This is a genomic window from Moorena bouillonii PNG (assembly GCF_001942495.1).
GTDB classification, from domain to species: domain Bacteria; phylum Cyanobacteriota; class Cyanobacteriia; order Cyanobacteriales; family Coleofasciculaceae; genus Moorena; species Moorena bouillonii.
The window spans coordinates 5222817-5276212 of sequence record NZ_MKZS01000001.1; the positions used below are offsets into that span (position 1 = coordinate 5222817).

At 43.5% G+C, this 53396-nt stretch carries 50 protein-coding genes, 2 tRNA genes, 5 pseudogenes and 1 other annotated feature; of the genes and pseudogenes, 25 read left to right on the top strand and 32 right to left on the bottom strand.

Translation table 11 applies throughout. The features are described 5' to 3' along the window. The coding region (locus tag BJP37_RS21200; protein WP_369121346.1) for an ammonium transporter at positions 1-921 on the bottom strand (921 nt) is incomplete at its 3' end. A gap of 394 nt (positions 922-1315) precedes the next feature. Between BJP37_RS21200 and BJP37_RS34750 the strand changes: the two are divergent. Beyond that, positions 1316-2274: pseudogene (locus tag BJP37_RS34750) on the top strand (IS630 family transposase). 257 nt (positions 2275-2531) lie between these two features. Then, positions 2532-3383: a pentapeptide repeat-containing protein gene (locus BJP37_RS21215; RefSeq protein ID WP_081431274.1), complete on the top strand. Its 852-nt coding sequence runs from the start codon at positions 2532-2534 to the stop codon at positions 3381-3383. Here the strand turns inward: BJP37_RS21215 and BJP37_RS37065 are convergent. The 3 genes and pseudogenes from BJP37_RS37065 to BJP37_RS21235 form a co-directional block, all read right to left on the bottom strand. Further along, positions 3309-4439, bottom strand: a pseudogene (locus tag BJP37_RS37065) (IS630 family transposase). The gene BJP37_RS21215 and the pseudogene BJP37_RS37065 overlap by 75 nt on opposite strands. Positions 4440-4707: 268 nt before the next feature. Next, positions 4708-5961: a MarC family protein gene (locus BJP37_RS21230; RefSeq protein WP_075901748.1), complete on the bottom strand. Its 1254-nt coding sequence runs from the start codon at positions 5959-5961 to the stop codon at positions 4708-4710. A gap of 30 nt (positions 5962-5991) precedes the next feature. After that, entirely contained in the window at positions 5992-6576 is a 585-nt protein-coding gene (locus BJP37_RS21235; RefSeq protein WP_070394144.1) for a cupin domain-containing protein, read from the bottom strand. 183 nt (positions 6577-6759) lie between these two features. Between BJP37_RS21235 and BJP37_RS37070 the strand changes: the two genes are divergently transcribed. The 5 genes from BJP37_RS37070 to BJP37_RS21250 all read left to right on the top strand — a co-directional run bounded on the left by BJP37_RS37070 (position 6760) and on the right by BJP37_RS21250 (position 10033). Further along, positions 6760-6963 carry a hypothetical protein gene (locus BJP37_RS37070; RefSeq protein WP_143727722.1) on the top strand — a complete coding sequence of 68 codons (204 nt, stop codon included), beginning with the start codon at positions 6760-6762 and terminating at the stop codon, positions 6961-6963. A 65-nt stretch (positions 6964-7028) separates the two neighbouring features. Continuing rightward, positions 7029-8072: an AraC family transcriptional regulator gene (locus BJP37_RS21240; protein ID WP_075901750.1), complete on the top strand. Its 1044-nt coding sequence runs from the start codon at positions 7029-7031 to the stop codon at positions 8070-8072. A 204-nt stretch (positions 8073-8276) separates the two neighbouring features. Then, the gene (locus BJP37_RS21245; protein ID WP_075901752.1) at positions 8277-8903 is read left to right on the top strand and encodes a restriction endonuclease subunit R; all 627 of its coding nucleotides are present in this window, start codon (positions 8277-8279) and stop codon (positions 8901-8903) included. A 55-nt stretch (positions 8904-8958) separates the two neighbouring features. Beyond that, on the top strand, positions 8959-9111 hold the full coding sequence (locus BJP37_RS39725; RefSeq protein WP_158069700.1) for a hypothetical protein: 153 nt from the start codon (positions 8959-8961) through the stop codon (positions 9109-9111). Further along, on the top strand, positions 9089-10033 hold the full coding sequence (locus BJP37_RS21250) for a DUF4351 domain-containing protein (protein WP_075901754.1): 945 nt from the start codon (positions 9089-9091) through the stop codon (positions 10031-10033). Before BJP37_RS39725 ends, BJP37_RS21250 begins: the two co-directional genes overlap by 23 nt. A gap of 326 nt (positions 10034-10359) precedes the next feature. Here BJP37_RS21250 and BJP37_RS21255 read toward each other — a convergent pair. The 6 genes and pseudogenes from BJP37_RS21255 to BJP37_RS21275 form a co-directional block, all read right to left on the bottom strand. Next, positions 10360-10432 (bottom strand) — tRNA-Ala (locus BJP37_RS21255). A 77-nt stretch (positions 10433-10509) separates the two neighbouring features. Then, positions 10510-11235: an HAD family hydrolase gene (locus tag BJP37_RS21260; RefSeq protein ID WP_075901756.1), complete on the bottom strand. Its 726-nt coding sequence runs from the start codon at positions 11233-11235 to the stop codon at positions 10510-10512. Between the two features lie 444 nt (positions 11236-11679). Next, positions 11680-12171 (bottom strand): annotated as a pseudogene (locus BJP37_RS21265) (class I SAM-dependent methyltransferase); the annotation flags it as partial. Between the two features lie 485 nt (positions 12172-12656). Continuing rightward, on the bottom strand, positions 12657-12962 hold the full coding sequence (locus tag BJP37_RS21270; RefSeq protein WP_198954135.1) for a hypothetical protein: 306 nt from the start codon (positions 12960-12962) through the stop codon (positions 12657-12659). Positions 12963-13039: 77 nt separating this feature from the next. Then, positions 13040-13189 (bottom strand): hypothetical protein, encoded by a 150-nt coding sequence (locus BJP37_RS37075; RefSeq protein ID WP_198954136.1) that lies wholly within the window; start codon positions 13187-13189, stop codon positions 13040-13042. A 268-nt stretch (positions 13190-13457) separates the two neighbouring features. Next, positions 13458-14170 (bottom strand): annotated as a pseudogene (locus BJP37_RS21275) (M48 family metalloprotease); the annotation flags it as partial. A gap of 225 nt (positions 14171-14395) precedes the next feature. On the opposite strand from BJP37_RS21275, the gene BJP37_RS21280 reads away from it, so the two are divergent. Next, positions 14396-15070, top strand: a complete 675-nt coding sequence (locus tag BJP37_RS21280; protein ID WP_070394152.1) for a response regulator transcription factor — start codon at positions 14396-14398, stop codon at positions 15068-15070. A 145-nt stretch (positions 15071-15215) separates the two neighbouring features. Here BJP37_RS21280 and BJP37_RS21285 read toward each other — a convergent pair whose 3' ends face one another. Next, positions 15216-15539 carry a (2Fe-2S) ferredoxin domain-containing protein gene (locus BJP37_RS21285; RefSeq protein ID WP_075901758.1) on the bottom strand — a complete coding sequence of 108 codons (324 nt, stop codon included), beginning with the start codon at positions 15537-15539 and terminating at the stop codon, positions 15216-15218. A gap of 420 nt (positions 15540-15959) precedes the next feature. Between BJP37_RS21285 and BJP37_RS21295 the strand changes: the two genes are divergently transcribed. From BJP37_RS21295 to BJP37_RS21305, 4 genes are all read left to right on the top strand, one after another. Continuing rightward, on the top strand, positions 15960-17180 hold the full coding sequence (locus BJP37_RS21295; protein ID WP_075901760.1) for an RNA-guided endonuclease InsQ/TnpB family protein: 1221 nt from the start codon (positions 15960-15962) through the stop codon (positions 17178-17180). Positions 17181-17342: 162 nt separating this feature from the next. Continuing rightward, positions 17343-19322 carry a serine/threonine-protein kinase gene (locus tag BJP37_RS21300; RefSeq protein WP_075901762.1) on the top strand — a complete coding sequence of 660 codons (1980 nt, stop codon included), beginning with the start codon at positions 17343-17345 and terminating at the stop codon, positions 19320-19322. Positions 19323-19451: 129 nt separating this feature from the next. Next, on the top strand, positions 19452-19637 hold the full coding sequence (locus tag BJP37_RS41400; RefSeq protein WP_198954137.1) for a P-loop NTPase family protein: 186 nt from the start codon (positions 19452-19454) through the stop codon (positions 19635-19637). Next, positions 19606-19974 carry a hypothetical protein gene (locus BJP37_RS21305; RefSeq protein WP_198954138.1) on the top strand — a complete coding sequence of 123 codons (369 nt, stop codon included), beginning with the start codon at positions 19606-19608 and terminating at the stop codon, positions 19972-19974. Before BJP37_RS41400 ends, BJP37_RS21305 begins: the two co-directional genes overlap by 32 nt. 218 nt (positions 19975-20192) lie before the next feature. Here the strand turns inward: BJP37_RS21305 and BJP37_RS21310 are convergent, their stop codons facing one another. The 3 genes from BJP37_RS21310 to BJP37_RS21320 form a co-directional block, all read right to left on the bottom strand. Continuing rightward, positions 20193-21170 carry a pentapeptide repeat-containing protein gene (locus BJP37_RS21310; RefSeq protein WP_075901764.1) on the bottom strand — a complete coding sequence of 326 codons (978 nt, stop codon included), beginning with the start codon at positions 21168-21170 and terminating at the stop codon, positions 20193-20195. Continuing rightward, entirely contained in the window at positions 21163-21738 is a 576-nt protein-coding gene (locus BJP37_RS21315) for a hypothetical protein (RefSeq protein WP_143727724.1), read from the bottom strand. The genes BJP37_RS21310 and BJP37_RS21315 overlap by 8 nt, the downstream gene beginning before the upstream one ends. A gap of 805 nt (positions 21739-22543) precedes the next feature. Next, positions 22544-22687, bottom strand: a complete 144-nt coding sequence (locus BJP37_RS21320; protein WP_075901768.1) for a plasmid mobilization protein — start codon at positions 22685-22687, stop codon at positions 22544-22546. 67 nt (positions 22688-22754) lie between these two features. On the opposite strand from BJP37_RS21320, the gene BJP37_RS21325 reads away from it, so the two are divergent. Beyond that, a complete protein-coding gene (locus BJP37_RS21325) occupies positions 22755-23969 on the top strand; it encodes an RNA-guided endonuclease InsQ/TnpB family protein (protein WP_075901770.1) in 1215 nt (404 codons plus the stop codon). 599 nt (positions 23970-24568) lie between these two features. Here the strand turns inward: BJP37_RS21325 and rplL are convergent. From rplL to rplS, 8 genes are all read right to left on the bottom strand, one after another. Further along, positions 24569-24970, bottom strand: coding sequence for a 50S ribosomal protein L7/L12 (rplL, locus tag BJP37_RS21330; RefSeq protein ID WP_070394156.1), 402 nt, complete (start codon positions 24968-24970; stop codon positions 24569-24571). A gap of 89 nt (positions 24971-25059) precedes the next feature. Next, positions 25060-25626: a 50S ribosomal protein L10 gene (rplJ, locus tag BJP37_RS21335; protein ID WP_075901772.1), complete on the bottom strand. Its 567-nt coding sequence runs from the start codon at positions 25624-25626 to the stop codon at positions 25060-25062. A 148-nt stretch (positions 25627-25774) separates the two neighbouring features. Further along, positions 25775-25968, bottom strand: a sequence feature (ribosomal protein L10 leader region). A 46-nt stretch (positions 25969-26014) separates the two neighbouring features. Next, positions 26015-26731, bottom strand: a complete 717-nt coding sequence (gene rplA / locus BJP37_RS21340) for a 50S ribosomal protein L1 (protein WP_075901774.1) — start codon at positions 26729-26731, stop codon at positions 26015-26017. A gap of 182 nt (positions 26732-26913) precedes the next feature. Continuing rightward, complete coding sequence (gene rplK, locus BJP37_RS21345) at positions 26914-27339, bottom strand: 50S ribosomal protein L11 (RefSeq protein ID WP_008188895.1); 426 nt, start codon at positions 27337-27339, stop codon at positions 26914-26916. A gap of 10 nt (positions 27340-27349) precedes the next feature. Further along, a complete protein-coding gene (nusG, locus tag BJP37_RS21350) occupies positions 27350-27967 on the bottom strand; it encodes a transcription termination/antitermination protein NusG (RefSeq protein ID WP_075901776.1) in 618 nt (205 codons plus the stop codon). After that, the gene (gene secE, locus BJP37_RS21355) at positions 27967-28194 is read right to left on the bottom strand and encodes a preprotein translocase subunit SecE (protein WP_075901778.1); all 228 of its coding nucleotides are present in this window, start codon (positions 28192-28194) and stop codon (positions 27967-27969) included. Before secE ends, nusG begins: the two co-directional genes overlap by 1 nt. A 399-nt stretch (positions 28195-28593) precedes the next feature. Continuing rightward, positions 28594-28666, bottom strand: a tRNA-Trp gene (locus tag BJP37_RS21360). Positions 28667-28764: 98 nt separating this feature from the next. Next, positions 28765-29127, bottom strand: a complete 363-nt coding sequence (gene rplS, locus BJP37_RS21365) for a 50S ribosomal protein L19 (protein ID WP_075901780.1) — start codon at positions 29125-29127, stop codon at positions 28765-28767. A 174-nt stretch (positions 29128-29301) separates the two neighbouring features. Here rplS and BJP37_RS41405 point away from each other — a divergent pair, with 174 nt between their 5' ends. Continuing rightward, positions 29302-29466 (top strand): hypothetical protein, encoded by a 165-nt coding sequence (locus BJP37_RS41405; RefSeq protein ID WP_198954358.1) that lies wholly within the window; start codon positions 29302-29304, stop codon positions 29464-29466. 22 nt (positions 29467-29488) lie between these two features. Here the strand turns inward: BJP37_RS41405 and BJP37_RS21370 are convergent, their stop codons facing one another. Both BJP37_RS21370 and BJP37_RS21375 read right to left on the bottom strand, forming a co-directional pair. Then, positions 29489-30622 (bottom strand): zinc metalloprotease, encoded by a 1134-nt coding sequence (locus BJP37_RS21370; RefSeq protein ID WP_075901782.1) that lies wholly within the window; start codon positions 30620-30622, stop codon positions 29489-29491. A 350-nt stretch (positions 30623-30972) separates the two neighbouring features. Further along, a complete protein-coding gene (locus tag BJP37_RS21375; protein WP_075901784.1) occupies positions 30973-33921 on the bottom strand; it encodes a phospholipid carrier-dependent glycosyltransferase in 2949 nt (982 codons plus the stop codon). A 146-nt stretch (positions 33922-34067) separates the two neighbouring features. Here BJP37_RS21375 and BJP37_RS21380 point away from each other — a divergent pair, with 146 nt between their 5' ends. Next, positions 34068-34376, top strand: coding sequence for a helix-turn-helix domain-containing protein (locus tag BJP37_RS21380; RefSeq protein WP_075901786.1), 309 nt, complete (start codon positions 34068-34070; stop codon positions 34374-34376). 107 nt (positions 34377-34483) lie between these two features. Here the strand turns inward: BJP37_RS21380 and BJP37_RS21385 are convergent, their stop codons facing one another. Continuing rightward, complete coding sequence (locus tag BJP37_RS21385) at positions 34484-34930, bottom strand: GNAT family N-acetyltransferase (protein ID WP_075901788.1); 447 nt, start codon at positions 34928-34930, stop codon at positions 34484-34486. A gap of 219 nt (positions 34931-35149) precedes the next feature. Further along, positions 35150-36766, bottom strand: coding sequence for a glycosyltransferase family 39 protein (locus tag BJP37_RS21390; protein WP_075901790.1), 1617 nt, complete (start codon positions 36764-36766; stop codon positions 35150-35152). Between the two features lie 499 nt (positions 36767-37265). On the opposite strand from BJP37_RS21390, the gene BJP37_RS21395 reads away from it, so the two are divergent. Next, a complete protein-coding gene (locus BJP37_RS21395) occupies positions 37266-37472 on the top strand; it encodes a thermonuclease family protein (RefSeq protein WP_075901792.1) in 207 nt (68 codons plus the stop codon). Between the two features lie 25 nt (positions 37473-37497). Here the strand turns inward: BJP37_RS21395 and BJP37_RS21400 are convergent, their stop codons facing one another. The 4 genes and pseudogenes from BJP37_RS21400 to BJP37_RS21415 all read right to left on the bottom strand — a co-directional run. Continuing rightward, on the bottom strand, positions 37498-38259 hold the full coding sequence (locus BJP37_RS21400) for a class I SAM-dependent methyltransferase (protein WP_075901794.1): 762 nt from the start codon (positions 38257-38259) through the stop codon (positions 37498-37500). Positions 38260-38364: 105 nt separating this feature from the next. Further along, positions 38365-39225, bottom strand: coding sequence for an AAA family ATPase (locus BJP37_RS21405; RefSeq protein ID WP_075901796.1), 861 nt, complete (start codon positions 39223-39225; stop codon positions 38365-38367). A gap of 50 nt (positions 39226-39275) precedes the next feature. Further along, positions 39276-40445: a LeuA family protein gene (locus BJP37_RS21410; protein WP_075901798.1), complete on the bottom strand. Its 1170-nt coding sequence runs from the start codon at positions 40443-40445 to the stop codon at positions 39276-39278. A 105-nt stretch (positions 40446-40550) separates the two neighbouring features. Further along, positions 40551-40757: pseudogene (locus BJP37_RS21415) on the bottom strand (recombinase family protein); the annotation flags it as partial. Between BJP37_RS21415 and BJP37_RS41410 the strand changes: the two are divergent. After that, on the top strand, positions 40717-40899 hold the full coding sequence (locus BJP37_RS41410; RefSeq protein ID WP_143727725.1) for a hypothetical protein: 183 nt from the start codon (positions 40717-40719) through the stop codon (positions 40897-40899). The pseudogene BJP37_RS21415 and the gene BJP37_RS41410 overlap by 41 nt on opposite strands. Before the next feature lie 19 nt (positions 40900-40918). Here the strand turns inward: BJP37_RS41410 and BJP37_RS21420 are convergent, their stop codons facing one another. After that, positions 40919-41584: a DUF1295 domain-containing protein gene (locus BJP37_RS21420; RefSeq protein WP_075901800.1), complete on the bottom strand. Its 666-nt coding sequence runs from the start codon at positions 41582-41584 to the stop codon at positions 40919-40921. A gap of 728 nt (positions 41585-42312) precedes the next feature. Here BJP37_RS21420 and BJP37_RS21425 point away from each other — a divergent pair. Both BJP37_RS21425 and BJP37_RS41415 read left to right on the top strand, forming a co-directional pair. Next, entirely contained in the window at positions 42313-42921 is a 609-nt protein-coding gene (locus BJP37_RS21425) for a hypothetical protein (protein ID WP_075901802.1), read from the top strand. Between the two features lie 727 nt (positions 42922-43648). Then, the gene (locus tag BJP37_RS41415) at positions 43649-44614 is read left to right on the top strand and encodes a hypothetical protein (RefSeq protein WP_075901804.1); all 966 of its coding nucleotides are present in this window, start codon (positions 43649-43651) and stop codon (positions 44612-44614) included. Between the two features lie 300 nt (positions 44615-44914). Here the strand turns inward: BJP37_RS41415 and pruA are convergent, their stop codons facing one another. Beyond that, positions 44915-48115: an L-glutamate gamma-semialdehyde dehydrogenase gene (gene pruA, locus BJP37_RS21435; protein WP_075901806.1), complete on the bottom strand. Its 3201-nt coding sequence runs from the start codon at positions 48113-48115 to the stop codon at positions 44915-44917. Positions 48116-48593: 478 nt separating this feature from the next. Here pruA and BJP37_RS43775 point away from each other — a divergent pair, with 478 nt between their 5' ends. The 6 genes from BJP37_RS43775 to BJP37_RS42770 all read left to right on the top strand — a co-directional run bounded on the left by BJP37_RS43775 (position 48594) and on the right by BJP37_RS42770 (position 51831). Next, positions 48594-48716 (top strand): hypothetical protein, encoded by a 123-nt coding sequence (locus BJP37_RS43775; protein ID WP_269087040.1) that lies wholly within the window; start codon positions 48594-48596, stop codon positions 48714-48716. A 138-nt stretch (positions 48717-48854) separates the two neighbouring features. Continuing rightward, the gene (locus BJP37_RS41420; RefSeq protein WP_198954139.1) at positions 48855-48995 is read left to right on the top strand and encodes a hypothetical protein; all 141 of its coding nucleotides are present in this window, start codon (positions 48855-48857) and stop codon (positions 48993-48995) included. A gap of 59 nt (positions 48996-49054) precedes the next feature. Then, positions 49055-49300: a DUF433 domain-containing protein gene (locus BJP37_RS21445; RefSeq protein WP_075901808.1), complete on the top strand. Its 246-nt coding sequence runs from the start codon at positions 49055-49057 to the stop codon at positions 49298-49300. Next, positions 49300-49659 carry a DUF5615 family PIN-like protein gene (locus BJP37_RS21450; RefSeq protein WP_075901810.1) on the top strand — a complete coding sequence of 120 codons (360 nt, stop codon included), beginning with the start codon at positions 49300-49302 and terminating at the stop codon, positions 49657-49659. Before BJP37_RS21445 ends, BJP37_RS21450 begins: the two co-directional genes overlap by 1 nt. Positions 49660-49872: 213 nt before the next feature. Beyond that, positions 49873-51072, top strand: coding sequence for an NB-ARC domain-containing protein (locus tag BJP37_RS42765; RefSeq protein WP_075901812.1), 1200 nt, complete (start codon positions 49873-49875; stop codon positions 51070-51072). 192 nt (positions 51073-51264) lie between these two features. Next, entirely contained in the window at positions 51265-51831 is a 567-nt protein-coding gene (locus BJP37_RS42770) for a hypothetical protein (protein ID WP_075901814.1), read from the top strand. Positions 51832-53396: the final 1565 nt, after the last annotated feature.

Here is a 53396-nt window from a genome sequence, read left to right on the forward strand (position 1 = left end):
GGCTAGGTCGCACGTCCTCAGTAAGCGCGTCCTAACCAACCTGGCGGTTGCTATAATCAGACATCCCAAGGTGGCAAGGGTGATATTATGCCCGTTTAAGGGTTCGATTTTCTTCTTAAACTTAGTTTTTTGTCGTGGCTCAAGTTTATCGAACTCTGATTGCTCAATGTCGCAATATTTATCAGCCCGTGCCCCCAGGGCGATGGTTCCCATCAAGCCAGCAGCTCCTCCCACGGTGTGGACTACCGTTGAACCGGCAAAATCCCAAAATTTTAAGTCGTTTTCAGGATCTCCGAGACTAATATGCTTCAGCCATCCAGACTCCGACCACGCCCAATGTCCGGTGATAGGATACAAAAATCCCACTAGCAAGAAACTGAAGAGTAGAAAGCTCAAAAATCTCATGCGCTCGGCCACCGCTCTAGAAACAATGCTTGCTGCGGTGCCAGCAAATACTAATTGAAAGAAAAACTTGGCTTCCCTCATAGCCAGAGAGTCATAATAACTAGAGTCATAATAACTGAAGTTAAAAATATCCTGGCCACTAAAAAATAACCCTCCAGTCCCGATCCACGGATTGTCACCACCAAACATTAATCCCACTCCGCAAAGCCAGAACGCTACGGTGGAGATACTGAACACTACTAGGTTCTTTGCTAGAATATTGATCGCATTTTGCTTGCGACAAAAACCGGTTTCCAATAAGCAGAATCCCGCATTCATAAAAAATACGAAAGAGCCTGCTATCACCAACCAGATCGTGTCCAGGACGCCCTTGAGTTCAGGGTATATTGAGGCAGTCTCATGAGCCACTGCCCCATGACTCCACACCAGCACGAGCATCACAGCTAGTGATATATATATATAGTTAGACCAAACCAACCATCTGGTTTGGCGGTTGGTTTGCTTGAGCTTAGTCATGCCACTGCTTGATTTCCCTAGCTTCTAAAATCCAACTCCTGCTAGATTCAGCTGAGTTTAGGAGAACATGAGTTAACTGTAAATCATCTCTACATCATCAGGTGCCCTGGGAGCTGACTGATACAAAGTAAAGGGAGTAATAGCTTAACCCCCCATCCACTACATCATGGGGCGCGGGGAGTGTGAGGAGTGTCGGGCGAACGCCATAGGAGATATACCTTTATGATAGCTTAATAGAGCAATAGGCACTTATGTATTGACACATTAAAGTAACACAGAATTGCTAAAACTTCTCAACGGGAAGTTGCTCATGGTAAACCACAGTATAGCAGTCGCCATCATAGTTAGGACAAAGAAAACGAAAAGCCCTTCCACTTATCGTCCGATTTCTGTCATGCCTTTTCCTTACAGCGAAGACCTGCGCCAAAAAGTAATTCAGGCGATCGAACTCAATGGCATGAAGCGCTCTCGTAGCCAGTGAGTATTTTAACATTAGCCGCAACACCATTAATTTGTGGTTACGGCCATTGCTGAGACGGGGGACAACCAGCGCCAAAGTCAGGGAGCACCGAGGCTTGAATAACAAGATCACTGACTCGGAGAAGTTTCGAGCCAATGCCTATACCCATGGTGACAAAACCCAGGTGGAGATGGCTGAGTTATGGGATGGAGAGATCAGCGATTCGGGCAAAGCCCGACGCTTCGCGAACGCACAATATCACGTGCCTTGAAGAAAATTGGGTTTACGCGAAAAAAAAGACTTACGGCTACCGTGAAACAGATGAACAATTACGCCTTGCCAAAGTTGAACAGCTAGCCACCCAAAAGATATGAACAGATTGTTTATGCCTCGGAGTCAGGTATTGCTCATCGGTTCGATTATGGCTATGGTTACAGTCCATTTGGAGAGCGCTTTAATGACCATTAGTCCGGTCGCAGAAAAGGTCGAGTCAACATGATTGCTGCACTTTGTGGGCAACAGTTGTTAGCACCTTTCACGCTTTGAATGCTATTGTAATCGAGAGGTATTTGAAACTTGGGAACGAAACGTGCTTGAAAACCACCTTGAGACCAGGGCAGAAACTGGTGATTGACAATGCCACCTTTCATAAAGGTGGACGTATTGAGCAACTGGTTCGGGCAGCAGGAGTTCAGGTGTGGTACAAACCCACCCTATTCACCAGACTTGAACCGGATTGAAAAATGCTGGTCATGGCTTATTGCCGCTAAGCCAAGCAACTAGAGCATTTTGAAACACTGCGAGAGGCTAGGTCGCACGTCCTCAGTAAGCGCGTCCTAACCAACCTGGCGGTTGCTATAGTTGCCCATGGAGGAAACTCCCCTATTCCCTAAAACCTAGGACGAAAGTACCTCAAGCAATTGAGAACTGCTATATACTACAAATATAATAACGACTTTTTATCCAAAGGATACAGGTGATTAGCTTATTAAAAGAGCGTTTAAAGAATGTCTGGGTTCGTGTAGTGATTGCTCTGTTTATTGCTTACGTCTTTCTAGTCGTATTAAATGTCTTGGAGAAAATAACGACTAGGTTATTAGATCATACAAATCCAACGAAATAATTTCCCTTACCTAAAGTATTTTTATTCTTGGTCAAGCAACCAGTTTTAGTCTTTAAATTGGATAATCTTGAAGGTTTCGCTCTTTTATTTGGAGCGTCTTTTTACATACTAGAAAGTCCAGAGCGCAAACAAAGGATAATCTATGAGGCATGGCAAGTCGTTGATAATGCAGCAGGAGCGGGAGTCCCCACTAGTTATGCCAGAATCAAAGCCCTTGAGGTTTTGAACAACTATGGTGTTTCCATGAGGGGTCTGGATGTCCCAAACGCTGATTTGACTGACATTGACCTGGCTAATGCTATACTCCATCAAGCTACTCTCAATGACGCTGAACTTACTGGAGCTAACCTTACTGAAGCTGAACTTACTGGAGCCAACCTTAGTCAAGCCAACCTTAGTAAAGCTAAACTTGGTAAAGCATTGTTGATCAAAGCGGAGCTCAGTCAAACCGACCTGAGTAATGCTGATCTCACTGGTGCGGATATCAGAAATGCGGACCTCAGTGGTGCTAACCTCAGTGGTGCGGATCTCACTACTGTTGCCAACCTCAGTGGTGCCAACCTCAGTGGTGCCAACCTCAGTGGTGCCAACCTCAGTGGTGCGGATCTCACTACTGTTGCCAACCTCAGAAATACGAACCTCAGTGGTGCCAACCTCAGAAATACCAACCTCAGTGGTGCCAACCTCAGAAATACCAACCTCAGTGGTGCCAACCTCAGTGGTTTAGACCTCAGTGATACCAACCTCAATGATGCAAACCTCAATGGTGCGGACTTCACTGGTGCAGATCTAACTAGTGGTCTGTCAATTTTGTATTTGTGGGTAAAGCCGCTTGAGACGGACGCGGGCATCTGCGGTTGTGAATTGCCAATCTACTGACTTGTGCAACCGATTGCGCTCAATGTACCAAGCCTCAGTTTCCCGTTCTAAAGTTTCACGGTCCGGAATCCGTCTATCCAAGCATTGTCGGGTCCGTGACAACTCATTCTCGGCAATATTGAGCCAACTGCCATGTTTAGGAGTGTGGTGAATCTCCAATTTTTCGACTAAACGACGTGCAGTAGGTGCTTCAAAGGCTGCATAGAGGGAAGCTGGTTTGTGAGTGTTTAATTGATCACATATCAAGGTGAGGGTTTCGCATTCAGGGTAATCTTGATCTAGTAAGCGTTGAATTTCCACTGCCCAATCCACTGCCGTTCTGCGCTCTCTAACTACCACCTTGCGCCAGCCTGAAAGGGGTTCTGTAAACATGAAGATGCTCGCAGTTCCATTGCGTTCGTATTCATAATCGACTGACTCTGGATGTCCCGGTTTAGCCGGCAGGGGAATGCGGGTTTCTTTGATCAGTTGGACAGGTTGTTCATCCATACAAATCATTGGACGTTTGGGGTCATAGGGTTGGTGATAAACCTCCAGCACATCTTCCATATCCGCCACAAATTCGGCATTTTTTTGGGGTGGAATCACATATTGCTGACGCAGATGTGGTTTTAATTGGTTTTTTTGAGCTCTTGTCGCACGGTTTCGTGGCTAATGGCTGGTACAATCTCTAGCTCCACTGCTTTGTCGGCTAGGAGTCGTAAGGTCCAACGTGCTTGTCCTGCTGGGGGTTCTCCACAACGTAGAGCGATCAGTTTGGCTTGAGCCTCTCCGTCACATACCCGTTGCCGTGATGGATTCTTCTGCTGCTTTCGTTCCACTGCCGCCTCTAAACCTTGTTCGACTAATCGTTGCCGCAGATTGGCTACCGTGTTTCGGTGACAACCAAAGGTAGTTGCCGCTTGCTCGTCTGTCCATCCTTGTCCATTGATATCAATGTGAGCGCAGAAGAAGCGCGTGTTTTATTTTGTAGGCTGCTGTCTTGCCCCTGGATACCAACTGTTGGAGTTGTTGTCTTTCTTCAAGTGTTAACCGAACAATGTAACGTTTCTCCATGGTTTCTCAGATGATGGGTAATGGCAGATGAGGATTACTTCTTTAACATCCATTCTATTCACAAAATTAAAACTGACAGACCACTAGTGCGAACCTTGAAGGCATCTCTTGGAATCAACATACAAAGTGGAAAAATGCTACAGGTTTGGACAAAGCCGAGAATGTGCCCGATGCGTTGCGACAAAAGCTTGGTCTGGCATAGGGAATAGGGAAAGAGAGGGGGCGTTGGAAGTATGGGGCGATATAGGGTAATTATGTGGAGATAATCTTACAAGCCCAGAAGAAATTTCAGTGCAATAGCTTCTAGTTTTACTCCCGTCAGAATCATATCCAGTCCCAGAGCCACCTGCATCACCCCAAACACAAAACCAAGCACTCTTAGAGTCACGGGTTTGATGAGATTCAAAAGGGGATGGGCGACCAACATTACCCCTAAGTTGAGTACCATAACCAATAATAATAGCAAAAACATAGAACCCGGAGCAATTGCCATCCGTCCGAACATGGCGCTCATAGTCACCACAACAGCAATGCCATAGGGAGTTAAAATACTGGGAAAAACTAAGGGATTAATCGTTAACTTGAGAGAAGGATTTACAGGGGTAGCATCCTTGGTTGTGGGGGTATTATACTGAGATAATACTGTTCGCAGAGCCACTAAAAAAAGGATAATACCTGTTGCGATAAGCATTGCTGAGATATCAATTTTCCAGGCTTTCAGAACATTTTGGCAAAGTAGTGCTACCGCAAAAATAACTAACGTAGATATGCCAAACCCCCGTAAAGCAAGCTGGCGACGCAAGGCCGGATCCGCATTAGCTGTCAGCTTCACAAAGGGTACAATTAGCTTGAGTGGACCGACGGTAAGTAAAAAGATAATCAGGATATTGAATGCCCCAAATCCCTCAAAAAGTTGCTCAAACAACACTTGAGTTTTAGCATCAATCTCAGCCTTGACCGGTATGGCAATTTGATTGCTCGATGATTCCAGAGCTTGGGCTGAGATTATGGTGTTGCTTAATAATGGAATGATTTTAAGAGTGAGGTGGAATGGGCATCTTGGTAGAACTGGCATCTTGCCAGTTTCATGCTTATTTCCGGCGGGAATGATTTGAAGAGTGAGGTGGAATGGGCATCTTGGTAGAACTGGCATCTTGCCAGTTTCATGCTTATTTCCGGCGGGAATGATTTGAAGAGTGAGGTGGAATGGGCATCTTGGTAGAACTGGCATCTTGCCAGTTTCATGCTTATTTCCGGCGGGAATGATTTGAAGAGTGAGGTGGAATGGGCATCTTGGTAGAACTGGCATCTTGCCAGTTTCATGCTTATTTCCGGCGGGCAGGATGCCCACTCTACTCCTATTCATGGAAAGATTCAGCAACGCTGTTTGCCCAGTAAAATCCTTTGCCAGTAAGGGAGATGGCGGTGTAGGGATGGTGGCTGTGGCACTGTTAAGTGCTAACATCGAGGCAAAATAAGCCGATGCGATCGCTATCCCTAGAATTCTCAACAACCTACCCATCTCTCCATCTCCCCACTTTTACAAGATTTTCTAGCGCAACTTCATATTGCTAAACAGCTTTGCCACTGGTTCCGGAAGATTAGGTAGATTGGGTAAGTCGGGAGTCTCGGACATGGCAAGGCCCGTGAGGTTGTTATCCTTGATCAGCCTTGGAATTTCGTCGAGAGCAAAAACCATGCCCCAGTCCCGCTCTGCGTTTGCCACACCTTTGCGATCGCCCCCCTTCAAGGAGTCAACGAACCCCTCAAAGGTTTCCTGACCTGACAGCTCAATGTAATGAGCTGGTGTATCGGTGGAGTTCCAGAAAGCATGGACAATGCCCCGTGGCTTTTGGACATAGCTTCCCGCAGGAGCTGTAAACCTTAGTCCATCTGCACCCCCAATCTCGAAGACAAGTTCACTCGATATCACGTAGACCAGTTGATCGCAAAACTTATGGCTGTGGGGTGACAGCAAGTGACCGGGATTGATCACACCCTGCATCACTGAGAAATCACCACCCATGTCTCTGGATCGAGCCATGATAATCATGTCCGTGGCTGTCCTTTCTCCTTCACCAGGTTTCTTGAGGAGATCCTGGGCATCAAATCGATCGTTTACATTATATTCACTCATTGTTCTACTCCTTTAATCTTGCTTTGCTGAAAAATTCCTTGAGTAAATTTAAAAGTGCAACCCTGTCATCAAATGCCTTAAAAATGGCAAACCGATAATGCAGCTCATGGGGCACTATAATGGTTTTGAAGCTATCAGCTATTAGCTATCAGCTATCAGCTATCAGCTATCAGCTATCAGCTAATGCGCACGCTGCGCGAACAGCTTTTGAATGAAAGAGGTAAGCATTCGTTGCATCTCAGTTCCCTGGCCTTTTGGCCTTTTGGCCACGCTACGCGAACGGCCACGCTAAGCGAACGCCCGAGGGAGGAATTCATAGTCTTTGGCTTTGAGTCCCTTGAACTTGTCAGCCGAATAGCTTGTTTTAAGCTGACGGCTGAGAGCTGAGAGCTCATAGCTGACGAGCTTTCTATAACCAAATTGCCATCTTTAGCAGAGGTGTGATAAGGACAATGGGCGCACCAAATCGGACATTTCACGACAGATTGCACAAACCCGAAATGCTAGCTAGCGTGGTGGCGAGTACCGTAGCTTATGCAGTGGCACGGGGAGTGGACATGGAACAGATCACTGCCGCCACAGGACTAACCCGTACCGATCTGCTCGATCCCGATGCCCACCTGTCTCAACATCTGGTACCAACGGTATGGCGCTTACTGACCAAGGCTTACCCAGGGGAAGCGATCGCACTCCACATGGCCAGTGCTACTCCCTTCTCATACTTTGGAACACTAGCCTATGGAGCTAGATATGCTGAAAATCTCAGAGAAGCGTTGCAGAACTTAGTCCGCTATCGGTCTGTGCTATCGGATCAACTGCACATCGCCCTGATTGAGTCCTCCTCAGAGGGCATTTTACACATGCATCATCCCATGGATGCCGAGGATGGGGGTTGCGCTGCTGAAGTGGGACTAGCTTTGGGGTTGCGCTATATGCGGGAAATTTTAGGAGCAGATGATATCCTTCTGCGCGCGGACTTCACTCACCTGCCCTTCGGACCAATCCAGGTTTATGAAGAGTTCTTTGGTAGCCCAGTATGCTTTCAACAATCCCACAATGCCCTTGTATTTCGTCAAGGAGCCCTAGACCTACCCACCAAACAGCCTGATCCGGATCTGTTTCGTTATATTCAGAGCCATCTAGACCTGGTGCGAGAACGGTTAGCAGGTTCTAGTGATTCTCCAGAACTATCTAGGATCCGGAATGCGATCGCTCACAATGCTGAACGTTCTGAATATGGTGCAGAAGCCCTAGCACGACAGATGAACATGAGTCTTCGTGCTTTGCAACGCTTGACCCAAGACCATGGTATCACCGTTCGGCAACTGTTAGACGAAACTCGTCAAGCAAACGCACAACAATTCCTCAGTGACCCCAGACTCAGTATCGAAGCCATATCCTGTTTGCTAGGTTACTCGGAAGATCGTGCATTCCGCAGAGCCTTCAAGCGTTGGACCGGGCACACCCCTGCCGAGTTCCGGCGGACTGTTGGTTAAGTATTTTAGTATACCCAATTAAACAGTTATAGCGTTTCTAGGACTCATGAGGTACACAGGATTGTTTCACTCTCGGCTCTTGCCTAATCCCTGCTCCCTGCTCCCTGCTCCCTGCTCCCTGCTCTATCAATTTAAGTCTGAACTAACCTGTAACGTGTAACTTTCCGTTTTTATGCCTTGATCACCACCAACAACTTAACAACAATGGTAGAAACAATCCAAGCTAAAGACGTCACCCTCAAGCAATTAAAGACCCTAGTCAATCTTCAGCTAGTTAACGATAACCAATTCTTTCACGAGTGGCAAGAAAACTTACCAGAAATTAGCGAATTACAACAGCAATTACTAGATGACGTTAAAGCTGGTTATTTTAATTTACTCTATTACCCACCCTTACTAGAAAAAAACGTTAATCTCGCCATCCTATCCCCCCTGCTATTTATCGGAAAATTTTATTTGGAACCCTTTCACATCAAAGCCGAAAAAACCGTAGATATTTCTGTTGATGACCACGGCATTATTGTCAAAGGAAGCATTGATACCCTAGTCTTACATAACGAATTTTGGATGACGATTATCGAATCCAAACAGGCTAGCTTCTCCATAGAAGCTGGACTACCCCAACTTCTGGCCTACATGTTAGCTAATCCCCACCCAGATCAACCAAGCTATGGCATGATTACCACTGGTGGTACCTTCATTTTCATCAAACTAGTTAACAGTGAAAAGCCCAGATATGCCACATCTGCTGAATTTTCACTGCGCAATCCCGGAAATGATTTGTATCAGGTGCTTCGGATTCTTAAAAAACTGAGTCAAATAGACATCTAGTTCTGAAGGGGTAACCAGCAGATTAAAATACTTAATAGCAATCCGTGTAGGAATTGTGATAATTTTTGATGCCATATTCCCAGGGAGTGCGCGTTCACGCTTAGCTTTGAAAAAGCGCGGGGTCGCACCGCTCCCTACTCCCTACTCCCTACTCCCTACTCCCTACTCCCTTTACTATATGTGTTATGAGTTACGACAGTACCCTTAAATATTTAGTTGAACAATATCCCCAAGCCTTTACCCGTTGGTTGTGGAACCAGGAACCACCAGAAGATATAGAAATTCTCAACACCGAATTAAGTACAGAACCAATTCGGGCAGATGCCTTGTTTTTTGTGCGGGTTGCTGATGCTATTTTGCATTTGGAATTTCAAACCCTACCCCAGTCTGAACCTCCCTTACCCCTGCGGATGCTCGATTATTGGGTGAGGTTGTATCGCCAGTATCGCTGTAAGATTGAGCAGGTAATAATTTTTCTGAAACCAAGCCGATTAGCGGGAGTATTTGTGAATCAATTTACCGAGCCGAACCTATCCTTCCACTACCGAGTGATTCGGATTTGGGAATGTGATCCACAACCGTTACTTACCACCCCAGGGTTACTACCCTTGGCAGTATTAGCACAAGCGGAAGTGCCAGAAAACCTGCTATCCCAAGTAGCAGCCAGAATCGATATGATTGAAGATAGACAACAGCAGCGTAACCTATCTGCTTGCGTGCAACTGTTGGCTGGGGTGAAATTTGATGAGCAGTTAATTCAAGCTTATTTTCGGGAGGATATGATGCAAGAGTCGGTGGTTTATCAACGCATTATTCGTCAAGGATTAGAACAAGGATTAGAACAAGGATTAAAACAAGGATTAGAACAAGGATTAAAACAAGGATTAAAACAAGGATTAGAACAAGGATTAGAACAAGGATTAGAACAAGGATTAGAACAAGGAAAGCACAATGAGCTTAATTTAATTATCCGTCTACTTAACCGTCGCCTAGGTCAGCTCAATCCCCAATTACAGCATCAAATTGAGCAGTTATCCTTTTCCCAGTTGGAGGATTTAGGGGAAGCGTTGTTGGATTTTGAAACCGAAGTGGATTTGAGCAATTGGTTGAACCAGTTCAGGGATAGGTAATATGTAAGCTATCAGCTATCAGCTATCAGCTATCAGCTATCAGCTTAAGCGCTACGCGCACGCTACGCGAACAGCTATCAGCTATCAGCTATCAGCTTTTGAATCAAACAGGTCAGCATTCGAATAATGCTGAGTTATGTCACAGCGTCGTTCGCACAGCGTGGCCAAACGCGCCCCGCGTGGCCTTTTGGCCAAGGCCAAAGCCTGTACCACAAACTAGAAGCCTGTGGCACAAAGCGGTTCCCGTAGCGTGAGCCTTTAGCTGACGGCTGACGGCTGACGGCTGACGGCTGAAAACTGATAGCTGATAGCTTTCTTGCTATCTATGGAGAATAGGGGATTCGAACCCCTGACCTCTGCGGTGCGATCGCAGCGCTCTACCAACTGAGCCAATTCCCCCTAGTAATTTGGTTTATTACTTTTGTTTATATGTTTATTCTAGCAGCAGGACTAATATCCCTGTGCCCTTGTATGGTCTAGATTTCTGCTACTGGCTGAGGTGATACCCCAGAATAGACCTGCTGCACCCGTTCTAATTCCAGCTGATTCAAATAATCCACAGTCCAGTTAGCGTGACGCTGTAGCATATGAAGGGGATAAGTACTAGCCACTCCTACCACTGGCATGCCAGCTCGCTTCGCCGCCTCAATTCCAGCCAAAGAATCTTCTATCACTAGACATTCCGCAGGTTTCAAGTTCAGGTTACCATAAACTTGATTGAGCCGCTCTACCGCTAGCAGATAGCCATCCGGTTCCGGTTTACTAGTAGTAATATCATCACCAGCAACAATCAAACTAAAATAGTGAGCTAAACCAGCGCGATTGAGCACCACTTCTACCTCATTCCGCAATGCTCCAGTCACCAGAGCCATTGGTATCTGAGCACCCTGGATCTGAACCATTAAATCCTCCACACCAGGATAAATGGGCAACGTTTCTATACTTTCTAGCTGACGTTGATAGGCAGCAGCTTTGCGGCTAATGAGCTGATTTAAGTAATCCTCCGTAACCACCCGACCGCGACGCTTAAGTAACTCTCGCAGACAAGAGCGATCGCCTCTACCTGTACAAACCTGTCGAAACTCTTCGGAATCCGGACGCAAATTTTCCCCAAGAATAATTTCCTCAATTAGTTTCTCGTGAATCGGCTCATCATTGATTATTACTCCGTTAAAATCAAACAGAACTGCTTTCAAACTCATAAGTACCTAGATATAAATTCTGTTACTATTGTTTATAAGCATAAAAAAAATAACGTTAATCAACCCTTTTTTGTTCCCCGTTACCCCTTGCCTATTCCCTTATTTTAACATTCAACGTTACTAATCTTAACAGTCAAGGTTAATTGTGTCCAAGTGATTACTTGAGGTCAGCTATCAGCTATCAGCTATCAGCTATCAGCTTATGGGTTATAGGCACTGAAGTATAGTTTAGGACATAGTATTTTGGTTTAAAGGGAGCAGGGAGCAGGGAGCAGGGAAAATAAATATGTCCTAAGCTTTGCTTCGACTGCTATACCTCACAGGCTTCTAGCCTGTGCGACGCTACTTGACTTTTGAATAAAACAGGTAACCATTCATTTATCTGAGTTAAGTCTGCTGAGCGCTGAGCGCTGACCGCTGAATGCTTACTACTTGAGAAAGGCACTATACCGCTGGAACCGGCAGCCCTTGTGACGCAATATCATCTGGAAAACTTCCCTCAGATTGAGATTCCCAAACAGTTGATTTCCCTACTGGCAAAGGTTTTAGACCCTGAGTTATTTGATGCAGCCACCACCATTGCGTAGTCCGGACTGCTTCAAAACTAGCTGCACCCATCCAAGCATCAACGCTACCATTAGCGTAAGCCTTGATATAGGGTTCTTCAAAAACTTCCGTTAGCCAATTCGCCTCCCGGATCGTAGTCTGATTCCCGTCTAGAATCAAGACTTGTCCTCCCCCTTGGAGCAGTCGGAAGGATTCATGCAAAATCGACTGAGTTACCTTGGGTGGAGTTTCGTGAAACAACAGTGATGCTGTAACTAGATCAAAAGACTGATCATCTAAACCGGTCTGTTCAGCCATACCATGAAGCCACTGAATATCGAGATTAGCCTTGTTAGCTTTATAGTCAGCCATGACCAGCATATAAGGTGACCAAAAATATCGGTTTCAAGCCTGGCCTTGGCCAAAAGGCCACGCGGGGCGCGTTTGGCCACGCTACTTGAGGTGCCCATAAGCGGGCGAATTTTTCAAAAATGATGTGTTATAATCTAATTAAGTGTGTAGCCTAGCACAGGCAGGATTCGTCGGTACTGCCCTATTCCCCAACGACGTAAAGCGATGCTAGTACACGAGGCGCGAAAAACCTCTAAAACGCATGGATCTTAACGGATACCGAATACCAGTAAAATACGATTGCAAAATATTAACGTACCGTGGGGCACACGGAAACGGGAAATTCCAACGCTTAGGGAGATAAGCCCACGCTCGTTTAGTTAAATTAGGCTCGATACTTGGTTATGCATGAACCGGTGTTTGGCTTAAGTATTGCCTTTCAGGATAGCTAATTTTAGCGATGCAGCGCGGTCTTGGGGGTTTCCCCCATGAGCGACTGCATCAAGACAAGGCGTGTCGTAGAACTAAGAATCCCCGTTCTTACTTCGGCGGGGAGTGTCAAGGACCCAGGTTTCATTAGGGGGCAACGCATATTGGGTAATTGGGTCGTAGCTTGTGGCTGCACTTCCATTCAAGTAGCCCCCTTCAATACCATGGAAATTCTGAGTGCTGTAATAGTCAGGATAGATTAAATCAGGGTTACGGAAGCGATCGCACTCAGCTTCCCAATCCATAGTTTGGTAAAACTGTAGCAGCTTTTCTTGATCAATCAAGCTAAAGATGATCGGGGATAAGAAACGGTCCCAAAGTGTATCTTGATTAACTGCCATAGGTATAATTCCTGTAGATGTCAAACCAACTGCTAACGCAGTATACCTTGAGGGTGATTAATCTAGCACCACACTCCTTACCGTTGCCGTTTAATATACCGAGCAAACCGCTCCCGACCCTCTTGCAGATTACCAGGAATACCATTAGGGTAAGTTTTAGCAATCAGACTCTGGAGTTGTTCAATCCGATTACTAGGGTTAGGGTGAGTAGTGACATACTCCCACACTGAATCGAAGATTACAGTGTGGGCTTCTTACCAACTCCAGCCATCGCTTAGGATACTCGGTAAGCTTTATTAACGACACGGGATGCCCCTCCGCGCCGGAACAATACAATAAGTTCTATTTTTAATTAGTAGGTGGCGGTTAGCTCTTAATTTGTTTTCCCTACTATTTTTAGTATAACGTTTTTCAGCCTGTTTATCAGAGTTCCAGCTCCGCGATTCATCCCACACTCATGCTGCGCATTGAGATGTGGGGCTTCTCGCGGAGGAAGCTAAAAAACTCCGGTGGTTGCCCACCCTGTCGAATCGAGTTAAGGACTTGCATCAGTTCAACGATTCCCCTAGGGTTATAGCCCGCTTGTGTCATAAATCGAAAACCAAGGCGGTCGCTTTCTAATTCATCCTCACGTCCATACTTAAGGCTAACCATTTGATTAATCGCTTGGGCAAGTAGTGCTGCTTGCCTGCCACTCTGGGCATCATCACTGGCAGCAATACCAACAGCATTAACCAATGCTACCCCAAGTTTCTGCTTGGCCAGATGTTCTGCACCATGTCGTCCCACCACGTGACCAATCTCATGGCCCAACACCCCCGCCAGCTGAGCTTCTGAATTAAGTCGCCTGAGCATGGCCAGGGTCAGAAAAATTTGTCCCCCTGGTAGAGCAAAGGCATTCACCGTGCGGGGGTCACTCAACAAATAGAACTCAAACGGATAAGGTGAACCAGAGGCTGCCGACTTTTTGACAATCTGCTCTCCCACTTGAGAAATATATCCTTGAAGGGCTTTATCTTGGTAAAGACCACCGTGTTGAGCGGCCATTTCCGTGCTTGTAACCCAATCACCACTTCCTGACGGGGGGAAAGTTGGATGCGCTGCTTTTCCCCAGTTACTGGGTTTTCAGAGACACTGGTAAAGTAGCTGATCAACCCAAACAAGCCGACTATGAATGCAATTCCTAAACGAAGGATTAGTCTACGCACCGATTATCTCCCAAATTCATCCATAGCAAAATACTATAAGACTATTGTTCTAGAAGATATGATTAATGATTAGAACCGTTATGATTAGAGCTATCATTTAACAAGTATTACCCTATATTGACCAATCTGTATTAGTCCTGAAAACTTACATAGGTGCGCTTGACCCATTAAGAATTAAATTCGCCACGGGTCGCACCTCTTGTTTGGCCTAGACACCATTCAGCTATGACCCACCATATTTTAGTTGTCGAAGATGAAACCAAACTAGCCCAGTTTATTGAACTGGAACTCAAGTACGAAGGTTATCAGGTTAGTGTTGCCTACGATGGATTAGCTGGTTTGGGAGCAGCGCGGGAATCTAATCCAGATTTAGTAATACTTGACTGGATGCTACCGGGCATATCAGGACCAGAAATTTGCCGACGCCTGCGCAGTACTGGTAATCAGGTGCCGATTATCTTATTAACCGCTAAAGATGAAGTAAGCGATCGCGTTAGTGGTTTAGATGCTGGTGCTGATGACTACGTAGTCAAACCCTTCAGCGTAGAGGAATTATTAGCCAGAGTCCGAGCTCATCTGCGACGCAATCAAACCGAAGACCCCAACATCCTGCAATTTGCCGACTTAAGTTTAAACCATAGCACCCGTGAAGTGTATCGAGGTCAGCGATTAATTGAACTGACTGTCAAAGAATTTGATCTACTCGAATATCTCCTAGCCCATCCCCGACAAGTCCTCACCCGAGAGCAAATCCTCGAAAGAGTTTGGGGTTATGACTTTATGGGTGACTCTAATATCATAGAAGTTTACATTCGCTACTTGCGCCTGAAGCTAGAAGCCAACAACGAAAACCGTCTAGTCCAAACCGTGCGCGGTGTTGGCTACGTATTGCGAGATTAGTCCTGAGTGCATCATTCCTGATTGCATCAGTCCATCCTGACTTCCGACTCCCGACTCCCGACTCCCGACTCCCGTTCCCCTCTTGGGAGGGGTTAGGGGTGGGTTCCGACTCCCGACTCCCTAAAAGCATGGAAAACTGCTATACCTAATAGCCAAAACTCATATGGATGCGGGGATGGAGTTTTGCCCTTACTAACTTACCTCCTTGCAGATGTTCTTCCACAATTACCGGCACATCTTGTGGTTTGACTCGGCAATACCAAGTCTCCTCTGGAACAATCCGCACCGTTGGACCAGAACTACACTGTCCCTGGCAAGTTGTACCAATCACGCTAAAGTCAGAAAGATCAGCTTCCTCGAAGGCAGCCAGCACCTCAGCTGAACCGACTGCTAAACAAGACTTATATTGGCAGACTAAAACACAAGGCTTTTCAGTTTTGGCACTGTCTTGAGTAAAGTTTGTTTCCACCTTAAGTTCAGTTACTATTAAGAATTATTACTACTGTCATCATAACCATTGACTTTTAGGCATATTTTAATGTCATTATCCCGTAGGATGCAAAATAGCTGTTTTCAGTCCTGAGTCGGTTTTGAGCTATGGGCGGCAGCCCCGCGCCCTACGCGGATATTGTGGGCGTCGGGAAGGATAGCCCGGTGATGGAGTGGAACGGAATCACCAATTAGGAATGTCTTGGCTCAGGGAAGCGAGCTATTAAGTTTCTAAGTACTTCCGATTCATTTATTCCCCTCCGTTCTGCTTCTTGTTATAGCTTCTTTTTCTCATATTCGGTTAACCGAATTGTCATCTTTATTGTTTTCAATATGAATTGCCATTTGACTAGCTATATACTAAGATAGTAACAGGTCGATAAACCAGAGTAAAAACAGAATGAGAGCTGCTTACCAGTACCGATTAAGATTAACCAAGACTCAAGTAATTCAATTAGAGAAATGGTTAGAAATGTTGCGCTGCCAATATAACTACTTATTGGCTGACAGATTTGCCTGGTACGAACAAAATCGCTGTTCCATCAATGCATGTTCTTTGGTTTGTCATCTCCCAGAACTCAGGGATAATCCTGATTACTACTCTCAAAAACGAACTCTTCCCCAGCTCAAGCAAAATAGACCGTGGTACGGAGAAATTCATGCTCACGTTCTACAGGACTGCGTTAAACGAGTAGATTTAGCCTTTAAACGGTATCTCAAGGGGGATTGTAACGGTAGAATAAGTGGAAGACCTCGGTTTAAAGGAAAAGCCCGGTACCGTTCCTTAACTTTCCCTTCTCTTGGGAAAAACCCTATTGATGGCCACCGTTTAAAACTACCTAAATTTGGGTGGGTCAAGATGGTTTACCACAGGCCAATCCCTGACGGCTTCAAGATTAAGACAGCTACAATTACCCGTAAAGCGGATGGTTACTATATCACCTTATCGATCCAAGACGATACTGTACCTGAACTAATCCCTGTTGATCAGGTATCTAATCCTGTGGGGATTGATATGGGTCTTAAGTCGTTTTTGATTAAGTCTGATGGTACTGAGGTAGAAATTCCTCAATATTACCGAAAAGCTCAAAAACGGCTCAAGAAAATTCAGAAAGCCGTTAGCCGAACGAGAATTGGTAGCAATAACCGAAAAAAGGCTGTAACCAAACTAGGGAAGGCTCATAAAAAGGTAGCTGATACCCGAAAAGACTTTCATTTTAAGACGGCGTGCGGTCTGCTAGATGACCACGATCTAGTAGCCCATGAAAAGCTCAACATTAAAGGTCTAGCCAGGACTAAAATGGCTAAATCAGTTTTGGACGCTGGATGGGGTCAATTCCTGTCAATCCTCTCAGTCAAAGCCGAGAATGCTGGGCTGTTAACGGTTGCAGTTAATCCCAAGAATACTAGCCAGAACTGTTCAAACTGCGGGAAGAAAGTACCCAAAAAACTAAAAGACCGCACCCATTCCTGTCACCATTGTGGTTATATCGCAGATAGGGATGTTAATGCGGCTAAAAATATCTTGAAATTGGCGGTGGGGCATCCCGTCAGAAGTAAAGCTTACCGAGTAACCCAGGCAATGGCCGGTGTTGGTAAGAAGCCCGCGTTGTCCCGTTAGGGCAACGTCGGGAGTATGTCACGAAGCACAGTCTCCTGTTATGCACCAATGACCAATGAATAATTACCAATAACTCATTGCTCAACCATCCAATTGAATCGGAGAGCAGCTTAACATTAGAATGAAGACCACACTTCGAACCCAATTGTCCCTGAATCCGTCATGAATCCAAAACTCTTAAACAATCGCTACCGTGTCCTTGAGACTCTAGGTTCGGGTGGGTTCGGTGACACCTTTCTCGCCGAAGATATCCATATGCCCTCAAGACGGCGGTGTGTGATTAAGCAACTTAAGGCATTAGCTCATAATCCCAAAGCTTACAAGCTCGTCCAAGAGCGATTCCAACGAGAAGCAGCTGTTTTAGAAGCCTTAGGGGAAGGACATGACCAGATTCCGAGACTTTATGCCTATTTCTCTGAAGCCGAAAAGTTTTACCTGGTTCAAGAGTGGATTCGAGGAAATACCTTTACAACACAGGTCAGACAGGGAAAAAAATTTACTGAGATTGAAGTTAGGGAACTCCTAATTAGTTTGTTAAAAGTTCTAGAGTATGTCCACTCTCGCCGTATCATTCATCGGGACATTAAGCCAGATAACATCATTATCCGCCAACGAGATGGAGTACCAGTTCTGATTGATTTTGGTGCAGTCAAAGAAGCAATGAGTACCGTAGTCACCAACTCTGGCACCCCTCACCCAGCATCAATTATAATTGGCACTCCTGGCTATATGTCTTCGGAACAGTCAGCAGGACACCCAACCTATAGCAGTGATCTGTACAGTTTGGGGCTGACAGCAATTTTATTGCTAACGGGTAAAATACCACAGCTATTCCACACAGATGAGAGGACTGGTGAAATTTTATGGCGTCAAGATGCCCCACACCTTTATTCAAACCTAGGAATAGTGCTCGACAAAGCGATTCGATTCCATCCACGCGATCGCTTTATTAGTGCCAGACAAATGCTTGATGCTCTCCAATCTGACCCGGCATCACCTACGGAAGCCACAGTCCCCATGTCTCCCGGTGCCCCATCAACAGCCAACAAAGGTACCGTAGCAACAGTCCCCATTTCTCCCGGTGAGCCACCAGCCAACAACGGTTCAGTGTCCACTATTAAAGGCCCTTATCCAGTCACTGTAAAACAAAACGATAGTTACAAGGCAGTTTTAAAGGGAGGTTTAATCGGAGGCGGTATATTACTGATTGTGGTGGCATTTGGTTCAGGATTCAACAAATTCTTGAATCCCTCTACGACCGTCCCATCCTATGATCAATCTAAATCAACATCATACCCAGACAAGCCAAGTTCTCAAGAACCGCAAGATAAAAAAGTATCATCAAAAGACCCATTACCAGAAACACCATCATACCCATCACAGTCCCAGACCAATAACCCATCACAACCAGTAACTAAACCAGAAACACCATCATACCCATCACAGTCCCAGACCAAGGATCGATCATCCCCATCACAACCAGAGACTACCGTAACTGATCCGGTCACACCATCATCCCCATCACAACCAGACTCGACCGTAACTGATCCGGTCACACCATCATCCCCATCACAACCAGAGACTACCGTAACTGATCCGGTCACACCATCATCCCCATCACAACCAGAAACTACTGTAAAACCAGTTCCAGTAACGACACGGAAACCTATCACCGAACCTTCACCCATCGTAGAAAACAAGACCAGTAACCCAAATCTTGCTCAGCTCAACGCTATTCCCAAATTTCCCCCAGGAACTCAGCGAAGAGCAGTGGAATATGCTTTAGGCAAGCCCACAAAACAATCAAACGGCATGTGGAAGACTCGCGCTTTCCTTTATAAAAACGTTGTGCCCAATCATGTAGACCTAGGATACCTGTTTGATCGAAGTTCTGGGCGTCTGCGCCAAACGGAAGTTACTTTTTCGCAATCCGTTGACCTAGAAATCATGTCAGAGACCTTAAACAAGCTGCTCAGTAACAACATCTCCACTGACATTAAACAGGGACTGAAAGATGTATATCAGGGCGAGTCTAAGACCTATAAATTTTCCAGTGGTAACAATAACAGCTTGGAGGGTGTGATTCAACGAGACGGTAGCGATCGCATTTACATTGGTGTTTGGGAAGCCGATTTAAAGTAAAAAGTAATCTTAATTCCCTGAGCAAGACTGTAGTGCTAAAGGCTCCCCGGCTGATAGCTGATAGCTAAGGGCACCTCAAGTAGCATCTCAAGTAGCGCATATGCTTACCTTTTGTCTATTTAATTTAACATGAGAAAAATACTCATATTCGGTAACTCTGGAGCGGGAAAAACAACCTTAGCCTTAAAATTGCAGGTTGAATTAAGCTTACCCATACTCGATCTAGATACTATTACTTGGATACCGGATCTACCAGGAGTAAGACGAGAAGATGTGGAAAGCGATGCAGCGCGGTCTTGGGGGTTTCCCCCATGAGCGACTGCATCAAGACAGCGAGAGATTATTAATCGACTTTATTCAAAAAAATCCTGGATGGATAATTGAAGGATGCTACGGTAGTTTAATTGAAACAGCCGCCAAATATTCCTCAGAGATGATATTTTTGAATCCTGGAGTTGAAAAATGCCTAGAAAACAATCGACTCAGACCATGGGAGCCTCATAAGTATAAGACTCCCAAAGAACAAGAAGCGAATTTTGAATTTCTACAAACCTGGATTAGAGACTACTATTCACGTGATGATGAATATTCCTTTAGGTGCCATGATCGACTATTCAAAACATTTAGCGGCAATAAAAGAGAAATCAATTAATCATGGGTTGCCGTAGCGTCGCATTTTCTAATGCTAGGATTGTACAACACCTTTTTAGGATTTTATCACTAGACAGAATTGCTGAAGTCATCGTAAGAATCCAGAATTTATGGGGAGCGCTCCATCTCTACTCCCTACTCCCTACTCCTGCGAAATCTAGGACAAAAGTACTTCACAGAATTTATCAATGCGATAAGTGGTAAATAGTTTGGTTTAACTTAAGCACTTGTCCGAGATCCGATTATAGAATCTAATTTTTTTTGTGCAGGATAACGATTCAAATAAGCCGGATCATTAATATTTTTATGGCTTCCATAGTAGTTAGGTAATGGCTGAATTTGGGAAGCTTGATTTTGATGAGATTGGCCGAGCAACCTATCAGCTAAAATACTAGAAATAGCTTTATAGAAACGGGACGAAAAACTTGTATCTTGCTGTAGTTTATCCTGTAATTGTTGCCGAGAAATTGACCAAACTTCTGAGTTAGTTATAGCGGTAACAGTAGCGGAAGGTAAACTTCGTTTTAGAAAGGACATTTCCCCCACTACTTCACCTCCTGATAATTCAGCAATATTTCTGCCCCCAACTGAAACTGTAAACTGTCCCTCCGATACTATATACAGTGCATCAATTTCTTTCCCTTCTTCTATAAGCGTAGTATCGGCAATAATTTCTTTCTTGCTTCCTGTAGCAATCATCCATTCCACATCCCTATCACTCAATTCCTCTATCATCAAAAGTGTTTTTTTGATACCCTGCTTCCAGAGAGCTTCTACATTATGTAATTTTTCTATAGGAAGCAAGAATTCCTTATAATCATCAAAAAAAATTGCCCCTTGAGCCTTGAGAGCAGATATAATCTCCTCAGTAAGCCCTGAATTATTACAAAATTGAGCGTTGTCTAAAATAGCATTACTAAAGTCAGCACCGGTTAGATTAGCATTTCTAAGATCAGCACCGCTCAGATTGGCATTCCTAAAAATCGTTCCCCTTAAATCGGCATTCCTCAGATTAACGTTTTCTAAGTTAACCCCGCTTAAGTCAACTCTAGCCAAGTCCTCAGAAAGATTTAGGTCAGCTATCTCCGCCAGTTTATAAAAATTAGTAGTGTTAGCGCCTTCAACACTTTTGATTAATTCTTCTAACTCTTGGTTAAATTGTTCGTTATTTACCGGTTTTAATTGTTCGTTAGTCATACTTTAGTACCACTTTACTTAAATAAGGTTTTAATTTGTGATCTAGAATCAGTAAGGCAATCTTTCTATCTAAGACTACACGTTTTTCCCGACTAATTTCGGGAGACCACAACCCTTCAGCTCCAGTCAGATGAACATCTGGCTTAAAAACTTCAAAGGTAGCTTCTATGTAGCACGGCTTTGCCATTACATCTATTGTTCCCAGCTCGACTTCCTTGAGTATTCCTTTAAACACGGGTTGACCCGTTTTTACCTCAAAAACCCAAGCCGGATTTTCCTCTGAGCCCTTCGTTGTGATCTGAGGGTCAATGAACTGAAACCCATCGGTTGTTCCTCCTGTATTTTTGTGACCATGGTTAGCTTTAACCCCAGGTTTATTCTTATCCCAAGACGCCTCCACTTTACTGTGATTTTCTTTATTCTCTTGCTGCTTCCTCTGTTTCTCAACATCAGGGTCAAATGAGCCACTGTAGTTACGAGCTTCCAAAGGGATATTGGCATTTTTTAGCCTTAGCCTAAGTTCTCCACCTTTGAGTCCGAACCTAACTCGACCCAATGGCGTCTGCACCCACTGTTCATTAAATTGTATAGTCAGGTATAGCTTCAATTGCTCTATCTGGCGAGATTAAAAAATCCCTGTCGAGACTGGCTCAACTTTAAGCTCCATCGTCAGACAATCTGGAAATTTATTTTCCTCTTGTGGGATAAGCGGTGTCGATTTTATTTTGGACATGCTAAATTAGGATACAGAGGTTCACAGTTTACTCGCGAGGTAACCCTAAGGCTTATAGGCAAACGAGTTCATATTCACGTTTGCAAAGAATTGCTTCTAGGTTACTGATGACAGCGACCTCTGCTCGAATTGTTTGAGCAGAAATGCACGTAAAATCTAGTTAAACGTGAAATACACGGCACAATTTAGAGCATCTCACGTTTAGCTGAAGACACCGATACAGCTTTACTGAAATGATCTGAACTGATCTATTAGTTCAAGTCCAGTTAATCACTTACAAAATAGTCTCTAGATTTTTGGGTAAGCGTAATCGGTAATGGGTAATCCTAAACTACCAATTACCAATTTAAAATCACCAATTCTAAATTACCAATTCCAAATTACTTGATTTCGGATCTGATAATTAGTCAATCAGAGATGATATTATATTTATTGACTGATATATTTAATAACCCAGAGATGTGCTACCCTGAGCTTATAATCGTGAGCATATAATCAGATGCTTTGCCCTGAGATGATAAATTAAAAGACTTGGCTGACTAATCTTATAATTTTCACTAATAATCATTATTATCGATTTAGTTAGCTGACCGGTAAAAGAAGCCCCACGTCCGAACTGAAAGTCGGCGTGGGATGAATTTTACACGGAGTCTTTGGGATCGGGGAAACGAGCTATCAAACTTCTAAGTACCTCTGATTGGTTCATCCCCCTTTTGGTTGCTTCTTGCTCTAGTTTTTTCTTTTCATACTCGGTCAACCGTATCGTCATTTTTATAGTTTTCATTCTGACTTGCCATTTGACTAGCTGTATGCTATACTAATAGTAGGTCGAAAAACAGGAGATAGCAACAATGAGAGCAGCCTATCAATATCGACTAAGGTTAACCAAAGCCCAGGAATCTGAAATCGAGAAATGGCTGGATCTACTCCGTTGCCAATACAACTATTTGCTTGCAGATAGGTTTAATTGGTATGAGCAAAATCGCTGCTCCATTAACTCCTGTCCTTTGATTTGTCACTTGCCAGACCTAAGGAAAAATCCTGATTATTTTTCCCAAAAGAAAACTCTTCCTCAACTAAAGAAGGATAGACCCTGGTACAAGGTAGTTCAATCTCAAGTACTCCAGGATTGCGTAAAAAGAGTTGACCTTGCTTTTAAGAGGTTTCTTAAAGGAGACGGTAATGGGAAAAAGAGTGGAAGACCTCGATTTAAAGGGAAAAATAGATATAAGTCATTTACTTTCCCGTCTCTGTCTAAAAATCCAATAAATGGAAATATTTTGACTCTTCCAAAATTTGGAAAGGTTAAAATGATTTATCATCGACCTATTCCAGAAGGGTTTAAAATCAAGACAGCGACTATAACCCGAAAGGCTGATGGCTATTACGTCACGCTGTCAATCCAAGATGATACAGTCCCGAATATTATCCCAGTAGACAGTGTTGAAAATCCCATCGGGATAGACATGGGTCTTAAATCGTTCTTGATCAGGTCTGACGGTACTGAGATACCAATTCCTCAGTATTACAGAAAAGCTCAAAAACGACTCAATAAAATCCAGAAAGCTGTCAGTAGATCAAGGAAAGGTAGTAAGAACAGAAAAAAAGCTGTAAACAAACTAGGGAAGGCTCACAAAAAGGTAGCTGACACCCGAAAAGATTTTCACTTTAAGACAACAAAAAGCTTGCTAGATACCTACGATCTAGTTGCTCATGAAAAACTAAACATTAAGGGTTTGGCTAGGACTAAATTAGCTAAATCTGTATTGGACGCTGGTTGGGGTCAATTTCTGTCAATATTATCAAACAAAGCCGAGAATGCTGGTTTGGTCACAGTTGCGGTAAACCCCCGAAACACCAGCCAAAATTGTTCCAATTGTGGAACAAAGGTACCTAAAAAATTAAAAGACCGTATCCATTCTTGTCCTTCTTGTGGGTACATCGAAGATCGTGATGTGAATGCGGCGAAAAATATATTGAAGTTGGCGGTGGGGCATCCCGTCGGAAATAAAGCTTACCGGGTATCCGAACCGTTGGGTGGAGTTGGTAAGAAGCCCACACTGTAATCTTTGATGAGCGTGTGGGAGTATGTCACATAAAGGTGTGATATCAATCACATCAACCAGTGAAGTTAATTAAACCAGTGAAGTTAATTACTGTATTCGGTGACTGGATTCACTGACTCGATTCGGTGACTGGATGGAGTTATTGAAATCAGCGTATTCTAAAGCCCTAGGCGGGATTCCTCTGAAGGGAATGGTATGCGATCGCATCACCAACAGTTGAGCTGACTTGTCACCCCCTCAACGGAAAATGAAACGGGCAAGATGCTCGTTCCACAAAACTATTTAAATCATTCCAGAAAATGAAACGGGCAAGATGCCCGTTCCACACAAGATGCCGGTTCCACAAAAAAAAGGAGCCGATTGCGTCGGCTCCCCAAAAATTGAGGTTGATTCAACTGAGCTCAAGTCTGGTTAATCACTTACCAAATAGTCACTAATCGTCAGCTATCAGCTATCAGCTATCAGATATCAGCTATCAGCCAAAGGCCTGTGGCCACGCTACGCGAATGGCTCAGGGCTGACGGCTGACGGCTGACTGCTGTTCGCGTAGCGTGCGCGTAGCGCATATGCTTATCGTCAACCAGACATGATAGTAGATATTACTTGACGGTAACTTTAGCACCAGCCTCTTCCAGTTGCTTCTTAGCGTCTTCAGCCGCCTCTTTAGCAATGGCCTCTTTAATCGCTTTAGGAGCAGATTCCACCAACTCTTTGGCTTCTTTGAGTCCCAAACCAGTGATGCCTCGCACCACCTTAAGTACAGCAATCTTCTTATCAGAGGGGAACTCTTCTAGAACCACATCAAATTCAGTTTTCTCTTCCTCTGGCTCAGCCTCAGCAGCTGGAGCACCAGGCATAGCACCAGCCATCATCATCATACCGCCAGCAGGAGCAGCAGCACTGACACCAAAAGCCTCTTCGATCTGCTTAACCAGCTCAGAAGCTTCTAGCAGAGTCAGTGATTTTAATTTTTCGAGAATTTCATCAGTTGTAGCAGACATTGATATAACTCCTTTTAGGTGAATTGTTTAATGTATTGAGTGTTGTACTTGAGTGTTGTACAAATCTCCGAAAGGGGGAAAACCGAGTACTAGCTGTTGCCTTCTTCCTTGGCAGCAATCCCTTGGATGCATCGACCCAAAGAAGCTGGCACCTCGTTAATACTACGACCCAAGGAGGCTGGTACCTCATTAATCCCGACAGCAAGTTTGGTAGCGATAGAATTAATCGCTCCAGCAACTTGCGCGATCAGTTCCTCCTTAGAAGGCAAGTCGGCAATTGCCTTAACTTGCTCTTCATTTAAGGCTTGACCTTGCATCACGCCGCCGCGAAATTCAGTCTTCTTGGCGGCTTTCTTAAACTCCTGGTAAGCTCTGATGGCACTACCAACATCGTCTTTGACCAGGAGAAAAGCTGAAGTACCACTCAGGAATTCTGTCATCGGCTGCCAGTTTTCGTCTTCTTCCACCGCAAGCCGCATGAAGGTGTTTTTGGTCACCTTGCAAATCGTGCCAGTGGGACGCAGACGATTCCGTAAATCGGTAATTTCAGCAACCGACAGCCCCTGGTAATCAATAACTACAGCCAGCTGAGACTCACTCAAGGTTTGCTTGAGCTCCGCCACAATTGTCTTTTTCTCGTCAAGTGTTCTACCCATTTTGTTAAGTGTTAACTGGTTAATTGTTAATTGAAAATAAATAAAAATAAATATTATTTATTTTTAATTGACTCTCAACCAAGAATGATAAGTATTGAACGGTCGGTCGCGTAGCGTGTGCGTAGCACATAGATCTGACGGATAACAAATAACCAAACTAAAACCCCGGAGACTTGGCCGGGGTTAAGGGTCGTATCATTACCGCGTTCGCGTAGCGTGTGCGTAGCACATATCGCACTCACTGTAGGATCAGTGCCTGGGCAGATGATACATAGTACTTTAACCTCGGCAGGATATTAAGCTAGTTACTCCTGCTGTCTTCAGCGCAAGCCTTCTTCAATTGTCTAGTTTGTTTTGTCGAATACTAAGGTGATGTCTAATCTCTGTTTTAAGCAGCACCCTCAAGCTTGAGTTCACGCAGGATAGCGATATCCACTTCAATCGATGGACCCATGCTGGCAGACACATATAAAGTGCGCCAATAGCGACCTTTCGCGCCAGATGGACGATGGCGGTCGATACTTTCCTGCAAAGCTTTGAGATTCACCAGTAAGTCTTCGGGGCTAAAGGATGCCTTACCAAACATAACATGAACAATGCCAGTACGGTCAGCCCTAAATTCTAGTTTACCAGCTTTGAATTCTTGGATTGCCTGAGCTATATCATTAGTAACTGTACCACCTTTAGGAGAAGGCATCAAGCCCCGTGGTCCGAGGAGACGACCCAATCTGGCTACTTTGGGCATCATGTCCGGCGTAGCAATTAGCCGGTCAAAATCCATCATCCCGTTTTGAATTTCTGCAATTAACTCTTCAGAACCAGCAATGTCTGCCCCTGCATTAGTAGCTTCCGAGACTTTTTCACCCCGAGCAATCACTGCTACTCGTATCGTCTGACCTGTCCCCTTCGGTAAAGCCACTGTAGTGCGCAGTTGCTGGTCAGTATACTTTGGGTCAATTCCTAAGCGAATATGGGCTTCAGCCGATTCCGCAAATTTAGCCGTGGCTGTTTCTTTGAGGAGTTTGAGAGCTTCTATTGGTTCATAAGGTCGCTCTTCAACCTTCTTTTTTAGTTCTTGTAATCGACGCGATGGTTTCTTGGGCATCTGTATCTCCTGGGGTACTTAGCGAAGTAAAACTCCTCCCCCTCTATGGTTTACGTTAATACATTGGAGTTGAAAGTTGAAAGTTGAAAGTTGAAAGTTAAAAGTTGAAAGTTGAAATTTCCAGGTTACAGCGTCAATTCATCTTTCATCCTTGATCCTTCATCCTTGATCTTTCATCCTTACTAATCGGTTATGGCTACACCCATGTTTCTAGCTGTGCCTTCCACAATTTTCATTGCCGCTTCTATATCATTAGCATTGAGGTCAGGCATTTTAGTTTGGGCGATTTCTTGCAGCTGGGACCGAGTAAGGCTGCCAGCTTTAGTACGGTTGGGTTGTGCTGAACCTTTCTCAATGCCAGCAGCTTTCTTGATCAGTACAGATGCTGGTGGAGTTTTGAGGATAAAGGTAAAGCTTCTATCCTCAAACACGGATATTTCCACTGGTATCACCATACCAGCTTGATCAGCAGTTTTGGCATTGTACTCTTTACAGAATGCCATAATATTTACCCCGTGCTGACCGAGTGCTGGTCCGACGGGGGGAGCTGGGTTAGCTTTCCCAGCTGGAAGCGCTAACTTAATTAATGCAACAACTTTTTTAGCCATGATCTAGGGTCTAGCTTGTTTTTTCAATCTGATTGAACTCCAATTCTACTGGTGTATCCCGCCCAAAGATCGAGAGTAACGCTTTGAGTTTGCTCCTTTCGGGGCTAACTTCAATCACTTCCCCTTCAAATTCTTTAAACGGACCAGATAGCACCATAATTTTGTCCCCTACTGCCATATCTACTTTGACAATCGGCTCTTGCTCTTCGGTTTGCTTGAAGATCCGCTCTACTTCACCATAGCTGAGGGGTACGGGTTTAACATGTCCTCTGCCACGCCCGTAGCGGCGTTTTTGTTCTGCCCCAACAAAATTAATCACATTTGGTGTGTTTTTGACAACTTGCCAAGCTTCATCATCCATCACCATCTGGACTAACACATAGCCGGGGAAAACTTTTTCTTCGCTGTGTTGCCGAGAACCATCCTTACGGATTTTAACCGTAGGTGTTTGGGGAATCTGTACTTTTAAAATCCGGTCCCCTACATCCATAGTTTGGATGCGCTGTTCCAAGTTCGTCTTAACCCGTTTTTCACAGCCAGAAGCAACCTGAACTGCGTACCAACGTGGAGTTGCAGGTTTTGATACCTCTTGATCGAAATCTTGGGATTCGTCTGCAGCAAAACTCATCAAAATACCTGTCCTGATGCCCAGGAAAATAAACCATCTACCAAGTAAATTATGGTGGCAGACAGAATGACCATCAACAATACCGCTGCTGATTCACTAATCAACTGTTGCCGAGAAGGCCAAACAACTTTAGCGAGTTCTTGTTTGGTTTCGTTGAAGAACTGACCTAGGTTAAACCCAGATTCAGTTTCTTTAGTCTCTGGTTCAGCTTTTGTTTTCTTTGCCACAACTTCTCCTTTCCCCCATCAACGCATTAATATCGGTCTACCATGGTCGGTGCTGAGTGCTATGTTCGCATCTTGCTCAGTTAATCCAGCCAGGGATTAGATGACACAAGTCGGCTTTACTGGAGGTGCGACCCGTGGCCAATTTAATTCGCCAAGTAAGAGCGCACCTATCTCAATTTCCTGTTCCTTGTATCGGGGATAGTCTAGCTGGTAGGGCTCCCGCCACAAAAATCCACTATTCCTGATGGTTGAGTCAAACTGTTCTACTCAGCCTCCTCAACTGAAGGAATCCCAGTGGATTTGCTCAGGTAAACCCTGGCATAGCACAGGTGCGACCCCTGGAGAATTTAATTCGCCAAGTAAGAGCGCACCTAACTTTTGTATTCTACCAATTTTGAGCGCGCCCTGGAGGACTCGAACCCCCGACATCAGGTTTTGGAGACCTGCGTTCTACCAACTGAACTAAGGACGCAGATGGATTAGAGAGGTAGAGGTCAACCTCTCGCTTGATCTAGTTTACCCTAATTTTGGCATTTACACCAACCAACTTGATGCTAGGCCAGAAAAAGTTTATAAACTACGGTCAAAGCGTTGTTTGATGCGAGTAGCCTTACCAACGCGATCGCGTAAGTAGTATAGCTTGGCTCGACGCACCTTGCCTCGACGGATTACTTTTATATTAGCAATTTTTGGAGAATGGAGTAGAAAAACCCGTTCCACACCAATCCCTTGGAAAATCCGGCGTACTGTAATCGTTTCATTTATGCCACCATTGCGCATGGCAATCACAGTGCCTTCATAGGGTTGAACCCGTTCCTTATTACCTTCTTTAATCCGTACCCCCACCCGCACGGTGTCACCGACGTAGATGGTAGGGACGTTTTCCTTAAGTTGTTCCGCTTCAAGGGAACGAATGATTTCTTGAGCATTCATGGTTTTTGCTTATGCCTAAAAGCACCAGCTTCTGATTATATCCGAAAGAAACCCTTGAAGTCTAGATTTTTTTGGGAAAAGGTAGGACTTCAGCACCACTACCTGTGTCTGTGTCTGTCTATTTCGTTTAATACCGAGTTGCATTCAAAGAGAGTAGATTAGTTGGATAGGGAGATGGGGAGATGGGGAGATTGGGAGATGGGGAGATGGGGAGATGGGGAGATTGGGAGATTGGGAGATGGGGAGATTGGGAGATTGGGAGATAGGGAGATTGGGAGATGGGGAGATTGGGAGATTGGCGGAAGAGAAAGTTGTACCTTTGACCGCAACTTAGTATAAATAGCTGATCTGGTAGCTGTATCTACTCTCTGTTGCTTCCTTTTTTTCTTTGAGTACTCAAACGTGTAGCTATCATACCAAGGGCTAGTAAACCTAATGTAGCAGTAGGTTCATTAACACTAGCCTCAGAGGCGCTAGGCTCAGAGAACACTGGATACAGGAACTGGCGACCAGCGTAGTCATCATTAACCAATGGGCTAAGGTTAGTGACTGGGTTGCCTGGAGCTATGCCTAGTCCCCGGGATTCCATCAGAATATCTACGCCTGGGGTGTCAACACCCGGATCCTGATCTGGAACTGTAAACAATGAAAATGGCGAAGCGGCTGGATTGAGGGGATCGATTAGTTGGGCGATCGGGTTGCTTAATGTTACATTAGCTGTGGCGCTAGTACTGCCATCATAGTTGTCGTCGATAAATCTATTAGCACTGATGTCTCCCTCGATATCTCCCAATCCAATGGCATGACCGATCTCGTGGGTCAACAATCGCCTGAAAAAGTCGAGGGTATATACTGTTCCGGCATTATTGTTGAAGGTGATATCTGCTCCGATAATGGCGCTTGAACCTGTGTAATTTTCCGTTCCAGAGGTGAGAGTTACGGTATCGTTGATGTAATAGAAAAACGATTCACCTTGGGGTGAAGTATTTCCAGGATTCCAGAAAATGGCATCTGTCGAGGCAAACAGGTCAATTTCGGCACCATATCGGTTAACGCCTCCTCTACCGGTACCTACTACTGGTGTCTCTAAATCTGCTACAAATGACAAATCGGTACCTAAACCAGATACTGGATCAACTACAGTCCAGGCGTTGAAAGCAGCCTCAATGGCATTTTGAAACTCATTGACACTAGGAACAATATCCCAGGTGAATAAATCCCGGTAAGCTTGATAGGAACCGCCCTGTAGTGAGTATCGCAATCCGCCCTCCAGGGAACGCTCTCTTCCATGGATAGTCCTTGGAGCTGCATCCCATCGGGAGCCACCTTCGAGTGTGCTACCAGACCGGTTAAAAATTACAAAAGCGTCAGAGCGTGCTGGGTTAGCAACTTCAATCGCGGCAAAACTCAAAACAGACCCTAGGATGGCTAGTGATAGGTTTTGTGTCAGTTTGAGTAAATCAATAGGTTGTTTGTTTTTGAAGTTTGTTTTCATAAAATTGTTAATTTTAATATCTTAAAATCTATGGGCAGGTTAGTTTGAAAAACATCAAATAACCTAGTTTTTTATATGCTTTAATTAAATTAAATATAAAATTGAAGTAAATTACCTCAATAAAAATACTGAAAATTTTCAAATAAATATAGTAAATTTGATGATAAATATTAAGCGATCGGGATGGGAAATTGGTATGACTAACGACAAATACGCAAAGAACACGAAGACTAAAAAGAAATAGTCCTTTTGAGCCATTGATTCACAATTTATTCACAATGAAATAATATTAGCGATCGCGTAGCGTGGCCGTTCGCGTAGCGTGGCCAAAAGGCCAAAAGGCCATCGCTTTAAAGTTCTAATCCCTGAATAACACTCCAAGCTTTGAACACATTACCTTGCATCAAGGCAGCTATACCAGATAGGGCTTGTAGTTCGGGAATAGTCGGGTTGATTTTAAGGGCAGGTTTTAGGGCATTTTCTCCATCTTTTCCATCCCAATCATAGAGATAGACGAAGGCAAGATAAGCGTGAGCATAGGGATTTTGGGGGTCAAGTTGGGTGACTCGCTTTAATGCTGCGATCGCACCTTCTACATCTTGCTGCAATACCCTACTCAAGGCCAGAGCATAGGCCAAGTCTAGGTTATTCGATTCCGATTCCAGCCGATAGCTTAAGGCTAAATCTGCTTGTTCTAAGTACTCCTGAATCGGATCGTACTGGTTAATCCGGGCAGTTTCTTCAAAAACCGGTTCTAGGCCATTGAGTCCTTTAGGTAAATTAGTGGATAATATCCGCATTTGGGTGATTAAATCTAGTTCTGGTGCAGGTATGGGGGTAGTTGCTGGATCGATGGTCAAGGTAACGGTTGGTACTTGTATCCCATAGGTTTCCCCAGTTTGTCGATTGAGGTAAGTTGCTTTTAGAGTATAGCTTCCAGCTGGGATATCTGCTGGGGGAAACATCGCCATCCGTTCAATGACTTGAAATTGGGAATTGGCAGGTGGTAATTGGGAAGAGTGTAGTTCTCCCATGGCAATACCATGGTCGTGTAACCATCGGTGGGTTAAAGGTTGCAGGTTAGTTTCGGTGGAAGGTTGCAGGTTAGTTTCGGTGGAAGGTTGTTCGCGTAGCGTGGCCAATAGGCCAAGGTTAGTTTGGGTTGAAGGTTGTTCGCGTAGCGTGGCCAATAGGCCAAGGTTAGTTTGGGTTGAAGGTTGTTCGCGTAGCGTGGCCAATAGGCCAAGGTTAGTTTCGGTGGAAGGTTGAAGGTTGTTAGGTTGTAGGTTAGTTTCCGTTAAACCTTCAACCTTGGCCAAAAGGCCACCCTTCGCGAACAACTGGCCAACCTTCAACTTGTTAACCTTCAACTTGTTAACCTTCAACTTGTTAACCTTCAACTTACCAACCTTGGCCAAAAGGCCACGCTTCCCGAACAAATCTACCGGTTGCCAGGTTAGGATAACGATGCCAGATTGTAATTGCTCCCAAGAACCAGTCCACTGATAAGTTACTGGTATAGGTACTCCAGCAGGAGATGTTTCTGGTACGGTGACTTTGTCTAATTTAACTCTGGAACTTGAAGTGACAGTAGTGCTCAGGGAAGTATTGCCATCTAAACTAGTGGGTTTTATGGATGATTGGTCACCCACAGGCTTTATCGATAATGGTTTTACGGCTATTGGTGGCTGCCGCTTGTGATACAGTTTCAGTTGGCTAGCATCGGGTAACTCCCAAGTCTGGTGTAGGTCAAATTCTGTCCCTTGCTCAACTGCCTGAACAATAGCTGCTTGGGATTCTGGGATTGACCCTTGGGCACCAGTTTTAGTGAGGAACCAAGAAAGCGATCGCATATCCTGTTTCACTTGTTTGGCTTGGGTTCCCACTTGACGCCCGTATACTTGGAAATTGGCTAATGCACCATAGTAATTGAAGTTGTGTTGGTTAATGTCTGGGGTTGATGGTAATACTCCTAAGTTAGAGCGCAAGTAAGGTTGAGTCTTGATGATTTCAGCAATTACCTTCGGATGAGGCCATGGCTGTCCTAAGTAGGGAAAATGTTGTACACGGGGACTAAGTAATTGAGTCAATCCCCTACCTCCTAATGGAAATAGATTCAACATCATCAGTACAGTTGCTAACCCTACCGTGGTCCAACGCATCGGTTTACCCCAACGATTAGTCCAGCAGGTTAAGCCATAAGCCAGAAACAGTGATAGCACTGGAACTAATGGCAAGATATAGCGAGCATCTTTATTAATATTCAATGAACACAATAGATAACCACCCACTATGAAGACCCCTAGCCAGGTTAGTGACCAGATGGGGGGATGGGGGGATGGCAGATTGTTCTGTTTTGCGATAGGAGATTGCTTGAGCCCATACTTGAGCCCATAAATTAATAGTCCTACTATCGGTATTAACAACAGCGGCCAAGAGATCAGGTAAGGTAAGATTTTCCAGTAGTAAACCCAGGCGTCAAGGGTATTGAGGGCTGGGTCTCCTTCTGCGATCGCGGAATCAATGGTTGCTCGCTTGCCAGAGGTCAATATCAACAACCAATTAATCCGGTACCATGGACCAAATAGCAAAACTGATACCAGCAAACCCCCGATTAATTGAGCTAACCTTTGCCATTGTCTCTGCCACAGAACCCTTACCCCAGCCCAAGCGATTGGCACGAATAGAAAAAATAAGGCGGTTTGCTTAACTAGCAACGCTAATCCTAAACAAAGCCCAAACCCCAACCCCCACAACCATCCTTGTCTTACTGTGGTTCGCGATAAGGGTGTTTTGGCCCTCCCCAAACTCCACCACACTGTCAGAGACCAAAAACACAAACTGACTACTGTGCTTAATGGATAATCCAGCAAAAATTCTAAACGGTAGCGATATAGTCCTGGTAACAACATGACTAAACCAGCAGCCCATAACCCTACCCGGCGGTTAAATAATACCAGCCCTAATCCATAAACTGAAGCAATTAACACTCCACTACATAAAACTAGCGCTATCGTAGCTAGCTCTGGTCCGGTTCCAAACAGCTGCTGAAGCATTGCGGCAATAATATAAGTCAATGGCGGGACTTTTGACGAAATTGCCCAAAAACTGCTCCACCACTCCCCAGAGAACCACTGAGGATGCTGCAACGCCTGCCAGTAATTCAACGAACCAGTCAAATAATCCGCCTGGTCCCAAGCTGGGACAGAGTGATCTAGGGCAAACCAAATGCGATCGCAAAATCCACTCCCTAGCCAAATTAGTCCTAAAATTACTGGATCTCTCAAGCGTCTTTTCATAGTGGTGATTGCTAAGTGCTCAGATGAATTAGCTACAACAATCTTACCTGTAGTGATTGAGTAAATTGATATTGAACGGGTAATCTTGAGAAAGAGTTTATTTGAACAAAACCCAGATGTTCATACCTATGTAGAGGAGGAAGAAAATGACTAAGACTTCTGATGCGATTAAAATTCTTAACAAGAAGACTCGTACCGACCCCGAGATGGAGGAAATGATAGCAGAAGCTTCTCTTAATGCAGAGGTGGCACAGTTGATTTATGAAGCCAGAACAAAAGCGGGGTTAACCCAGAAACAGCTTGCAGAACTTGTGGGTACAAAGCAGCCTGTGATTGCAAGGCTGGAAGATGCTGATTATGAGGGACATTCCCTTTCGATGTTGCCAAAAATCGCTCGCGCTCTCAATCAGCGGGTAGCGATCGCGTTTATCCCTACCGCAAATCTGATTCAATAGACTATTTACAAATATAGCAGTTTTCAATTGGATGAAGTCATTTAGTCTAGGGTTTTAGGGAGTAGGGAGTAGGGATGCATAGCTATTACCTATTTATTGTTACCTTTTTAAATCAATCCTATTAACTTCTTTATCATCTTCACATGAACAATACCAGCCTCCTCAAAGGAATCTCCCACTACTTCAAAACCTAACTTTTCATAAAGCCCTTTCACATGCTCTTGAGCATGAACTACCACTACCTTAATTCCAGCTTGCTCAGCTAACTCTAATGCTTTAATCATCAACTGTTTTCCAATGCCCTTACCTCTAGCATCAGATAAGACGGCTAACCGTTCTATTTTAGCTGTTTTATCATCTAGATATCTTACCCTAGTTGTTCCTACTGGCTGATTATTCCAATAGGCTAATAAATGCTTAGCTATTTCATCCTTACCATCAAACTCTAAATCCGCTGCTACCCCTTGTTCAACCTGAAAAACCTGCACCCTGATTAACTTAATTTCTGATAATCGTTCAGTATATTCAACAACTTTAATAGTCAAATCATCCATTTATTTATTCCAATTATTAACTGCTTAAATTATAATATAGCGGTTTATATCCTAATGATTTAAACATGATTTTGTATCTCTTCCCTGATGGAAAGTTCCCTCTTCTCTCTTGCCTGTTGCCTGTTGCCTGTTGCCTGTTGCCTGTTGCCTGTTCCCTGTTCCCTGTTCCCTAAAACCCAAAGAAAGATTTGTACCTCACCTAATTTAAAACCCCTATACTTAAAGCCTTAACTTACCGAGGGGCTTGACACTCGACTCATCAAACCACTCTATTTTAGTACTATACTTTTCCTCAAGTCCTTGTTGCAAATGATCAGATGGATAAAATAGAAACACATCACTAAACCCTTGAGGAATATCGGGAATAGTAGGGGGAATGACTAACTGAAATTTTACCTGAGGATTTAATAAATAACTAAGAGAAATCACATCCCCAGGATTCACGGAAGAAACATTGCTAATTACCAGAGGTCGCTCAGCTTGATTAATAATCCTAGCGATGGTAGGATTGTTACCCCCAACTTGCTTGTTCCACCAGATTTCTGTTTGGGAACTAATAGCACAAGAGATAACTCCCCCTGTAAGCAGCACAGCTACTATTCCTTTCCAGACCTTCTGTGTTCTTAAATTAGCCTTTATTAAAGTAGCCCTGGATAGATACCCAGTTATATACATACTAATTACATAAGCAACAGCCAGCTGCACTCCTATATAACAAGGTAGGAAATACCGACTACTTACTGAACGTCGTCCTCCCCAAATTAAGTCTGGTAAGATTAAGCTTAATGCAGTAATAAGGATTAATGTTAAAACCAGTAACCAAACTCGCTGGTTAGTATAACGACAAATAAAATAAATTGCATATCCCACAAAACTCACTAAAATTGGTGGGATTATATAGGTAAATGGATGCTCCAGTGGTATTCCAATATCAAAAAATATTAAACTAAGGTTTATCCCCCAGATTTTTACCAAAAATGATAAAGGAACTTGAATAGTTGTCCAATGGGTTTTATGCTGAATGATAGCTAAGTTAATAACCACCACAACTAACCAAGGGGAAAAGGCTAGAAACCCTGCACCAGATGCTATCAAATAAGCAAAAATAGTTTTATTAAAGCGAAACCGTTCTATAATAAAGACATAAATTCCATGTCCAATGGCAACAAATATAGAAAAGAGAAAGGTGTAAAGACTAAGTGCCAAGGTGATAGCATAGATTACCCATGACCAGATGTAGCTTGTTACTTTTATACTATCCTTAGTTTTGCAGATAGCTCGCAACAGAGATGCACAAGATAAGATAATAGTCAATGTCCATAGACTATATTCCCGTGCTTCTTGAGCGTAGAGCACATGAAAGGGAGATACCGCTAAAAGGGCCACAGCTACCCATGCCACTAAAGGGGATTCAAATAATTCTAAGCACAGCCAATAGATAGCTGGAAAAACCAGCAGGCTAAACAGAACAGATAAACCCCTAGGGTTATTGACAGCAGCACCAAATAGCTGCCGCCAAAACCGGGCCATTAAATAATAGAGGGGTGGATGTTCTGGGTTTGTAGTTAAGGCATTAATAGTATCACCTAAGTCTTTTTCTGGATTAGGATGCTGATACTTTTGTAAGTCTTCAACACCAATCACCCTACCATCAAAAACTTCCTTAATTACTTCATCTCCGGTGTAGCCAGAACTCCGAATTGAGGTATAAACCTCATCGTGCCAGTAGATTTTATGGTTTAGATTGAAGCAGCGGAAGAAGATTCCTAGCAGTAAAAGGACGATAATTAAAAATCGCCATCTTAGGTAAAAATACTGCTTAGATGGTTTCGTCATATCTTAAATTGATGGTTGGGATTCCATTCACCAGTATTTTAGATAGAAAGGTGTTAGGTTAATGGTTTTTTGTATTTAATCCCTACTCCCTACTCCCCTGACTGCCTGACAGAAGTGCTCGAAAGCCTACAAGAACGGGATCTTTAAAAGCTCAGCTTATGCCCGCACTCGGACTAGGAGCTGTAGCTCTCCAAAACAGCACTACTCTTTGTATGGCCGTACAACTTGCACCGCTTGCGTCAAGAAGTTGTTCGCGCAGCGTGACCAAAGGTCAATCCCCATTGGCGGCGAGGTATCAGTTATCTCAAAATAGGTCTACGCTGGCTCAAGGGGGTTCACGAACATTGGACGCCAATGGTTAACCCCTGTGTTCAAGTTACCCCGCGACCCGCAACCAAGCTTTGCTTCTTTGAAGGCTGATCCGCATTACTACGACCGAATCTGGTTTACTCGTATTCCCTCGAAGCACTGCACCCCTTGATGACTGCCATTTTCCAAGATGTGTCAGGCAGTCAGCATCATCACAACCGACCGTTATGGTCGTTCTGTTGCTGAGGTGTGGAACAGCGGCGGTTTAGTTCAAAGCCGTCTTGTTCACTTGGGATTGGTTTATCCCTATGAGCAGTACAAGTCAGATTGTCCCAGTTGGGATATTGTTAAGCGGGGTGAGGAGTATGCGATCGCACTTATTTCCCAACAACTCTAATATTTATCGGGCACCGACAGAAATTTTAATTTATTCGACCAACTCTCATGTGTAATGGCCATTGAAATAAAATTTTCCTCTCGGGATCGCCCCAAGCCTTGACTAGACGCTTGGAGAATTCTAACATTGGTTCGTGGGATTGAACAGAAATCATTTTTTGAACAGCAGACACACTATTCAAATATCCAAGGAATTCTTCCATGTTCCATTGGCATTCCATTGTGAAAAGAGGTGTTTTTAACTCAGCAAAAGGGAAAGGAATGGTTTGATACTTTTGAATAAGTATTTTTATTTCTTCAGCTCCAAACTGGTCAAAGACAGTAGTCAAAAAATCTCTCAACATTTGCTTCAAATGTTCTTCTTCTCGGAGCAAATGAAAATACCAGTATCCCCAGATAGCAATAATTCCTCCAGGCTTAGAAATCCGCTGAACTTCCTGATAAAATTGTTCCAGATTAAACCAATGAACTGCTTCTGCAACAGTTATTAAATCTATAGATTTATTCGCTAGCCCAACTTTTTCTGCAACTGCCAAAGAATATTTAATCTTATCATGATGAAATGCATAACTAATTTGCTTTTCGCTAGCATCTGTAGCATAAATTTTATGAAAATGAGATGTTAATCCCAAGGCTACTTGACCATTACCAGTTGCACAATCCCAAGCAGCTTTACATTCGGTGACTTGAGTAGCTAAATACTCGAATAAAGCTTCTGGATAATGAGGTCTATAGTTTGCATAATTATCTGCTTGCTTCGAGAAATAGTCCTTAAATTGTTTGACCAAGTTTCTTCTCCTACGAACTTTCGCTCTCCTCCGACGCCAAGACCCGCCGGTTCAGTATTCTCAGCAACCCGGTTTCTTAACCGATGCTCTAGCTTGATGATACCCTCAACCAGACGAGAGAAAACTCTGAACCTCTTGTGCAATCAAGTGAGGAGCATAGCTAGTTGTATTAATGAACAGAGTTCGACTTGGGGCTAAATCTTCTAAAATGGATCTAGTTTCGTATGGATTATAGTTGCATTTTTCTGCAACTATAATCTTTAAGCAATCTCGTAAGTCATTTATGGAAAAGTAACCTTTATTCACTTTGGCTAGGATCTCTTGTGTTTGTTCATGGGCAAAAAGATGGGTATCCTGTGGTATCCCTAATTCAGAAAAACTACTAATTTTATTTTCATTGTAATTATATTTTATTGGGCTAGATTGCGCAATGCGATCAAACAAATCCCTACGAGTTAACAGGCGTTCCAATCGGACATAGTTAGGAGCTTCCAAAACTAAAAACTGAGCTTTTGGTAGAATTTTGATTGCGTATTTTACCTCCTGCTTTCCTCGCAAACCATCAAAAAGTAGCGGAAAGCAAACTTGAGACGGATTAATCTGTAATTTGCTCAAAATATGGACTATTCCCTCAGGAAAAAGTTGCTTATAGCGACGGGTATAGGAGAAGCGTGTAACACGGCAGGTAATATCATCTTCTTTTTCTGCTCCATCGATCTGCATCACCGTCGGAATAATAAATTTATCAGTTAAAGTACGACGATTAGGAAACAGCGTAAAGTTTAGCTCTGTATCGGATAAAGCATTGATAAGTGTACTTTTACCGACTCCCGTCAACCCAACTAAAATAAACAAGGGCTGTTCAACAAGCGGCAGCCAGCCATCAACCGCTGATAATCCGTATCTAATCCCAGAGCTCAACTCTATAGACTCTATAGACTCAGTTTGTTTTTGGTTTAACGGCATTATTAGTAAACTGTTATAGACCTAAGCATTCTTCACTCAAAGTGAGAAGATTATTCACAATTATCAAAAGCCAAACATTGATTAACTATGTGGGGCAATTCGTTGTCAATATCAATACCAGTCCCTCGTTTAGCCAGCACTTTAACCTCCTTGAGAATGCAATTCATTAAAACCCTATTATTGCTCAATCCCTCTTGACCAATTTGTTCCAGAGCTAACTCAACTGAAGCTCTGCCCGATTGCATTCCTAAAGCTAAGTTATTTTTGTTTGTCAAACTAGCAAGAGCTAAACTTTGGTAAAGCATCGGATCTTTAGCAATTGCTTTGACGTGAACCCCAGCATAGTGAGTGAACGCATTTTTTCCCATAATGGGTAAAATAGGCGGAATTGAAATATGGGAATATTCACTCACAATATGGTATAGATCCTTAAGATAGTTAAACTCCCAAGGCAATTCTGATTCAACCATCTCGCCCAAATTGACCAACAATGTTGCTAAATCAACAATACCAGCACGTTCTCCTAACCCCATCACAGTTACATCGATAATGTCTGCTCCAGCCTGGTAAGCATCAAGAGCATTAGCCAGTGCTAAACCTCTATCATTGTGACAATGAACAGCAATTTTAGGATATAGCTGTTGTCCAGCTAGTTTTTCCTTCAAAGTTTTGACAAAATACGAGTAACTGCGATCGTTCTTAAATGGAGTAGCATATCCTGTTGTGTCTGCGATGCTAATAATATCTGCGCCTGCTTGTACCGCAGCGCTTGCTACTTCAATAACTTGTTCGATTGAGGTACGTGTCGTATCTTCTGGTGTATAGCGAATTAATAGGTTTGGGTTTTGTGCTTTGGCATAGCTAATAACTTCCACCACTTGCTCAATGGCATTTTCGATTGTAATTTGGTAGTCACGCTCTAAACGGTGATTGGCAACACTCAGGAAGATACCCAAAAAATCGATTTTACAATCTAATGCTTTTTGAACATGATCGATGCGACAAAGAGAGTGAGCACCAATCTTAGCATTCAATCCCGCATTAGAAACCAAGGCTACAGCTTCACAAATTTCAGGGCCAACAGCAGGATTTCCTACTTCAATAATATCAATACCAATTCGATCTAAAAGTTGAGCAATTAATAACTTGGTTTCAGGGTAAAAATAAAAACCAGGAGTTTGTTCTCCTTCTCTTAGGGTAGAGTCAAGAATCTGCAACATTACGTGACAAAATCTCCTTTTCTGGTAATTAACTAAGCTTAGTCAAAACTTGCTTCCAGGCTTGAGGGCATCATAGAATTAAATCCAGTCGTTTTCAATATGAGCATGGAAAATCAGTTTACCACTACTGGAGTCAGTGGCAATGGCTTCTGTGAGGCTTTGTAGCTCGATGCCTCTGTTAGACAGGGTTTTGACCATCTCAATCAAATCTTTGAGTGAGCGTCCCAACCGGTCTAAACGCCACACCACCAGTACATCTCCAGTTCGGGCGATGGATAGGGCTTGTTGTAAACCGGGTCTGGCAGCATTACTACGACCGAATCTGGTTTACTCGTATTCGCTCGAAGCACTGCACCCCTTGATGACTGCCATTTTCCAAGATGTGTCAGGCAGTCAGCCTACTCCCTACTCCCTACTCCCGCTCAACCCAGGGCTTTGTACTTCACCGAATTGAAAAATACTATAATTTGTGACTACCTCGTTTTTTGTGCAAAATCTGGATCGTTTGCACTGGAAGTAGTAGCTAAAAATAGCTGTGGTAGTAGTAGTCCAGAATTAGCGTTGTAGTCAGCAAACTCTGGATAACGAGAGAGAGACTTATCTTTTTTGAGCATATTGGGAATAAAGATACCTGCGATAAAAGCTGCTAAAATCAAAAAGGGTAGCCAGTGCTGAGCTAGCATGACAAAACCAGAGTAGATCAGGATTTCTCCCAAGTAGTTTGTGTTTCGACAGCGAGCAAAGAATCCTTCTGTGATTAATCCAGAACGATACTTGAGAGTATAGTATTTCTGGGCATCACTGGCATAGTGTAGAAAGACTCCCATGACATTAATGGAAATAGCAGCAGCGACCAGGGGTAAGGGAGGCTCAGAACCACTGCTGATCAGAATAAAGGGAGCAACCCAATAGAGCATTAGTATTCCGAAGGTAAGAATTCCCATGCCAATGGGCATTTCTTCCTCCCACTGCTTGTCTGGATAGATACGGTCTTTGAGTAGCCACATCACCCCATAGGTACCATGGAGGGCTAGGTAAACCCATGGGCCAAGGTTGAAATTATGATAGAAAACCATTAATCCCAGCACTACTGGCGCAGTAAGTGCTTTGTGAAGATTGATGAAGTGCTTGCTTTTCATAGGTAGGGTGTCTTCTTGATTAAAGGCTTGCTAAGTCACTACAGTAATTCTAAGGAAATTTGTGAGTGACTAAGTACCTGGATATAAATACTATTAGTTGTGTTTAACTTGCTAGTTTTATAATTTGTAATTTATCTAGTCAAAATTAATTTAATACGACGACTTCTCTTAAAGGTGATATCACTACCGTAATGATACTGATATCTATCATTGATTTCATAAACAATAACGGATAAATCAAGAATAATACTAACAGACTTGTATAAATAAATACTTGTTATCAGGGTATCTTCTTAAGAGAATTCGCGTATTCCTCAGTAATTTATCTTAAAAATACTATAATTGATACCATTATTATAATTGATGCCATTATAATTTATGATTAACTAGAGCCTCTGGGGGGGTAACCGGCAAGCTAAAATCATTACTGGGTAATAATTTCAGCCCATAAGTTACTTAGCGATGCAGCGCCGCAAAAGGGGGTTTCTCCCATGAGCGACTGCATCAATACAAGGTGCGCTTGACCTTGGCTAATTTAATTCTTAATGGGTCAAGCGCACCTTTAGAAACCCTATAGCAGTTCTCCATCGGGTGAGGTACTTTCCTCTTTAGTTTTAGGGAGCAGGGATTAGGGAGCAGGAAGCAATAAATAAAATTTATATTTACCTCAAGCTTACTAGGAAACGCAATAGTTCAGGTTTACTCAAGTCAAGCAATTAAACAATGTTATGTTTCTCATTAATAAAGAAGCAACCACTCAAAAAATTGAATTGCTGGATAAATCTAAAATTATTTTCCAGAATAAACTATTCACTAAATGGTTTGATATTTTCCCAAAGGCTTATCAAAAAGCATTCAAGTTTTGTCGTTCCCAAATATCTGATGAATATTCGTCTTTGTATTTGCTTGTAGAACATCGGCATTATTTGACAATTTGGATTGAGCAAGAAGAGGTAAGTTTAGCTAACAAAGTTTATAGTTCACCAATAAATAGTGCTCAACCTAAATCCACTGATTCGTTACCACTAATGGCAGCTAGAGCTAAAGGGGAAAATCCCAGATATTTTGATGGTGAACAATCCAGAAATCCTAACCAGTTTCCTAGGGAAGTTTTACCTGATTCACTCCCCGAAGATATTTCAGCTTCCGAAGCTTCGATAGTTACTGAAAACCTTGGATACTGGTACAATCACACAGAATCTTATTCCCCGGCAACTCCAAAATTAGCTACTGGTAATCTCAATCAGGAGCAAGAGATTCCGGAATCTGAGTTCCACCTGCATCCTAGGTTTCAGGAAATTACTAAGCAATCTCTTAAACGGCTGTCTAAAAAGTAATATCGAGGGATTTATTACCAGGAGCAACATGTCTTGAGCCAGCTACCGAAATCACAGTTATCTCCCTCACGAATTGGCTCAAAAACCGTCTATAGCAGAAGTCAGAAGTCAGAAGTCAGAAGTCAGAAGTCAAACTCTTGCGCTTATTTAGGTTTGAGACTTTTTTCATGTCCTAACTGCCCTGGCGAATGCTATAAGTTTGATTGTAGAAAATCAGATGGTTGAGGGACTTTCGTCCTGGGTTGCGCGGCAGTAGGGAGTAGGCAAGTCAGAAGTGGGAAGTCGGAAGTGGGAAAAGTTTTGTGTACTTGCTTAACTAATTATTTGAACGGAGTATATAGTGATTAGAGCCCCAATTACCAAGACAGAAATGTAGGGATTTCTGCAAGAGGAGACAAGGAAGGTTGGGTTAATTGTAAAACTAGCTACATTTTATGGTTGACAATTAAATTTATTTGTGATAGATTGGTATACCAGATTTAGTCCATCCTAAATACTTGATCTTTACCCACATAGGCGTGAAACCGTTAATTGACTGGGCAAGACTCCAGCTCGATGCCCAAAATCCCAGCATTAATGAGATAAATTTTAAGTATATTGGGTCAAGGATGTAGCCAAATCTGCGACGCAATTGACTACATTTTTCTGTTGACACTTCCAGAGCAAAATTGCCACAATCTCACCAGCTATTTCCAAAAATAGATCAAGTAGGGGGTAAACTACCCAAATGTTAATAATTGATCGAGAAAAGATTAATCAAGAGATTCAGTGGCTCGATGAATCTACAATTATTTTCCAAAATAAAATATTCACTAGAGGTTTTGATATTTCTCCAAATGCTTATCAAAAATCATTAAAGCTTTGTAGTTGCGAAATCTCTGAGGAATTTCGGCCTCTGTATTTAGTTTTAGAAAATCCGCATTATCTGACGGTTTGGATTGAGCAACAAGGGGTGAGTTTAACCGATGAAGCTTCTGCTTCACCAATCAATAGCCCCCAACCGGAAGGGAGAGTTACTGACACTCTTGATGGTGAACCAACCACAAATCATAACCAACTCCCTGTATCAGATTTACCTGATTCACTGTCAAAATCTGAAACATCTTCAGAAACTCCAATCATAACTCAAAACCCCGGAGACTGGCACAATTCGACAGAATCTGATTCCCCTGCAACTCCAAAAGTACCTACTGGTAATCTCGATCAGGAGAAAGTGGTTTCTGAGACAGCAGTCAGTGACCAGAACAATACACTTCTTGCAGAAGTCGGGAACAGGGAACAGGGAACAGGGAACAGTGGAGAAGATTTGACGCAAACACTATCAGAAAATTACTTTTGCAAGGAGAAAGTGGTTTCTGAGACAGCAGTCAGTGACCAGAACAATACACTTCTTGCAGAAGTCGGAAACAGGGAACAGGGAACAGGGAACAGTGGAGAAGATTTGACGCAAACACTATCAGAAAATTACTTTTGCAAGAGTTCTAATACACCAAAAGCTGAGGGCGACCTGAATCCTAGTGGTCAGCAAATTACTAAGCAATCTGGTAAACGGGTGTTTAAAAAAAAATATCGAGGGATTGTCTATGAAGTGGAAGCTATGTTAATCCAGTTACCGGAATCGGAGTTAACGACCGATGATAAAGGGTTTGTTCGAAAAAAGTCTAAAAAGCGATATCGAGGAATTTCCTACTAAGTTCATAAGTAAGCGGTCAGCGGTCAGCGGTCAGCGGTCAGCTTAAAATAAACTTCATTTGGGAGAATTTAATATTGATAAATTAATGAGAATTGAAAGTCTCGAGAAAAGTCTATCAGCTTTGTGGCACAGGCTTTGGCCTTGGCCTTTAGGCCACGCGGGGCGCGTTTGGCCACGCTGTGCGAACGACGCTGTGACGCACATAAGCTGATAGCACCTCAAGTAGCGTGGCACAGGCTTCTAGCCTGTGAAGCATTAGCTGATAGCTGATACGCGACACGCTGATAGCTTACCTAGAAACTATTCCATTCCTTCAATGGGGGCAAAGCCTTGTCGCTGGATATTTTCAGTAATAGTACGGGGTTCGAGGAATTGGACTAGATAATCGGGACCTCCTGCTTTTGACCCTACTCCAGACATCTTGAACCCACCAAACGGTTGCCGTGATACAATGGCACCGGTAATATTGCGGTTGATATATAGATTACCGACCTCAAGCTCGGCTGAGGCTTGTTCTATATGGGATGGAGTGCGAGAATATAAGCCTCCGGTGAGCCCATAGTTGGTACTGTTGGCTATATCAAGGGCTTCTTGGAAATTCTTTGCGGCCATTACTGCTACTACTGGACCAAAGATTTCTTCTTGGGCAATGGTGGCCTTGGGGGAGATATCTTTAAAGATAACTGGACCAATAAAGTATCCGGTCTCAGGTGCTGGCATTTCTAATGCTACGTTAGCTTCCTGACGTCCTTTTTCAACGTACTCCCGAATGCGATCGCGTGCAGTAGCATCTATCACTGGACCGACCTGGGTACTGGGTGCTTCTGCTGGCCCAATGTTAAGCGATCGCGTTGCTTCCACTAACCGTTTTAGGAAGCTTTCATACACTGGCTCTAACACAATTACTCGGGAGCAAGCGGAACACTTTTGACCACTGTAACCAAATGCTGATTTGACGACTCCAGCTACAGCTTGGTCGAGGTCAGCACTTTCATCTACGATAATGCCATTCTTACCTCCCATCTCCGCAATGACTCGCTTGAGATGTTTTTGACCTGGTTGCACAATGGCGGCATCGGCGTAGATACGACAACCGACTTCTTGGGAACCGGTAAAGGCAATTAGATGGACATCGGGATGCTTGACCATATGGGCACCGACGGTTGAGCCTTTGCCTGGAACGAATTGAAATACTCCTTTGGGTATCCCGGCTTCTACTAAAATTTCAGCTATTTTCCCGGCAATCACTGAGGAGTTTTCTGCGGGTTTGAGTAGAGTACAATTCCCAGCCACTAGGGCTGCTACAGTCATTCCTGTAGTAATGGCCATGGGGAAGTTCCAAGGAGAAATTACTAGGGCAATACCTCGGGGTTGATAGACATAGCGATTGGTTTCTCCAGCAATGTCGTAGTTATATCCATCCCTTAGCCGTTCCATCTCTGATGCGTAGTAATGACAGAAGTCAATCGCTTCGGAGACTTCTGCATCCGCTTCCCGTAATGGTTTCCCAACTTCCAGACAGACCAAGGCTGATAATTCAGCACGGCGTTGTTCGATCAAGTCTCCTGCTTTACGTAAAATACCAGCACGTTCGCTTACTGGTGTACGTCGCCAACTGGGAAATACTGCTTTAGCTTTCTCGATTGCTAATTCTGCTTGTTCTACAGAAATTAATCCAATTTTCCCGATCACGACCCTAGGGTTAGAGGGATTAACAGAATCTACTGTGTCTGTTGTAGGCTGATATTCCCCATTGATTAAGGGTAAATAGGTCTTACCTAGTTGTTGGCGAACAGTAAGTAAGGCTTGTTTAGCTTTTTCTCTGGCTTCTAGCTGAGCATAGTCTGTATTGGCAGCATTGGTGAATGGGTTAGAAGGTTTAAGGTTTGAAGGTTTAAGGTTTGAAGGTTGAAGGTTAGCAGGTTGAAGGTTAGCAGGTTGAAGGTTGGAAGGTTGAAGGTTAGAGGGTTGAAGGTTAGAGGGTTGAAGGTTAGAGGGTTGAAGGTTAGCAGGTTGTGAACTTTCAACTTTCAACTTGCCAACCTGCAACGGTTCGTTATTCAACTTGCCAACCTGCAACGCTTCAGAACTTTCAACATTCAACGTGCCAACATTCAACTGTTCCTGCAACGCTTTTGGTGGTGCAATCAATTCCTCTACGGGTCTATCTTCTAAGCTTTGTCGTAGGAAGGAACTATTTGCGGTATTTTCCAATAGCCGCCGAATCAGGTAAGCCATTCCTGGTAGTAGCTCTCCATAGGGTGCATAAACCCTGACCCGATGACCGTGATTGACTAAGGCTTTGGCTAGTTGGTCTCCCATGCCGTAGAGGACTTGCATCTCAAAGCAGCGACGGGGGATATTGAGATTTTCAGCAATTGCGATCGCATAAGCTTGAGAGCGCACGTTATGGGAACCAATAGCGCTATAAACATACTCGTGGTTTTCTAGCAGCAGTTGGGTGATACGCTCAAAATTGGCATCTGTGGCGGCTTTCTGGTTATATACTGGTTGGGGCCAATGGTTTTGCAGTGCTGTTATCGTCTCTTGGTCCCAATAGGCTCCTTTGACCAAGCGTACCGTTACTGGATTACCCCGCTGTTTTGCCCAGGCAATCAAGTCTTGACAATCTTGTTCCGAGTCTCGCAGATAGGCTTGCATGGTAACACCGATATCGGTGCGTGAGCGAAACTCTTCTTCCATTAACAAGTCTTTGAGTATGGAGAAAGTAATGTCTTTGTACTCATACTGCTCCATATCAAAATGAACCGCCGCCCCCAATTCTTTGGCACGGCGGAGCAATTTGCGGATGCGATCGCACACCCGTTCTTGGCTACCCTGAGGATCAAGAGAATCAAATTGAGAGTAGAATGCTGTCAGTTTAACCGATACTTGGACTAATGGCAAGGATTTACCATCAGCAACGTCAATTTCCTCTACCTTAGACCACTGTTTTGCTGCCTCAGTGAGTTGTTCGATCAGTTGTAGATAGCGGTCTAGATAAGAATGAGCTTCCGATTCTGTAATTACGGCTTCTCCCAATAAGTCTAGGGTAAATGCCATCTTCTGGTTTCGCAGGCGTTTAATGGTTTTAAGGGCCTGGTTGAGATTTTCCCCAGCAATATACTTTTGGGCTAGGGTGGCTACAGCAGCAGATATGGTTTTCGCTGCCAGTTGTCCTGGTATGGAGTCGGGATTGGTGAAATTGAGCATTCCCTTCAGGGCAGCAGGCAGTTCTACTGACTCATCCCCTAGGTATTCTTGAAAGTGACGAGCAACTTCCGTTTGGCTACGCAGTGCCGGTAGGGTATCGATGAAGCGAAATAGCTGCACCCGTAGTCCTGGATTACTCATTGCCCAGGCTAGTAACTTATCATCCCACCGCATTTGGTCTCGCATTTGGGCAAGAAAGGAACCTTTCTCCCGAGTTGCGGCTAGAAGTTCTCTGGCAATTTCCTGAGTTTTGGCTTCGTAAGTGCTTTTGGGGATTTCTATAACCACCGGTGGTAGACTCCTGTTCTGGATGCTGGCAGTTTTTGATCAAACAATTATTATATTTTATTTTCTCTAGTTAAAGCAAGATTTGACTTGAGTCTTTAGAGGGATTTGAGGTAAGCATTCAGTTTTTCTTCAAAATTAGCTCAAGTACCGTGGAATAGGCTTCTAGCCTGTGACATGTGGAATAGGCTTCTAGCCTGTGACATGTGGAATAGGCTTCTAGCTGATAGAAAAGCCAGAATTAATGATCGTGATATTTTTGGCATCATAGAAGTAACTCCTATTTAGGTGGGAGGAAAACCGCGCTGGTGTGGATTAATGGTTATGACCAGCGCGGTTATTAGTATCGGTCGTCACTTTCTATACTATACATAACTACTCGAAAAAAAGCAAGGGGCAATTAAAAGTTTTTACATTTATTTACAAATAAAATCTTAAACAGGATTTATACTCAAATTTGTGTAGGATTTAGCTAGTTTTTTTGGGTTATAGCAATCGTAAATTAATTGTAATAATTTTTGTTTCCTGTTCCCTGTTACCTGTTCCCTTTTACTACTCCCTACTCCCTACTCCCTTTTTACATCAATCCTATGTTTACATTTAAACTCAAAATGCTATAGGATAGTATCAATCATCATTTACAGACTAGTTATGTTAACCCTTGATGAAATCGAAACAGCTATTCGACAATTACCGAACAGCGAGATTATAGAGCTGGCAGCCCGCTTACAAAATTATTTAGATGATGCGCGATAATAGGTGGGACCAGCAGCTAGAATCTGACCTAAAATCTGGAAAGCTAGACAAGCTTATTGCCAGATCAGAAGCAGATATTGCTACCAATCAAGTTAAGGAGCTTAATGAAATCCTTGACGACACCTAATTTTTGGATAAATGCTATAAACTAGATTAACCATAAATCTAAGTAAACAACTAATCATCATGAATTGGAGAGAATACATTCATTCCAATCCCAACATTTTATTAGGGAAGCCAGTAGTTAAAGGTACTCGTTTATCCGTTGAGTTTATTTTAGGCTTGTTTGCTGCTGGTTGGACAGAGTTACAGATATTGGAAAGCTATCCAACACTAACTAGAGAATCAATTCGAGCAATCTTTGCTTTTACTGTTGAATGTATGCAAGATGAAGTTATCTATACATTGGCACCGATGGCTGAGGCAAGGTAGTGAGACTTCTAGCAAATGAAAACTTTCCACTTCCCAGTGTCAAAAGGTTGCGAAAAGCCGGTTATGATATCTTATCAATTACCGAAGAGTCACCAGGAATTGAAGATACTGAGGTATTGGCTTGGGCAGTGTCTGATCAACGAGTTATTTTAACCTTTGATCGTGATTATGGTGAATTGATTTATCGATTGGGTCTAAAACCACCATCAGGTGTGATTTATCTACGCTATCAACCCCTAAACCCCATCGAACCTGCCGAAAAATTGTTAATGTTGTTACAGGTTGAAGGATTAGAATTTGAAGGTAAATTTACAGTAGTTGAGCGAGAGCAATTTCGTCAGCGACCATTGCCTAACTGACCATTGATAAAGTTCAGTTAATTTAGACTTTACTAGGCTGCCTAAATCCGGATAGGGAGAATCCTAACGAATTTCTCCTAACTTATTAATTAAGGGTGAATTTCTACTCCCGACTACTGACTCCCTGCTCCCTGCTCCCTGCTCCCTGCTCCCTAGATTACCAAAGCCTTGGAATCCCACCAAGCTACTGGTGAAAATTACAACATTGAGAATATGAATAACCAAACTCGATTGAATCAAGCTCCCCCACTACCTCCTTATTATGTCGAACGCCCGGAAGTAAGCGAACCACTAAAACAAATCCTTTTATCCCAAGAAACAGCAAAAGCTGGCACGTTAGTTGTTAGTGCCATCTATGGTTTAGGAGGCATTGGTAAATCCACCATTACTGCTGCTTTAGCCCATGATTCAGAAGTTCAATCTCATTTTCATGATGGGATTTTTTGGGCAACCTTAGGTCAGCAACCTGATATCTTATCCTTTCTAAGTAGCTGGATACAGCAATTAGGATATTATGACTTTAAAGCGATTAATATTGATAGCGCTTCTTTACAACTAAGAAAATTATTATCCGATAAGAAAGCTTTGCTAGTTGTCGATGATGTTTGGCATCCTGACCATGTTGAACCATTTCGAGTAGCAGGGGATGGCTGTCGGGTTTTAGTGACTACCAGAGAAGCCCAGATTAAAGATGCGATTTCCTATGATTTAGATGTGATGACTCCAAAGCAATCCTTGGAGTTATTAACCGCTTGTTTCAACAATGAGTTAACTGCTCAAGAACTGGAATATGCTGAAACCTTAGCCAAAACCGTCGGCTACTTACCCCTAGCATTAGAATTAGCTGCTGCCCAAGTTAGAGATGGCATCTCTTGGCAGGAGTTACTTGGTGAGTTAGAAGATTTAATTGTTGGTGTAGAAGCTTTAGATCGATTGAAAGCAGAGGAAGAGCCAAGTGACGCTAAGCGCAAAAACTACAGTCTAGTGGCTTCCTTTAATCTCAGTTTAAAGGGATTATTCGACGACGATAGATTGAAAAACTTTGCTTGGTTAGGGATACTGGCGGAGGATGTTACCATTACTGAAACCATGGCGACTACCTTATGGGATTGTAATTTAGTTGAAGCCAAAGATACCTTAAGATACTTACGACAAAAAGCGTTATTACTACCAGGGTTATCTACTACACCAGAAACTAACTATCGCCTCCATGACTTATTACATGATTTAGCCCTTCGTCTGGTACAATCAGAGCTAGGATTATCTATTACCGAAGCCCATCAACAATTATTAGAACGTTATCAAACTAAGACCGAAAAGGGATTATGGCATACCTTACCCGATGATGGTTATATCTATAACCACTTAATCTGGCATCTAGAGAAAGCAAAAAAAATTAATGAAATTCATTAACTCCTGAAAGAAGAAACGCCAGCAGGAGATAACGGTTGGTATTGGCAGTGTGAGAGACAGGGAAAAACTGCTAATTTTATCAAGGATGTATCGAGAGCTTGGGCAATAGCAGCAGATAATTTTACATAAAATCCCACAAAATCGATTAGTTTACAGTGTCGGTATGCTCTGATTATCACATCCCTCAATAGCTTGGCTGAAAATTTAGATTGCATCACAACCCTTGGGGATGAATACGAGCAAGACAGAGCCTTAATCGACTTAGCCCCCCACTTACCCCAAGTGTTACCAGAAGCCTTAGATTGCATCACAACTCTTGAAGATAAATCCGACCGAGATCAAGACCGAGTTGATGCCTTAATCGGCTTAGCCCCCCACTTACCCGATGTGTTGTTATCCCAAGCCTTAGATTGCGCCAGAAGGATTAAGTATGAAAACTCCCGAGCCAGAGCCTTAGAAGCCTTAGCCCCCTACTTCTACTTACCCGATGTGTTGCCAGAAGCTTTAGATTGCGCTAGAGCCATTAGATACGAATCCAACCGAGCCGATGCCTTACACGGCTTGATCAAGAACTTAACTCCTTCCTCGGTTGATTTTCCTCTTTGGCAACAAATTCTTAATAGTTTAGCTAGTCTAAAACGTGCGGATTTTCTTAAGAATCTTCCTCAATTAGCTCCTTTAATTATCCACCTTGGGGGTATTGAAGCCCTAAGAGAAACGGTGGTAGCAGTTGAAGATGTTAGGCGGTGGTGGAAGTAGGGAAGAGGGAGTAGGGAGTAGGGAGTAGGGAGTAGGGAGTAGGCAATAGGCATGCTAGCAATAGGCAATAGTTTACCATCAATGTTATGGATATTTCAATAGATTGAGTTCTGAGATAAATGGATAATTTCGTTTTTATTTAAGCCAATTATGTTGTCGAATTATTCTCACCCATTCGCTACTATTTTGAGTATCTTGTCGATCACAACCCATACCAATAAAGGGTTGATTGTCTAATTGTAGAGGGTGAAGAGATACCGGTTCTTTCGTTACATACTGTTTTTTGAACACTGTTTTTTGAAGACGTCAATGATATCGGGTGCATCTCAGTTTTGAAAATTTTCCTAGTGGTGCTTCAGGGGGGCCTTCATTTTTCGCCTCGTAGTCAGGGTTTGGACAGGCCGCCCCGTAACGCACCACCGTGTCAAACAGCTTTTAGGAGATGCACCCATGATATCGGCAATAATTTTTTGAGCGTCTTCTGGTAGTTCTTGAATATCTTTTGTTAGTTGTTCTAGGTCACGCATAAGTCTTGGTTCGGGCGTAGTAATTTAACTACTCTAATTTTACAGTATTTATCAATGGGGTGAGGTACTTGGTTTTAGGCAACAGCGGATAAAAGAACAGCAGATCTGGGAGTAGCGATGCCGCCTGTTTTCTCGCCCCTGCCGCTAAACCCGATAGCAGTTGTCAATTGGTTGAGCTACAAAACCCCATTGACAACTGCCTGCTGCCTGCTGCCTTCTGCCTTTTGCCTTTTGCCTTGTGCCTTCTCAATTCTCCATTCTTAATTCTACATTCTTCATTCTCCATTCTACCTTACTGTTACTTCCAGATAATTTTCGGGAATTATCTAAGTATCACTTAGAGATTGCTTAATCTAGATTGCTTAATCAAACCAAGCAAATATCTCTAAGTAGGTAGGCATAATTATTCACCCTGTGAGATGTAAAGCCCAGTCAATTTTTGCTGGAAAAAGTTCTGATGGCTGGGTTTATTTTTTTACCTACTTATCTCTGGTAACAGTTGCGTAGGGTGCGTAAGGCCAGCGAGTGGGTGGTGCGTTACGGGACGGGTTCAGGCGCTCAGAGGCATAAAATCAGAGGCTTTCCGTCCCTAACGCACCCTACTGGGGTGGCACACCTAAAAACGTTTGTTGGGTTGAGCGGTAGGGAAACCCAACAAAGCGTTACTGGTGTTGGGTTTCATTCTTCAACCCAACCTACGCGGCGTTGCACCAAATTAGCTGTGTCGGTCCACTACTGGGGTGGCACACCTAAAAACGTTTGTTGGGTTGAGCGGTAGGGAAACCCAACAAAGCGTTACTGGTGTTGGGTTTCATTCTTCAACCCAACCTACGCGGCGTTGCACCAAATTAGCTGTGTCGGTCCACTACTGGGGTGGCACACCTAAAAACGTTTGTTGGGTTGAGCGGTAGGGAAACCCAACAAAGCGTTACTGGTGTTGGGTTTCATTCTTCAACCCAACCTACGCGGCGTTGCACCAAATTATATCAAATCCGGGTGTAGACTTATTGTATAGAGTGAGTCGGGAAAGATCTATGC

Bases quoted from the DNA above. Each gene is read 5' to 3' on its own strand.
- BJP37_RS21230 (WP_075901748.1), bottom strand. From the start codon at position 5,961: ATGGGTAGGTTGTTGAGAATTCTAGGGATAGCGATCGCATCGGCTTAT.
- BJP37_RS21235 (WP_070394144.1), bottom strand. From the start codon at position 6,576: ATGAGTGAATATAATGTAAACGATCGATTTGATGCCCAGGATCTCCTC.
- BJP37_RS37070 (WP_143727722.1), top strand. From the start codon at position 6,760: ATGCGCACGCTGCGCGAACAGCTTTTGAATGAAAGAGGTAAGCATTCG.
- BJP37_RS21240 (WP_075901750.1), top strand. From the start codon at position 7,029: ATGGGCGCACCAAATCGGACATTTCACGACAGATTGCACAAACCCGAA.
- BJP37_RS21245 (WP_075901752.1), top strand. From the start codon at position 8,277: ATGGTAGAAACAATCCAAGCTAAAGACGTCACCCTCAAGCAATTAAAG.
- BJP37_RS21250 (WP_075901754.1), top strand. From the start codon at position 9,089: ATGAGTTACGACAGTACCCTTAAATATTTAGTTGAACAATATCCCCAA.
- BJP37_RS21260 (WP_075901756.1), bottom strand. From the start codon at position 11,235: ATGAGTTTGAAAGCAGTTCTGTTTGATTTTAACGGAGTAATAATCAAT.
- BJP37_RS21270 (WP_198954135.1), bottom strand. From the start codon at position 12,962: ATGGCAGTTAATCAAGATACACTTTGGGACCGTTTCTTATCCCCGATC.
- BJP37_RS21280 (WP_070394152.1), top strand. From the start codon at position 14,396: ATGACCCACCATATTTTAGTTGTCGAAGATGAAACCAAACTAGCCCAG.
- BJP37_RS21295 (WP_075901760.1), top strand. From the start codon at position 15,960: ATGAGAGCTGCTTACCAGTACCGATTAAGATTAACCAAGACTCAAGTA.
- BJP37_RS21300 (WP_075901762.1), top strand. From the start codon at position 17,343: ATGAATCCAAAACTCTTAAACAATCGCTACCGTGTCCTTGAGACTCTA.
- BJP37_RS41400 (WP_198954137.1), top strand. From the start codon at position 19,452: ATGAGAAAAATACTCATATTCGGTAACTCTGGAGCGGGAAAAACAACC.
- BJP37_RS21305 (WP_198954138.1), top strand. From the start codon at position 19,606: ATGCAGCGCGGTCTTGGGGGTTTCCCCCATGAGCGACTGCATCAAGAC.
- BJP37_RS21310 (WP_075901764.1), bottom strand. From the start codon at position 21,170: ATGACTAACGAACAATTAAAACCGGTAAATAACGAACAATTTAACCAA.
- BJP37_RS21320 (WP_075901768.1), bottom strand. From the start codon at position 22,687: ATGAAAACTATAAAAATGACGATACGGTTGACCGAGTATGAAAAGAAA.
- BJP37_RS21325 (WP_075901770.1), top strand. From the start codon at position 22,755: ATGAGAGCAGCCTATCAATATCGACTAAGGTTAACCAAAGCCCAGGAA.
- rplL (WP_070394156.1), bottom strand. From the start codon at position 24,970: ATGTCTGCTACAACTGATGAAATTCTCGAAAAATTAAAATCACTGACT.
- rplJ (WP_075901772.1), bottom strand. From the start codon at position 25,626: ATGGGTAGAACACTTGACGAGAAAAAGACAATTGTGGCGGAGCTCAAG.
- rplA (WP_075901774.1), bottom strand. From the start codon at position 26,731: ATGCCCAAGAAACCATCGCGTCGATTACAAGAACTAAAAAAGAAGGTT.
- rplK (WP_008188895.1), bottom strand. From the start codon at position 27,339: ATGGCTAAAAAAGTTGTTGCATTAATTAAGTTAGCGCTTCCAGCTGGG.
- nusG (WP_075901776.1), bottom strand. From the start codon at position 27,967: ATGAGTTTTGCTGCAGACGAATCCCAAGATTTCGATCAAGAGGTATCA.
- rplS (WP_075901780.1), bottom strand. From the start codon at position 29,127: ATGAATGCTCAAGAAATCATTCGTTCCCTTGAAGCGGAACAACTTAAG.
- BJP37_RS41405 (WP_198954358.1), top strand. From the start codon at position 29,302: ATGGGGAGATGGGGAGATTGGGAGATGGGGAGATGGGGAGATGGGGAG.
- BJP37_RS21370 (WP_075901782.1), bottom strand. From the start codon at position 30,622: ATGAAAACAAACTTCAAAAACAAACAACCTATTGATTTACTCAAACTG.
- BJP37_RS21375 (WP_075901784.1), bottom strand. From the start codon at position 33,921: ATGAAAAGACGCTTGAGAGATCCAGTAATTTTAGGACTAATTTGGCTA.
- BJP37_RS21380 (WP_075901786.1), top strand. From the start codon at position 34,068: ATGACTAAGACTTCTGATGCGATTAAAATTCTTAACAAGAAGACTCGT.
- BJP37_RS21385 (WP_075901788.1), bottom strand. From the start codon at position 34,930: ATGGATGATTTGACTATTAAAGTTGTTGAATATACTGAACGATTATCA.
- BJP37_RS21390 (WP_075901790.1), bottom strand. From the start codon at position 36,766: ATGACGAAACCATCTAAGCAGTATTTTTACCTAAGATGGCGATTTTTA.
- BJP37_RS21395 (WP_075901792.1), top strand. From the start codon at position 37,266: ATGTGTCAGGCAGTCAGCATCATCACAACCGACCGTTATGGTCGTTCT.
- BJP37_RS21405 (WP_075901796.1), bottom strand. From the start codon at position 39,225: ATGCCGTTAAACCAAAAACAAACTGAGTCTATAGAGTCTATAGAGTTG.
- BJP37_RS21410 (WP_075901798.1), bottom strand. From the start codon at position 40,445: ATGTTGCAGATTCTTGACTCTACCCTAAGAGAAGGAGAACAAACTCCT.
- BJP37_RS41410 (WP_143727725.1), top strand. From the start codon at position 40,717: ATGGATAGGGCTTGTTGTAAACCGGGTCTGGCAGCATTACTACGACCG.
- BJP37_RS21420 (WP_075901800.1), bottom strand. From the start codon at position 41,584: ATGAAAAGCAAGCACTTCATCAATCTTCACAAAGCACTTACTGCGCCA.
- BJP37_RS21425 (WP_075901802.1), top strand. From the start codon at position 42,313: ATGTTTCTCATTAATAAAGAAGCAACCACTCAAAAAATTGAATTGCTG.
- BJP37_RS41415 (WP_075901804.1), top strand. From the start codon at position 43,649: ATGTTAATAATTGATCGAGAAAAGATTAATCAAGAGATTCAGTGGCTC.
- BJP37_RS41420 (WP_198954139.1), top strand. From the start codon at position 48,855: ATGATGCGCGATAATAGGTGGGACCAGCAGCTAGAATCTGACCTAAAA.
- BJP37_RS21445 (WP_075901808.1), top strand. From the start codon at position 49,055: ATGAATTGGAGAGAATACATTCATTCCAATCCCAACATTTTATTAGGG.
- BJP37_RS42765 (WP_075901812.1), top strand. From the start codon at position 49,873: ATGAATAACCAAACTCGATTGAATCAAGCTCCCCCACTACCTCCTTAT.